Consider the following 56,176-nt stretch of genomic DNA (forward strand, 5'->3'; position numbering starts at 1 on the left):
CTTCTTCAGATCCTGGCCTTCGCGCGAATCCTTGTTCTTTTCAGCCCACTTGTTCAACGCATCCTTGGCCCGATCCTGCAGCGTTTTTCGCAGCACTTTATCGACTTGCAGTTGATAATTCAGCTGTTGCCAAGGCCCGTAAACCCGCAGCGGAATCGGCGTTTTTTGCAGTTGTTCGATCAGCTCGCCGCGCCCTTGCCATCCGCCGGTGACGCGCACGTTAAGCGCCATATCGCACTGCTTGCCCGGCATATCGATGCTGCCGGCGCCGGTCAGCGCCAGCAAAGGAGAATCCGCCGTCAGACCGCTGAGCTTGACCGTGCCTTGATTCAGGCTGGCCTGCGCAGAGACGCTTTTGACCTCGGTATAGCGCTGATAGCTGTCTTGCCCGCGCACGCTGTTATCGTTGCGCGCCACCGCCTGTTGGATCAGTTGCTGAATGTTCAGGCCGTGCAACTGCGCATCCTGCATCGCCAGCTGCGCCGTACCGCGCCAGCGGTGCTCAAATGACTGTGAAGAAAGACGATCGCCGGTCAGATCCCCTTTCATGCTGAATTTGCCGGTCAGCATCTGCGGCATGTCGAAGGCTTTGAGCACCGTGCCGAGTTCAACCTGGTTCAACGTCGGCTGCACGCTGATCACCGGTTTATTACCGCGCGCGTCCAGCGAGCCCGGCAAGGAGAAATCACCGCCGGCCAATTGCCCGACAAGTTTATGCAGCGTCAGTAGGCCGCGTTGATTATCCGCCGCGACGGCTAACTGGGTAACGTTCATACCGCGGTAGGTCAACTGCGCCGCCTGCAGATTCAACTGTGCATTGAAATTGCGCAGCGCTTCCAGGTTCTGCTGCCGATCGTCAACCTGGCTGGCGATCACCGGCGCGGCGGTCACGGCGGGCTGCTCGGCGGTATTAGTGCTGGATTGCCAACCGGAAAGCGCGTCGAGATCGAGATTAGCCGAATTCAGATTCACCACATAGCCAGGCACCGTCCCGAGGCTGGCACTGATATCGCCGGCCAATTGGCTGTTATTGGCACTGACGTTCAGTTGGCTGATGGCAATCTGCGCTGGCGTCTGCTGATAGACCACCTGTGCATTGCCCTCTCCCTGAATACCGCCATTAAGAATATCCGCGCCCACCAGTTGGTAATTGAACTGAGTCACTTTGGCGCCGATCTGGCGTGGGAACTGCTGTAGATCGACATCGGCCGCCATGCTGAAGGTCAGGTCACGCTGATCGCGGTTAACCCGACTGGAAAGTTCCAGCTGCGCCTGCCGTTTCTCCGTTTGTTGCAGAGTGAGATTGATATCCCGGACATTGATTTGCTCGTTGTCGGCGCGCTGCCAAACCAGCAGGCTGTCCACGACCCGTAGGTTGTCGATATCGAACTTCCAGGCCACGTCTGCCGCGTCAGTACCGCTACCGGCGGGTGCGATCGGGGCGTCCACCTGAGAGTGCTCTTCACTGTCGGACGTGAGGCGAATGACGGCATTTTTCAGCATCACCTGTTTAACAAACAGCTGATGCGACAATAGAGGCAATAGTTTGACATCGAGGCGCATGTTTTCCGCGCTCACTACCGGCGCCTTGGCACCCGGCGCGGTCAGCGTCATGCGCCCGGCCAGAATGCTGAGCTGTGGCCAGATATGCCAACGTAGGTCGCCTTCGAGCGTCAGTTGGTAGCCGCTCTTCTGTTCGACCTTTTTGACCATGTAACCGCGAAAATCATTCGGATTGACCAGCAGTACCAGCGCGGACATCCCCGCCACCACGACCACCAATAAAATCGCCAATGTCGTCAGTAATCTTCTCATGCCACCCTCTTGTCAGCGCCACACCGACGGTGCATCCCGCGCCGTTAGTCCTTGTCGATTCGACTGGCTACTGCGCCCTGCTGATCGCGATATTTTGCGTCCTGCCGGCTGTTATAAGGCCGGGCCGCCGGGCCGGACAACGGCTCAAAGCTCAAGGCGCCAATCAGCATCCCCGGCCGCAGCGCCAGCGGCAACTTGCCGGAGTTGTAAAACTCCAGCACGATGCGCCCATGCCAGCCCGGATCGATACGGTGCGCAGTGACGTGTACCATCAGCCCCAGGCGCGCCAGAGAAGAACGGCCGTCGAGCCACCCCACGAGATCGTCCGGCAACGTCACGGATTCGAACGTCACCGCCAGGGCCAGCTCGCCGGGATGAAGGAAGAACGCCTCGCCTTCCGGCAGGACAATCTCGTCGCTCATCACGCGATCCAACGCGGCGCTGACTTCGTCTTTCGGTCCGCTAAGATCGATAAAAGGCGCGGTATGGCCACTGAACACGCGGAACTGATTGCCCAAGCGGACATCTACTGTGGCCCCGTTGATGCGTTCGAGCGGCGGGCGCGGGGAAATCACCAGTTTCTCGCTATCCAGCCAGGCTTCTATATCGCGGTCACACAGTCTCATGTCTCTCTTCTCCATCAAAACGCATAACTAAACAAAAATTGCCACACAACGGGCGAAAGGTCTACGCCGGGGTGCAAATAGTTGGCCGCCGGCCGGAAATGCACATTTCCGGCCATTAAGGGGCATTATTCAAAGAATTGGCTGATTTTGGCTTTCAGAATATCGATCGCGATGCGGTTTTTGCCACCGCGCGGGACGATGATATCGGCGTATTGTTTGGAAGGTTCGATAAATTGCAGGAACATCGGGCGCACGGTCTTCTGGTATTGCGCCATCACCGAATCCATCGAGCGGCCGCGCTCGTTGACGTCGCGCTTCATGCGGCGCATCAGGCAGATATCCAATGGCGTGTCGACAAAGATCGAGAAGTTCATTTCCTGGCGCAGGCGGATATCCGTCAGCAGCAAGATCCCTTCCAGAATAATGACTTTTTTAGGTTCCAGGTGGACAGTTTCTTTCTTGCGCGTGTGTTCGGTGTAGCTGTACAGCGGCAGCTCGATCGCCTTACCGGCCTTCAGCATCTGCAGATGCTGGAACAGCAGGTTGTGATCCATGGCGCTCGGGTGGTCGTAGTTGGTTTTGACCCGTTCTTCCATGGTCAGGTGAGTCTGGTCTTTATAGTAACTGTCTTCTGGAATAACGCCGATGTGCTCATCGCCGACCTGCTCGCGGAGTTCGCGGTACAACGTGCTGGCGATAAGGCTTTTTCCGGAGGCAGATGCGCCAGCTATACCAATAATGACGCACTGATGCGGATTGTCAGTCATAAAATTAAAGACCTGATTTCATAGTGTGAAGGGGGGAACTAAAACGCGACAATTATAGGGAGTCGCCGGGGTTTGCGCCACTGTATATTGCGCAACGGCGGGCGAATTCGGGCTGTCACGCCACGGGCAAGCGGCATTTTAAGAATCTCACGCCTAGGGCAACGCGCCGTAACGGGTTACACTCCACGGCGCTGACTTTTGCTCCCCGTCCCCTTTCATCGGAGATTGATGTGCTGGATTGGTATTTTCTGACTTTTTTCGGCGACAGCATGCTGCTGCTGCCCTGCGCGCTGATTCTGTTTTTGTTGCTGATCGCGTCTCCCGCCACTCGCGCGGCAGGCTGGCAATGGGCGCTGATCTTCGGTTTCACCGGCGGGCTGGTCTGCCTGTCCAAACTGGCCTTTATGGGCTGGGGCATTGGTAGCGCAAGTTATGACTTCACCGGATTCAGCGGCCATTCAGCCCTCGCGGCAAGCATCTGGCCGCCATTGCTTTGGACGTTGACCGGTCGCTTTTCCCACCCCATACGTAGCATCGCTTTACTGACCGGGTGGATATTACCTTTCGCCATTGGCGTTTCGCGGCTGGAAATTCGCGTGCACTCGGTATCTGAGGTGATCAGCGGGCTGATTTTAGGCTACCTGGCCAGCGCACTGTTCCTGTGGTTGCAGCGGAGCAAAACGCGCCCGCATCTCTCTTGGCCGCACTTCGCCATCGCGCTGGCCTTGCCATTGGCGCTGATGGGACAGCGGCAGCCGGCTCCCACCCAGGGATTGCTGGAGCATATCGCCAAAACGCTGGCACAGATCGAACGTCCTTATACCCGGGCAGATTTGCACAACCCAGCCCGCATCCTATAAAAAAACCCGGCGTTTAAGCCGGGTTCTTGCATTGCGATAGGCTGATTACAGCGCGCGGAACGCAATCTCTGTCGGGATCGCCTCGCCCTGCCAATACATCTGCGCAGCCACACGGCCGGCCAATTGACGATACATGTCGGCGAATTCGCTGTCCGGTCGGCTGATCACCGTCGGCGTACCGCGATCCAGATCTTCGCGCAGCGAAATATGCAACGGCATCTGCCCCAGCAGACGACTGTGGTATTTCTGCACCAGCTTCTCGGCGCCACCGGTGCCAAAAATCGGCTCATGGTGACCGCAGTTGCTGCAGATATGCACGCTCATGTTCTCCACGATGCCCAGCACCGGCACATGCACTTTCTCGAACATCACGATGCCCTTGGCGGCATCCAGCAAAGCGATATCCTGCGGGGTGGTAACCACCAGTGCGCCGGTCACCGGAATGTTCTGCGACAGCGTCAGCTGAATGTCGCCGGTACCCGGCGGCATGTCCAGCACCAGATAATCCAGATCCGGCCACAGCGTATCCTGCAACAGCTGCATCAGCGCCTTACTGGCCATCGGTCCGCGCCACACCATAGCATTGTCGTCGGTCACCAGATAGCCAATAGAGTTGGTCGCCAGGCCGTGCGCCATGATTGGTGCCATATGTTGACCGTCCGGCGAAGTCGGCCGCTCGTGTTCGGTGCCCAGCATATTGGGGATCGACGGGCCGTATATGTCGGCGTCCAGAATGCCGACCTTGGCCCCTTCGGCGACCAGCGCCAGCGCCAGGTTGACGGCGGTGGTGGATTTCCCCACCCCGCCTTTACCGGAGCTGACGGCGATGATATTGCGCACGCCTTTGATACCGGCCTGGCCGTTGGCACGCTTCAGCGTCGTGATATCGTGTTTCAGCTTCCAATCGATGGCGCTGGCGCCGGTCACGCGCAGCAGCTCGGGGCCAACGCTTGCCTGCAGCGCTTCAAAGCCGCTCAGCCAGGCAAACGGCATCGTCAGTTCGATATGCAGCACATCGTCCAGCAACGCGCAGTGATGGATAGCCTTCAATGCGGTCAGGTTGTTTTTCAACGTCGGGTGTTCAAAGGCGGCCAGTACACCGGTCACCAGGGCGCGCAGAACTTCGGGGTTGGTCTGCTCAGGGGATTTTGCGTTCATCCCGGCTCCTTGATTTTGAATGGGTAGCTTCCGGCTAAGCATATCAGAACTGCCCGGCGGCTGGCGCGTATAACCTGCAAGAAACCGCCCTAGCAGCGAAGAGCGCGATCGGTTAACATCGAAGGCCCTTTTATTCATTACAGAAAGCAAGTTCTCACTATGGCTCAAGTCGCGAAAAAATTATTGGTGACGTGCGCGCTACCGTACGCAAATGGTTCCATCCATCTCGGCCACATGCTCGAGCACATCCAGGCGGATATCTGGGTGCGTTACCAACGAATGCGCGGCCACGAAGTGCATTTCATTTGCGCGGACGACGCGCACGGCACGCCGATCATGCTGAAAGCGCAGCAGCTGGGCGTAAAACCGGAAGAAATGATCGCGGAGATGAGCCAGGAGCACCAACAGGATTTCGCCGGCTTTGGCATCAGCTATGACAACTATCACTCGACCCATAGCGATGAAAACCGTGAGCTGTCCACCCTGATTTACAGCCGCCTGAAAGAAAACGGTTTTATCAAGAACCGCACCATTTCTCAGCTGTACGATCCGGAGAAAGGTATGTTCCTGCCGGACCGTTTCGTGAAGGGCACCTGCCCGAAATGCAAATCGCCGGACCAATACGGCGACAACTGCGAAGTGTGTGGCGCCACCTACAGCCCGACGGAACTGATCGATCCGAAGTCCGTGGTTTCCGGCGCGACGCCGGTAATGCGCGACTCCGAGCACTTCTTCTTCGATCTGCCGGCCTTCAGCGAAATGCTGCAGGCGTGGACGCGCTCCGGCGCGTTGCAAGAGCAAGTGGCGAACAAGATGCAGGAGTGGTTCGAATCCGGCCTGCAGCAGTGGGACATCTCCCGCGATGCGCCTTACTTCGGCTTCGAAATCCCGGATGCGCCGGGCAAATACTTCTACGTCTGGCTGGACGCACCGATCGGCTACATGGGTTCCTTCAAGAACCTGTGCGACAAACGCGGCGATCTGGACTTCGACGAGTTCTGGCGCAAAGACGCCACCACCGAGCTCTATCACTTCATCGGCAAGGACATCGTCTACTTCCACAGCCTGTTCTGGCCGGCGATGCTGGAAGGCAGCAACTTCCGCAAACCGACCAACCTGTTCGTGCACGGTTACGTGACGGTGAACGGCGCCAAGATGTCCAAGTCGCGCGGCACCTTCATCAAGGCCGGCACCTACCTGCAGCATCTGGATGCCGACTGCCTGCGCTATTACTACGCCGCCAAGCTCTCTTCACGCATTGATGACATCGATCTCAATCTGGAAGACTTCGTGCAGCGCGTGAACGCCGACATTGTCAACAAGGTGGTGAACCTCGCTTCGCGCAACGCCGGCTTTATCAACAAGCGCTTCGGCGGCAAGCTGGCCGACAGCCTCGCCGATCCGGCGCTGTACCAGACCTTCGTCGACGCGGCGCAGAGCATCGCCGAAGCTTACGCCAGCCGCGAGTTCAGCCGCGCGATCCGCGAAATCATGGCGCTGGCCGATCTGGCCAACCGTTACGTGGATGAGCAGGCACCGTGGGTGGTGGCGAAGGAAGAAGGCCGCGATGCCGATCTGCAGGCCATCTGCTCGATGGGCATCAACCTGTTCCGCGTGCTGATGACTTACCTGAAGCCGGTGCTGCCTTCGCTGACCGAACGCGCCGAAGCGTTCCTCAACGCCGAGCTGAGCTGGGACGCAATCCCGCAACCGCTGCTGGGCCACCAGGTGAACGCATTCAAAGCGCTGTTCAACCGTATCGATCTGGATAAGGTCAGCGAGATGGTCAACGCCTCGAAGGAAGACATGGCCGCCGCCAAACCGGTGACCGGTCCATTGGCCGATGATCCTATTCAGGAAACCATCACCTTCGACGACTTTGCCAAGGTAGACATGCGCATCGCTCTGATCAAGAACGCCGACTTTGTCGAAGGCTCCGACAAGCTGCTGAAACTACAGCTGGATCTGGGCGGCGAACTGCGCCAGATCTTCTCCGGCATTCGCTCCGCTTACCCGGATCCGAAAGCGCTGGAAGGCCGTCTGACCATCATGGTCGCCAACCTGGCGCCGCGCAAAATGCGTTTCGGCGTTTCGGAAGGCATGGTGATGGCGGCGGGCCCTGGCGGGAAAGAGATCTTCCTGCTGAGCCCGGACAGCGGCGCGCAGCCTGGTATGCAGGTCAAATAACCGCACCGGTGCGTAACATCGAGGGTCGAGCTTGCTCGGCCCTTTTTTAATGTCTCAAACCCGACGTTATAAGCAGTAAGAAAAAGTCATAACCGCTCTGATTCCCTCGCCTGCCGCATCTCGCTATGATGCTCCGCAACAACAAATAGACGTCCAGACAGAAAGACTGCTATAACAGACCTTCACCGGGATCGTTTCCCTGCTTTTTGGAGCCTATAATAATGAAAAACGTCAAGACTTCGCTGCTCGCCCTCAGCCTGCTGGCTGCCCTGCCGTTGCAGGCAGCGGAAAACGCCGCCGTGCCAGCTGCCATCGCTCAGCATCAGGGGCCGGTGCGCATCGCGGTGATCCGCAACCTCGGTTCCGACGACAACACCACGCAATTTTTGGCGGGTGCCATCCAGGAAGGACGCAAGCTGGGCTTCAAGGTGGACACCTTCCTCAGCAACGGCGACGACGCGCGCTTCCAGGACTTCGTCAACCAGGCTATCAGCCAGAAATATGACGGCATCATTCTCTCACAGGGGCGAGCCCCCTATTCCACCGAGCTGGTCAAACGCATCGCGGCAGCCGGCATCGCCGTCGCGGCGTTCGATACCGACGTCAGTGGCAGCGTTCCCGGCGTCACCGTCTCGCAGCAGGACGACGCTTCGCTGGCCAACGCCTCCTTCGGCCAGTTAGTGAAGGATTTCAACGGCCAGGCCAACATCATCAAACTCTGGGTAGCCGGCTTCCCACCGATGGAACGCCGCCAGGCCGCCTATCAGCAGCTGCTGAAACAGCATCCGGGCATTCACGAGCTGGAATCGATTGGCGCGGTTTCATCCGACGTGCAGGGCGATACCGCCAACAAGGTGGGCGCGGTGCTGGCGAAATACCCGAAAGGCAAGATCGACGCCATCTGGGGCACCTGGGACGCCTTCACTCAGGGCGCTTACAAAGCGTTGAAAGAGAACGGCCGCACCGAGATCAAGCTGTACAGCATCGATATCTCCAACCAGGACTTGCAGCTGATGCGCGAAGCGGGCAGCCCGTGGCAGGTCAGCGTGGCGGTGGATCCGAAGCTTATCGGCGCAGTCAACGTGCGCCTGGTGGCCAACAAGATCGCCGGGGAAAGCACGCCGGACAGCTATCAGTTCAAAGCGACGGTCATTCCGCAGGCGCTGCTGCTGGCGCAGCCGGGGCCGGTCAACGTCGCCGGGCTGGCGAAGATCATCCCCGGCTGGGGCAGCAGCAGCGACTTCGTGCAACCGTGGTTCGCCACGCTGCAGGCCGAACACGGTAAATAATGCTGTTTTTGACGAGGCTGCCGACGCAGCCTCTGTTTTTAAACTAATTTTCGGCTTCCCCCTTCCGTCCTCGCCAAAATACGCTATGTTATCTGCATCGCCCAATAACTGTATGCATAAACAGGCTTCGAATGAAGGGATTCCCCTCGCTGATTAACATGCTGCTGGCCAGTTCGCTGGTGTTGACCATCGGCCGCGGCGTGACGCTGCCGTTCATTACCATCTACCTCACCGAGCATTTCCATCTGCTGCCGAAGAGCGTGGGCGTGATCCTGGGCGTCAGCCTGACCCTCGGCATCCTTGCCAGCCTGTACGGCGGCTATCTGGTTGACAAGTTCAGCAAGAACCGCCTGATCCTGCTGTCGATTGTATTGTTTGCGCTGAGCTTCTTCGCCATTCCCTGGATCCCGCGCCCCGGCGGCGTGATCGTGGTGCTGGCCATCTTGCATACCTGTTATTCGGTGCTGAGCATCACCATTAAGGCCTGCTTCGCCGACGGGTTGCCGGTCGAGCAGCGCATCAAGGCTTTCTCAATCAACTACACGCTGGTCAACGTCGGCTGGGCGATCGGTTCTGCGCTCGGCGTTCTGGTGGCCGGGCTTAGCCCGCTGCTGCCGTTTTACCTGTCGGGCGGGTTGGCGCTGGCGACGGTGGCGGCGCTAAGCCTGCGCTTGCGCGGTCGGCAACAGCGCGCAACGCCAGCCGCCGCACCGGCCGCGCTCCCCAACTTCCGCCAGACGCTGACAATCCTGCGGAGCGATCGGCGGCTTATCTACTTCACCCTCGGCAGCACCCTGGGCGCCGTGGTGTTCGGTCAGTTCACCGGCTATCTGTCGCAGTATCTGATCACCGTCTCCAGCGCCGAGTTCGCCTACAAAATCATCGGGCTGGTGATGATCGTCAACGCCAGCATCGTTATCGCCCTGCAATACCTGCTCAGCCGCGGTATGCGCCAGGAAAACATGCTGCGCTGGCTGGTGCTGGGCACGCTGTTTTTCATCGTCGGGCTGCTCGGTTTCATGGCGGCCGGCCAGGCGGTCTGGCTGTGGCTGGCGGCGATGGCGGTGTTTACCCTCGGCGAAATCATCGTGATCCCGGTGGAATACATGTTCATCGACTTTATCGCGCCCCCGCACCTGAAAGGCAGCTACTATGGAGTACAGAATCTCAGCGCGCTGGGCGGCGCCATCAACCCGGTACTGTGCGGGGTGCTGCTCAGCTATGCCGCGCCGCCGCTGATGTTCGTGATGCTGATCGTCGCCGCGCTGCTCAGCCTGCTGTTTTTCTTCCTCGGCCACCGGCTGGCAGAACACGCGGCGGCAGCGGCCGAAGACACGCGCTGAACCCGCGCGTGGTAGCCATTGCAGGCTGTCAACCCGCCGATCGGGTATGGCACCCATAGCGATAATTCATGGTGCGATCTGTGGCATGGCTCACAGTTTAATTGTATGATGAATGCAGCAATTAAACGGGGAAAGACAATGGCCAACGTGCTCACACTGTGCTGGAAATACCTGAGAGCCCTGCTCCTCATCTACCTGTGTCTGTTCGTCGGCAATGCAGTGGCGGCGCTGCTGCCGTTCGCCATTCCCGGCAGCATTCTCGGCATGCTGTTGCTGTTCGCCCTGCTCTCGACCCAGATTATGCCGGCCAAATGGGTTAAACCCGGCTGCCATTTGCTGATCCGCTATATGGTGCTGCTGTTCGTGCCTATCGGCGTCGGGGTGATGAAATACTATGACCAGATCGTCGCGCATCTGGGCCCGCTGGTCATCTCTTGCCTCATCAGCACGCTGATGGTGCTGGTGGTGGTCGGCTATACCTCACACTATTTTCACCGCGAGCGCCGCATCGCCGGTAAGCCCGACGACACGGAGGGCAACCCATGATCCATGAAATCTGGTGGTCGCTGCCGCTGACGCTGGCGGTCTATTTCGCCGCGCGCTGGCTGGCGCGCAAGCTGAACATGCCGCTGCTCAATCCGCTGCTGGTGTCCATGGCGGTGATCATCCCGCTGCTGCTGCTCACCGGCATCCCCTATGAGCGCTACTTTCAGGGCAGCAAAATCCTCAACGATCTGCTGCAGCCGGCGGTTGTCGCACTGGCCTTCCCGCTGTATGAACAGCTGCACCAGATCCGCGCGCGCTGGAAGTCGATTATCGCGGTGTGCTTCATCGGCAGCCTGACCGCCATGATCAGCGGCGGCGCCATCGCCCTGTGGCTGGGCGCCACGCCGGAAATCGCCGCCTCTATCCTGCCGAAATCGGTCACTACGCCAATCGCCATGGCCGTCGCGGACTCGCTCGGCGGTATTCCGGCGATCAGCGCAGTCTGCGTCATTTTCGTCGGTATCCTCGGCGCCGTGTTCGGCCATACGCTGTTCAACCTGTTGAAAATCACCACCCACTCTGCGCGCGGCCTGGCGATGGGCACCGCATCCCACGCGCTGGGCACCGCACGCTGCGCGGAGATGGACTACCAGGAAGGCGCATTCGGCTCGCTGGCGCTGGTGATCTGCGGCATCATCACCTCACTGCTGGCGCCGTTCCTGTTCCCGGTGCTGCTGCATCTGTTCGGCTGAATACGGCGAAACTTGCGATACATCTCGCATTTATTTATTTCATTGCATTAATTTCACCAATTAAGAGATATTAATCACACTTTAATGTCTCTGGCCTGCCTAGAATGTTACCCCGTTAACTCGTAGAGAGACCTTCTATGCATCCGCGTTTTCACACCGCTTTCAGCGCACTGCCCGCGACACTGCAATCCGCCCTGCGGCCCTATCTGGACGCGCCTGACTTTCCGGCGATGTTCACGGCCGAGCAAGCGGCGGCGATCCGCACAGGTTGCGGGCTGGACGATGATGCGCTGGCATTCGCGCTGCTGCCGCTGGCGGCGGCCTGCTCGTTAACCCCGATATCGCATTTCCACGTCGGCGCCATCGCGCGCGGGCAAAGTGGCAACCTCTATTTCGGCGCCAATATGGAATTCAGCGGCGCACCGCTGCAGCAAACCGTGCATGCAGAACAGTGCGCGGTTACCCATGCCTGGCTGCGCGGTGAATCGGCGCTGGCCTCGGTCACCGTCAATTACACGCCGTGCGGTCATTGCCGCCAGTTTATGAATGAGCTGAACAGCGGCGGCGAACTGCAGATCCGTCTGCCGGGCCGCGCGCCGGCTACGCTGGCGGACTATCTGCCGGACGCCTTCGGCCCGAAAGATCTGGATATCGCTTCGCTGCTGATGGACAAGGTCGATCACGGTCACCAGCTGGCGCTGGACGACGCACTGACACAGGCGGCACTGGCGGCGGCCAATCAGAGTCACGCACCGTACAGCAACGCCCACAGCGGCGTGGCGCTGGAAACGACAGACGGCATTATCTATGCCGGCCGTTATGCGGAAAACGCCGCCTTCAACCCTAGCCTGCCGCCGCTGCAGGCCGCGCTGATCCTGCTGAACCTCTCCGGCGACGATTGCCTGAACATTCGCCGCGCCGTACTGGTCGAGCCGCAGGAGGCGATCCTCAGCCAGTGGGACGCCACCCGCGCCACCCTGGCGGCGCTAGGCTGCCAGAACGTCAGCCGCGCCACTTTCTAAGCGCACCACGGCGGGGCCATCCGGTTCCGCCGTTAACAGCCCCGCCCGCCAAATACAATGCCCCGACGCCGCAAGAAACACTTTCTTTAGTTAAAAAAATCATTTGATTGTCGATAATTACGCCAACCTGGTTCATCATCTGGCAACAAATGCTGTACATCTTCTCTTTATCTCTTAGGATCGTCGGCAATAAAGTTATCTGATACGTGAAGAGTAAAACTGATGGAACTAGAATACGAAAGCAAACGCCCGCTCTATATCCCTTACGCCGGCCCGATTCTGCTGGAATTTCCGCTGCTGAACAAAGGCAGCGCTTTCACCGAGGAAGAACGTAGCCACTTCAACCTGCACGGCCTGCTGCCGGAGGCGGTGGAAACCATCGAAGAACAGGTGGAACGCGCCTACCGTCAGTATCAGGATTTCAAGAACGATAACGACAAGCACATCTACCTGCGCAACATCCAGGACACCAACGAAACCCTGTTCTACCGCCTGCTGGACTCGCACCTGAGCGAGATGATGCCGATCATTTACACCCCGACCGTCGGCGAGGCCTGCGAGCACTTCTCCGATATCTATCGCCGCGCGCGCGGGCTGTTCATCTCCTACCCGAACCGCGATCGCATCGATGACATGCTGCAAAACGCCACCAAGCAGAACGTCAAGGTGATCGTGGTCACCGACGGCGAGCGTATCCTCGGCCTGGGCGACCAGGGCATCGGCGGCATGGGCATTCCCATCGGCAAGCTGTCGCTGTACACCGCCTGCGGCGGCATCAGCCCGGCCTATACCCTGCCGGTGGTGCTGGACGTCGGCACCAACAACCCGCAGCGCCTCAACGATCCGCTGTACATGGGCTGGCGCCATCCGCGCATCTCCGGCGAGGAGTACCACGCCTTCGTCGAAGAGTTTATTCAGGCGGTCAAACGCCGCTGGCCGAACGTGCTGCTGCAGTTCGAAGACTTCGCACAGAACAACGCCACCCCGTTGTTGAACCGCTATCGCGACGAGATCTGCTGCTTCAACGATGACATTCAGGGCACTGCCGCGGTGACCCTCGGCAGCCTGATCGCCGCCAGCCGCGCCGCCGGCAGCCAGCTGCGCGATCAGACCGTCACCTTCCTCGGTGCCGGTTCCGCCGGCTGTGGCATCGCCGAGCAGATCATCGCGCAGATGAAGTCCGAAGGGTTGAGCGAAGACGAAGCGCGCGCCCGCGTATTCATGGTCGACCGCTTCGGCCTGCTGACCGACAAACTGCCGAACCTGCTCGATTTCCAGAGCAAGCTGGTACAGAAGAGCGACAACCTGACCGGTTGGGAAACCGCCAGCGACGCCATCTCGCTGCTGGACGTGGTGCGCAACGCCAAGCCGACCATTCTGATCGGCGTTTCCGGCCAGCCGGGGCTGTTTACCGAAGAGCTGATCCGCGAAATGCACAAGCACTGCGAACGCCCTATCGTGATGCCGCTATCCAACCCGACCTCGCGCGTGGAAGCCCGCCCAGAAGACATCATCAACTGGACCGACGGCGCCGCCCTGGTCGCGACCGGCAGCCCGTTCGCACCGGTGAGCTATAAAGAGCAGCTGTACCCGATCGCCCAGTGCAACAACTCCTACATCTTCCCAGGGATTGGCCTCGGCGTGCTGGCCTCCGGCGCCACCCGCGTCACCGACGCTATGCTGATGGCCGCCAGCCGCGCGCTGGCGGACTGTTCGCCGCTGGCCACCGACGGCCACGGCGCACTGCTGCCGAATATCGACGATATTCAGGGCGTGTCGAAGTGCATCGCCATGGAAGTGGGTAAAGCGGCGCAGCTACAGGGTGTGGCGATCGTCACCTCCGAAGACGCGCTGTCGAAAGCCATCGAGCACAACTTCTGGCGGCCGCAGTACCGCAGCTACAAGCGCACCTCGTTCTGATTGACGCGCTGAAATGACCCAGCCCGGCTCCGCCGGGCTTTTTTGTGCGGCAAAACCGCCTAAAAATGCGGCGTTGCGCGTGCTTCAGGCGGTTCGCGTCTTGCGTCGATCGGTCAGGTAAAGTAGCCTTGATCCATCTTTTTCAGCCCGGCGCGCGTAAGGCAACAACATGTGGAAACGCCTGATCATCAGCCTGTTCATCATCATTGCGGTGTTGATGGGTTCGGCTATTGCGCTCGATCGCTGGATCAGCTGGAAAACCGCGCCTTACGTCTACGACGAACTGCAGGAGCTGCCGCACCGCCAGGTTGGCGTGGTGCTCGGCACGGCCAAGTATTACCGCACCGGGGTGATCAACCAGTACTACCGTTACCGCATTCAAGGGGCGATCAACGCCTATAACAGCGGCAAGGTGAAATACCTGCTGCTGAGCGGCGACAATGCCCAGCAAAGCTACAACGAACCGATGACCATGCGTCGCGATCTGATCGCCGCCGGCGTGGCGCCGAGCGATATCGTGCTGGACTACGCCGGCTTCCGCACTCTAGACTCCATCGTGCGCACCCGCAAAGTGTTCGACACCAACGATTTCATCATCATCACCCAGCGTTTCCACTGCGAGCGCGCGCTGTTCATCGCCTTGCACATGGGCATTCAGGCGCAGTGCTACGCGGTGCCGTCGCCGAAGGACATGATGACGGTGCGCGCCCGCGAGATCTTCGCTCGCCTGGGTGCGCTGACCGATCTGTACATCCTCAAGCGCGAGCCGCGCTTCCTCGGCCCGCTGATCCCGATCTCCGCCATGCACACCGTGCCGGAAGACGCCCAGGGTTATCCCGCCGTGTCACCGGAACAGTTGGTTGAGCTGGAGCACAAGCTGAAAGAAGAGAAACAGAAAGCCAAACAGCCCTGACGCAGAAAACGCCCAAAAAGAAAGGCCGGCAAAATAGGCCGGCCTTGTTGTCTGTGCTGCAGGAAATCTACTTCTTCTTGGCGTATTTCAACGAGTCCAACGCCACGGCGAAGATGATGATGCTGCCCTTGATGATGTACTGCCAGTACGGGTTGATGCCGATATAGGTCAGGCCGTAGTTGATGACGGTAAAGATGATCACCCCGGTCACCACGCCCCACACCGTACCCACCCCGCCGGCAAACGAGACGCCCCCCACCACGCAGGCGGCGATAGCGTCCAGCTCATACATAAAGCCGAGGTTATTGGTGGCGCTGCCGATGCGCCCCGCTTCCAGCAAGCCGCCGAAGGCGTAGAACACGCCGGACAGCGCATAGATCATGATCAGGTTCAACGGCACGTTGACGCCGGACACCTTAGCCGCTTCCGGGTTGCCGCCGATGGCAAAGATGTTCTTGCCGAAGCGGGTCTTGGTCCACAGGATCCAGACGAATATGATGGCGATCAGCGCATAGAAGGTAATGTACGACAGCTTAAAGTCGCCGAAGCGCAAGAAGCCCTGGGCAAAGGTGGAAAACTTCGGATCGAAACCCGCGACCGGCGAAGCGCCGACCGAATCGTAATACAGCGAGTTGATGCCGTAGACGATGATCATGGTGCCCAAAGTGGTGATGAACGGCGTTACGTTGAGATAGGCAATAATCAGGCCGTTAACCAGACCGATCACCGCGCCGACCGCACACACCAGTAAGATGACCAGGGGAATCGACCAGGTTTCCATGTGCGGGAATACCTTGTTGACGTTATCCATCGATTGCAGCAGCGTGGCCGCCACCACTGCCGCCAGCCCCACCTGCCGCCCGGCGGACAGGTCGGTGCCCTGAGTCACGATCAGCCCCGCCACGCCCAGCGCGATGATGATGCGCACCGAAGACTGCGTCAGGATGTTGCTCAAGTTCATCAGGCTGAGGAAGGTAGGATCCTGAATGATGATGATGGCCAACAGCACCAGCAACACCACGTAAATGCCGCCTTCCTTGAAATAGGTAAATAAGGTTTTTTTATTTAGCGCGTTCATAATTCCGATCCTTAAAGGTGCAGGGAGGCGAGACGTAAGATTTCATTTTGCGAGGTCTGTTTGGTATTAACGATGCCCGCAACCTGACCATTGCTCATCACCAAAATACGGTCGGTGATCCCCAAAAGCTCCGGCATTTCGGACGAGACGATAATGATCCCCTTGCCCTTCTTCGCCAGTTCGGTCATCAGCTGATAAATCTCGAACTTGGCGCCCACGTCGATGCCGCGCGTCGGTTCATCCAGCATCAGGATCTCCGGCTGCGTCAACAGCCAACGGCCGATGATCACCTTCTGCTGATTGCCGCCGGACAGCGAGCCGATATGGGTGTGATGCCCCGGCGTTTTCACCCGCATGGCGTCAATCACCCACTGGGTGTCGCTCTTCATCCGCGCGTTATCCAGCAGGCCGAGCTTGTTTTTATAGTTGCGGATATTGGAGATCAGCGAGTTGAAGCCCACGTCGAGGTAAGCATAAATCCCGGTGGATCGGCGCTCTTCGGTCACCAACGCAAAACCGTGGTTGATTGCTTCGTTGGCGCTGTGGTTATCGATCGCTTTACCGTGCAGCTTGATAGTACCCGCCACCTTTTCGCGAATGCCGAACAGCGTCTCGACGATATCGGTGCGTTTGGCGCCCACCAGCCCGGCGATGCCGAGGATCTCGCCCTGATGCAGATCGAAGGACACATCGCGGATCGAGGGCTGGCGCAGCGACGTCAGGTTCTTCACCTCAAGGATCACTTCGCCCGGCGTGTTTTGCCTGTCGGGGAAACGCTGGCTCAGCGAGCGGCCGACCATCATGGCGATGATCTTGTCCATATCCAGCCCTTCCAGCGGCTGGGTGGCGATCCACTGACCATCGCGCAGCACCGTTATCTCGTCGCACAGCTGGAAGATCTCTTCCATCTTGTGCGAGATATAGACGATGCCGCAGCCGCGTTCTTTCAGCTTGCGGATGATGGTGAACAGATGATTGACCTCTTTCTCCGTCAGCGAAGAGGTCGGTTCATCCATGATGACGATCTTGGCGTCGTAGGAAAACGCCTTGGCGATCTCGATCATCTGCATCTGCGACACCGACAGGTTGCCCACCTTTTCGCGCGGGTTGATGTCGATATCCAGCTCGTCAAAGATCGCCTGGGTGTCTTTGAACATCTTGTCCTGATCGACGAACAGGCCTTTGGTCGGATAGCGCCCCAGCCACATGTTGTCCATCACGGTGCGTTGCAGCACCAGGTTCAGCTCCTGATGTACCATCGAAACGCCGTGTTCCAACGCTTCCTTCGAGCTCTTGAAATCGATTTCCCTGCCCTGAAACACAATGCTACCGCTGTCTTTTTTATAAATGCCGAACAGGCATTTCAGCAACGTCGATTTCCCCGCCCCGTTCTCCCCCATCAGGGCGTGAATCGAGTGCGGACGGACGCGTAAATTGACATTGTCCAAAGCTTTGACGCCGGGAAATGACTTACAGATATCCGTCATTTCCAGCAAAAATTCGCGTGAGCTATCGGCCATAAATACACCTGGCTTAACGATCTTGCAGTCGTAAACATCCCCGCCGGCGGTATCCCTGGTGTTGGCGCCGCAGGCGGGGTCTTAGCGGGATCTCAATTCTTATTTAACGAACTGAGACAGGTTGTCTTTATCTACACCGACGTAAGGGATACGCACGACTTTATTTTCGACTTTATATTGGGTGCCTTCGGTGGCCGGTTTGCCTGCCGCCAGGTTTTTCGCCAGCTCGAAGGTGGCTTTCGCCTGGTTGTCGGCGTCGTTCAGCACCGTGCCCGCCATCGCGCCGGATTTCACCAGCGCCAGCGCTTCAGGCAGCGCATCGACGCCGAACACCGGGATACTGGTCTTGTTGTGCGCTTTCAGCGCTTCCACCGCGCCCATCGCCATGGCGTCGTTGTTGGCGATCACCACTTCAATCTTGTTGGCATTCGGGCCGGAGAGCCAGGCGTCCATCTTGTCTTTCGCCTGCGCGGTATCCCACATCGCGGTATCCATCTGCAGCTGCTGGGTCTTGATGCCTTTTTCGTTCAGCGTCTTCACCACGTAGGTAGTGCGCGCTTCGGCATCCGGGTGGCCCGGTTCGCCCTTCAGCAGCACGAACTGGATCTGGCCGTCTTTGTTCAGATCCCAGGCCGGGTTGGCTTGCCAGTGTTTGGCGATCAGCTCGCCCTGGATCACGCCGGACTCTTTGGAGTCGGTGCCGACGTAATATGCCTTGTCATAGCTGTCCAACGCCTTGCGGGAAGGTTCTTTGTTGTAGAACACCACCGGGATATCGTTTGCGCGCGCCTTATCGATAACCACCGGTGCCGCGGCCGGGTCGACCAGGTTGATCGCCAGCGCTTTCACGCCCTTGGCCAGCAGCACGTCGATCTGATCGTTCTGTTTGGACTGGTCGTTCTGCGAGTCATTCATCAGCAGAGTGACGTCCGGCGAAGCCTTGGCATCTTTCTCGATCGCCTTGCGCACCACCGACATGAAGTTGTCGTCGTATTTGTAAATCGTGACGCCAATACGGGTATCAGCATGGGCTGCGGCGCCAAACATCATGGCTGCGGCCATGGCGGCCAGGGTGAAAACCTTCTTATTCATTGTCAGTCTCCGGTTCTGTGTAGGGTATTACTCGTCTTTGAGCCAATGGTCACCGGCAGTGCGCACACCCCAGGCCAGGCGATTTCCACTCAACACCTGTCGTCCGTGGATCTTATTATTTCCGAGAAATGCTGTGTCAGCGCGAGATAAAGGTTGCAGCGGCAAGGGCCTTTGCGCCGGAAAACGCCTAGAGCATAGACGGCGTGATGTTAATATTCTGTGAATTTTCTCACAGATTGAAAACGGTTACACAGGATTAAATCGTCAGAGAGTGACCGTCGCCTCACTTTGCCAGGGGGCGACAGAATGGCGCCGCACCAGCGTCGGCATGAACAGATGAGCGGCCTGCGGCTCCGCCAGGCCTGCTGCGCCCTGCAATGCTAGCTCGGTGGCCAGCGTGGCCATCGAAACGATCGGGTAACGCACCGTGGTGAGTTTGGGGCTGGTGTAACGCGCGATGGGAATGTCGTCGAAGCCGATCAGCGAGAAATGCTGCGGTACCGTGATACCGTTTTCTTTCAGCACCGCCATGGCGCCGGCGGCCATGGCGTCGTTGTAAGCGAACACCGCGCTCAGCTGTAGATTACGCCCCAGCAGTTCCACCATCGCCGCCTCGCCGCCCTGCAGATCCGGCGAACCGTAGGCGCGCCAGTTGTCCGGCGTGGCCAGCCCGGCGGCGGCCATCGCCTGCGCATAGCCCCGCTGGCGTAGCGACCCGTCTTCGATCGGGTGATTGGAGCCCAGGTAGCCGATGCGCCGATGGCCCTGCGACAGCAAAAGACGCATTGCCATTTCCGCGCCGCAGACGTTATCCAGCCCGACGCAGCGTGGCTCATAGCCGGGGATAATCCGATTGATCAGCACCATGCCCGGCACCTGCTCCAGAAAGCCGATCAGCTCGGCGTCGCTCAGGGCTTTGGCGTGAACAATCAGGGCATTACAGCGCTGACGGATCAGCACTTCGATCGCATGGCGCTCTTTGTCCGCCTGATGATAGCTGTTGCCGATCAGCAGGTATTTGTGGTGTTTCTGCGCCACCGTGTCAACCGCTTTCACCAGCGCGCCGAAGAACGGATCGGAGACGTCCATCACCACCACGCCCAGGGTATCGCTGCTTTGGGTCGCCAGCGCCTGCGCGTTGGCGTTGGGGCGATAGCCCAGATCCGCCACCGCCTGCAGCACCTGCTCGCGCGTCTCCTTGCTGGTCAGCGCGCTGTGGTTCAACACGCGGGAGACGGTCGCCACGGAGACCCCGGCGCGTTTCGCCACGTCGCGAATGGTGATCGGATGAACTGGAGGCATGCGGGATCCTGAAATCGGGGTAGTGGCCGGTGGCGCTATCCTACCCCGATTGGCCCGCTGCTCGCGTGAATTACGTCACAGGAAAGAAAACGTTTACATACATTTTTTTAACCTGCCGATGGGCACTCATTTCAGCGTTTTGGGCTCCGCTTCGCCGGCGGCCAGCTGCGTCAGCTTGCGCCACAGCCACTCCATCGGCCCCTGAGCGAAATAACGCAGCCACAGTACGGAAAACGCCAGGTTGGCCAGCCAGACCAGCGGCACGAACGCCAACAGCTGCAGCCGGTCGAACTGCTCATAGAGACCGAAGCGATAAAACAACGTGGTGCAGATCAGCGTTTGCAGCAGGTAGTTGCTCAGCGCCATGCGCCCCACCTGGCTCAGCCAGTGGGCGATGCGCAGGCGCGACAGTGCGGGCCAGAAACCGTAACACAGCGCCAGATAGCCCATCGCCTGCAGCGGGGCGCCCAGCTCACGCGGCACCTGCAGCAGGAAACCGCTCCAGCGATAGTCCCACTGCACCTGCCATTGCAGCGCCACCGCCGGCAGCTGGATCAGCACCGAAAGCGGCAGCAGCCACGCCGCCTGCCTCAGGTAATAGCCGGATGAGTAGCTGCCGCGCAGCCAGCCGCTGCGCATCAGCCCGGCGCCGAACAGCATCAGCCCCGCCAGCTCCCAGCCATACTGCGCGCCGATGGCCAGCAGGCTGGACGAGAGCAGATCGGCGCGGCTGCGCCAGGCTTCGAAACCGCCCTGCAGCTTCCAGAACTTCTCGTACTGCAACTCCGCCACGCCCGGCTGCCAGAAGCTGCCCGGTTCACCGTGCGAGATAAAACCGAGCAGCAGCAGCACCGCCACGCCGATCAGGTAGAGCACCACGCCGGTTTTCAGCAGTTGGAAAGTTTCTTTGGCCTCACGGATCATGCGCCAGCACACCAGGCCGATCAGCCCGTAGGCCAGCAGAATATCGCCGTCCCACAGGAAGATGGCGTGCGCGAGGCCGAACAGCACCAACCACGACAGCCGCGCGCGGATCCAGCTTTTGCCGCGCCGCAGCAGCATGTGCAACCCAGCGCCGAACAACAGCGCGAACATCGCCAGGAACTTGGCCTGGGCGAAGAGATCCAGCAGCGCCCAGGTCCAGGCATCGCGCGACGACGGCATCCCCAAATAGGCCGGGTTGAGATAGGCGGCCTTCGGCAAGCCGAAGGCGCTGATGTTCAGCAATAAGATGCCGAGGATGGCGATGCCGCGCACGCAGTCCAGCGTAGCGATGCGCGGCAGAGGATGACTGTTCATTTTTTATCGCTGTCTTCCGCTCATGAAAAAGGCGCCCGCAGGCGCCTGTTATGCTATTGCGAGTCGCCCCGCAACGCCATCACCCCTGGTGATGACGCACCGCGCGCAGGAACTCCTGGCGGGTATTCTGGCTGGACTTGAACAGCCCCCCCAACGAGGTGGTGGTGGTGGCGCTGGTCGCGTCGCGAATGCCGCGCGCCTTGACACAATAATGGACCGCGTCGATCGATACCGCCACGTTATTGGTACCGAGCAGGGTCTGCAGCGCGACCAGGATCTGCTGGGTCAGGCGCTCTTGCACCTGCGGACGCTGGGAGAAGAACTGCACGATGCGGTTGATCTTCGACAGACCGATCACCGAGTCTTTCGGGATATAGGCCACGGTAGCCTTGCCGTCGATGGTGACGAAGTGGTGCTCGCAGGTGCTGGTCAGCGTGATATCGCGCACCGTCACCATCTCATCCACTTTCATCTTGTTCTCGATGACGGTGATTTTCGGGAAGTTGGCGTAGTCCAGCCCGGAGAAGATCTCGTCGACATACATTTTGGCGATGCGATGCGGCGTTTCCGCCAGGCTGTCGTCAGACAGATCGAGATTCAGCAGCTGCATGATTTCAGTCATGTGCTCTTTGATACGACGCTTGCGCGTTTCGCGATCCAGCACTTCCCCGCGCAGCGGTGTCTCCAGACCACGCTCTTCCAGTGCCGCATGCACCAGCGCGGCTTCTTTACTTAATGATGTCATGTATTTGTTCTCCTGCGGACGGAACCCGCCGGCGGCCTGATAGGGCGTGCGGCCGGCGAATTGCTTGCTCTCGTGACGGCAGAGTTTTCGTGATGGATAACGTGAACCCGGTCAAGATTTTGCCCCCACTGTAGATGAGAGCGCGGCGATTATCCAGTGATTGTGCTTCATCCGCAGGTGAAATATTCGCATTTAGCACAATCAGGCCGGCTGCGGGATTCCACGCTTTTTGTATGGATTTTAATCAGCGCATCGCCGTTTTTGCGCCAACCGCCGCGCCGGGGTATTCATCACCAACGCACCGGCCACCAACAGCGCCGCCACCGCCACGTACAGCGCCGGCTCCAGCCGATGGGTCATGGCGGTCGACAGCGCCGACAGCATCGGCCCGACCAGTTGGCCGATCGCATAACCGGTGGTCAGCAATCCGGCCATGTAGCGCGCATGGCGCGGCGCCAGTTCACGGCCGTGCTGAAGGGCGAGCTGCACCACGCAGAGGAAACCGCCGCCGGTCAGCACCGCCCCGAGCGCCAGGCCGGTCACACCCGGCACCACTTCGGCGCTCAGCACGCCCAGCGCCTGTATCCACAGCGTGATCGCCAGCCGGGTCTGGGTGGTCAGCCGATGACGGGTCAAAATGCCGATCACAATCCCCAGCACCGCCGCGCCGCCGAACACCGGCCAGACGAACTGCGCGAACAGGCTACCGGGAAAGCGCGCGGCCGCCATCTGCGACAAGAACGTCGCCGGCAGGATGTAGCCAAAGCCGGCCAGGCTGTAGCTCCACACCAGGCGTTTGAGCGCCGGCGTCAGCAGCAGCGGCTCCGGGGCCACATCCGGGCGATGCAGCTCGCCGCTGCGCGGCAGAAAGGCGCTAATCCCCCCGACCAACACCAGCGCCAGCCCGCCATACACCAGCCAGGCCTGCGCCGCCGTCAGCCCCAGCGTGTTGATGCCCACCGCCAGCATGCCGCTGAGGAAGATACCGGCACCCGGCCCGGCGAACACCGCCGCGCTCAGCGCCGGCCGGCCGTAGTGCGCCAACCGCTCGTTGGTCCAGGCCGCCACCAGCACCATCGCCCAGCCGCTGGCCCAGCCGATGACGAAGCGCAGCGCACCGTGCGTCCATTCATCCTGCGCCAGCGCCGACAGCAGCGTCAGCGCCATCGCGCCCCATACGCCCAGCCACAGGCGCCGCTCGACGTGGCGCGTGGCGCGCATCGCGTCGTAGGCGCCGCACAGGTAGCCCAAATAGTTGATCGCCGCCACCAGCCCGGCGCCGGTGAGGCTGAACTGATGTTCCGCGATCATCAGCGGCACCTGCGGGGTGAAAGCGAAGCGGCCAATGCCCATCGCGACGATCAGCGCGGCAAACCCGCTCAAGGCAATACGTAAAGCCATATCGGCATCCAAAAGGTTAAAAGAAAGTTGCCAGTATCATGCCGCAGTATTAAACTCACAAAAACTGAATAATACTAATCAAGTTCATCACGAAACGAGAATATTATGGATCTGACCCAGCTTCGCATGTTCTGCTGCGTAGCGGAAACCGGCTCGGTCGCCCGCGCCGCCGAGCAGCTGCACCGCGTGCCGTCGAACCTGACCACCCGGCTGCGCCAGCTTGAGCAGGAGCTGGGCGCCGATCTGTTTATCCGCGAAAAACAGCGCCTGCGCCTGTCGCCGATGGGCCATAACTTTCTGTGCTACGCCAACCGCATCCTGGCGCTGAGCGACGAGGCGATGAGCATCACCCACGCCGGTGAACCGGCGGGCAACTTCGCCCTCGGCTCGATGGAAAGCACCGCCGCCACCCGCCTGCCCTCGCTGCTGGCGGCTTACCACCAGCGTTTCTCGCAGGTTTCGCTGTCGCTGACCACCGGCACCTCCGGCGAAATCGCCGATCGGGTGCGCGCCGGCACGCTGGCGGCGGCGCTGGTCGACGGCCCGGTGCCCTATGACGAGCTGAACGGCTGCATCGCCTATCCTGAACATATGGTAGTGATCTCCTGTCTCGATCACGCGCCGATCCACAGCGCCAAAGACGCCAATGGCGAAACGCTGTTCGCCTTTCGCGCCAGCTGCTCCTACCGCCTGCGGCTGGAGGCCTGGTTCAAGCGCGAAGGCGCGCGGCCAGGGCAAATTATGGAGATCCAGTCCTATCACGCCATGCTGGCCTGCGTCGCCAGCGGCGCCGGGCTGGCGATGATCCCGCATTCGGTGCTCAGCCTGCTGCCGGGCCATGAGCGGGTTCGAGTTCACACCCTGCCGCCGGACGTGGCCGACACCGCCACCTGGCTGCTGTGGCGCCGCGACGCGTTCGGGCCGAACGTGCGCGCGCTGAAAGAGTTGATTATTGAACAGACGGAAACCGCCGCTGTTGATGAAAGCACCCCCAACGATTTATCAGACGTTTTCGATATCGCCTGATTTAAAAAGAAAACCACTGAGGAGACTATGATGGAGATGATCAAAACCCGCGCCGCCGTTGCCTGGGGCCCGAACCAGCCGCTGAAGATCGAAGAAGTCGAGCTGATGCCACCGCAAAAAGGCGAAGTACTGGTGCGGATCGTCGCCACCGGCGTTTGTCACACCGACGCCTACACCCTGTCCGGCAAAGATCCGGAAGGCGTGTTCCCGGCGATCCTCGGCCACGAGGGCGGCGGCGTGGTGGAAGCGGTCGGTGAAGGCGTCACCAGCGTGGCGGTCGGCGATCACGTGATCCCGCTCTACACCCCGGAGTGCGGCGAGTGCAAATTCTGTAAATCCGGCAAGACCAACCTGTGCCAGGCGATCCGCGCCACCCAGGGTAAAGGCCTGATGCCGGACGGCACCACCCGCTTCTTCAAGGACGGCAAGCCGATCTTCCACTACATGGGCACTTCCACCTTCTCCGAATACACCGTGGTGCCGGAGATTTCACTGGCGAAAATCAACAAGGAAGCGCCGCTGGAAGAAGTGTGCCTGCTGGGCTGTGGCGTCACCACCGGCATGGGCGCGGTGATGAACACCGCCAAAGTGCAGCCGGGCGACACCGTGGCGATCTTCGGCCTGGGCGGCATCGGCCTGTCGGCGATCATCGGCGCGCAGATGGCCGGCGCGGGCCGCATCATCGGCATCGACATCAACACCAGCAAGTTCGATCTGGCGCGCAAGCTGGGCGCTACCGATCTGATCAACCCGAAAGACTATGACAAACCGATTCAGGAGGTGATCGTCGAGCTGACCGACGGCGGCGTCGACTTCTCCTTCGAGTGCATCGGCAACGTCAACGTGATGCGTTCCGCGTTGGAGTGCTGCCACAAGGGCTGGGGGGAATCGGTGATCATCGGCGTCGCGGGCGCCGGCGAAGAGATCTCGACCCGGCCGTTCCAGCTGGTCACCGGCCGCGTCTGGCGCGGCTCGGCATTCGGCGGCGTCAAGGGCCGTTCGCAGCTGCCGGGCATCGTCGAGCGCTATCTGGACGGCGAATTCGCGCTGAACGACTTTATCACCCACACCATGGGGCTGGAGCAGATCAACGAAGCGTTCGATTTGATGCACGAAGGCAAATCGATCCGTTCCGTCATCCACTTCGACAAATAAGCCAGGAGGCAGAGATGACGCTGTCATTGGAACTTCTCGAAGAGCACCGCATGTTCGGCGGCTGGCAACAGCGTTATCGCCACGCGGCGCAGAGCCTGAATTGCAACATGACATTCAGCATCTACCTGCCGCCGCCGCGCGATGACAACCCGCCGCCGGTGCTGTACTGGCTGTCGGGGCTGACCTGCAACGACGAGAACTTCACGTTGAAAGCCGGCGCGCAGCGCATCGCCGCCGAGCTGGGCCTGGTGCTGGTGATGCCGGACACCAGCCCGCGCGGTGACGAGGTGCCGAACGACGAAGGTTACGATCTGGGCCAGGGCGCCGGGTTCTACCTGAACGCCACCCAGGCGCCGTGGGATCGCCACTTCCGCATGTACGACTACATCAGCGCCGAACTGCCGGCGCTGATCGAACAGCACTTCAGCGTCAGCGATCGTCAGTCGATCTTCGGCCACTCGATGGGCGGCCACGGCGCGCTGATGATGGCGTTTCGCAATCCGCAGCGCTTCCGCTCGGTATCGGCGTTCGCGCCGATCGTCAACCCGTGCCAGGTGCCGTGGGGCCGCAAGGCGTTCACCGCCTATCTGGGCAGCGACGAGAGCCAGTGGCTGCAGTACGACAGCTGCCATCTGCTGGCCAGCGGCGCGGAAAAAATGCCGGTCCTTATCGATCAGGGCGATGACGACCAGTTCCTGGCCGATCAGCTGCAGCCGGCGCGGCTGGCCGAACTGGCGCGCCAGCGCGACTGGCCGCTGACGCTGCGCATTCAGCCGGGGTACGATCACAGCTACTTCACCATCGCCACCTTCGTGGAAGATCACCTGCGCTTCCACGCCGAGCACCTGTTCCGCTGATAAAAATCCGGGCGGTTTAACCGCCCGGATTTATTCAAAAGCCATCAATCAGAAAATCGATAGCGGCTTTAATTTGATTCCTGTGCTCATTGACATTACCAACGGCCTTCCCAATCTGCGAAATACGTACGGCAGCCATCTCATGCGTCATAACAAGAAACTTTTCGCCGTTGACCTCAATCTCCGGGCATAAACGTGCAGAAATTTTAACCCTGACGTTATCCAAAGCATAAAGGGGGATCATTAACCGGGTCGAGAGGACATCAATAAGATCGCTTTGAACGTCCAGTAAGTAGGGATAGGCTGATGCCGGATACGTATTGTCATATACGGTAAATTGCATATTTAAAATGTCCGATATTCATCAGACAACAAACCATTTTCTTCAGTGATACGATTAAGTTCTTCTAAGGCCGCGCGATTTTGCTCGCGCCACTGTTGAATCTCAATATCCCTGACGCGGACGCTCAATGCGTCCGTCAATACGGATGACACATTGACGCCCAGGGATTTTGCGCGCTGGAAAAGATCGCGATCGATGGTTACGTTGACTGTCTTTTTCGTCACATTGCTATTTGCCATATCCATACCTCATCCCTGTAATATACACGGGTCAAATTTTCATCAATTATACTCGTAAAACAGGGGTATGCCAATTCAGCGATGCCCTCACCCCTTCAATTTCGGATCGAGCGCGTCGCGCAATCCGTCACCCAACAGGTTGAACGCCAGCACGGTGATGAATATCGCCAGGCTGGGGAAGATCGCCACGTGCGGCGCGATCACCATATCGGCGCGCGCTTCGTTGAGCATCGCCCCCCACTCCGGCGTCGGCGGTTGGGCGCCCAGGCCCAAAAACGACAGGCTGGCGGCGGTGATGATCGAGGTGCCGATGCGCAGGGTGAAATAGACCACGATCGAAGACAGGGTGCCTGGCAGGATGTGCCGCAGGATGATGGTCCAGTCCGAGGCGCCGATGCTGCGCGCCGACTCGATATAGGTCAGGTGCTTCAGCACCAGCGTATTGCCGCGCACCAGGCGGGCGAAGGCCGGAATGCTAAAGATCGCCACCGCGACGATCACGTTGGCCATGCCGCTGCCCATGATCGCCACCACGCCGATCGCCAGCAAAATGCCGGGAAACGCGAACAGCACGTCGCAGACGCGCATGGTGAGGCGATCCCACCAGCCTTCATAGTAACCGGCCAGCAGCCCCAGCAGGGTGCCGATCGCCCCGCCCGCCAGCACCGAGAACACCCCGGCCGCCAGCGAAATGCGCGCGCCCATCAGGATGCGGCTGAAAATATCGCGTCCGAGGGAATCCACCCCCAACCAGTGCATCAGCGAAGGCCCTTCGTTCAGCCGGTCGTAATCGAAATAGTTTTCCGCATCGAACGGCGCCAGATAAGGCGCCAGCAGCGCCGCCGCAATCAGCAGCAGCACCAACAGGCCGGCGACCAGCGCCGCCCGCTGGCGGCGAAAACGCCGCCAAAACTCGCCCCACGGCGTGCGTACCGCGTTGGGGTCGATAAGCGGCATCGCCTTCAGTGCGGCGTTGCGCCGCCAATGCTTAATCATGCCGCCTCCTCATTGGTAACGAATCGCCGGGTTGATCGCCGCGTACAACATATCCACCAGCAGGTTGATCAGGATGAACTCCAGCGAGAACAGCAGCACCTCGGCCTGGATCACCGGGTAATCGCGCATCTCCACCGAGTCCACCAGCAAGCGCCCCAGCCCCGGCCAGTTGAACACCTTCTCCACCACGATCGAACCGCCGAGCAGGAAGCCGAACTGCAGCCCCATCATGGTCACTACCGGGATCATCGCGTTGCGCAGGCCGTGCTTCATCACCACCACGCTTTCCCGAACGCCCTTGGCGCGCGCGGTGCGCATGTAGTCCTCCTGCAACACCTCGACGAACGAAGCGCGGGTAAAACGCGCCATCACCGCCGCCACCGCCGCCCCCAAGGTGATAGAAGGCAGAATGTAGTGCCGCCAGCTGTCGGCGCCCACCGTCGGCAGCCACCCCAGCTCGACCGAGAACACCTGCATCAGCAGCATGCCGAGCGCAAAGGCCGGGAACGAGATCCCCGATACCGCCAGCGTCATGCCGAGACGATCCGGCCAACGGTTACGCCACACCGCCGACACCACGCCGATCGCCAGGCCGAACGCTACCGCCCACAGCATGCTGGCGACGGTCAGCCAGAAGGTCGGCATAAAGCGCGAGGCGATCTCTTCGCTCACCGGGCGCTTGGACACCATCGAGATGCCGAAGTCGCCCCGCAGCGCGTTGACGAAAAAGTGCGCGAACTGCTGCGGCAGCGGCTTATCCAACCCCAGATCCTTGCGCACCAGCTGCACCACCGCCTCGTCGGCCTCCGGCCCCGCCGCCAGCCGCGCCGGATCGCCCGGCAGCAGGTGGACGAACAGGAACACCAGCACCGCCACGATCAGCAGCGTCGGGATCAGGCCCAGCAGTCGTTTCAGAAAATAATTGAGCATCTCATTCCTTCCCCCACCTGCCGCCGTCTGGCCGCAGGCGGGGATGGGCGCCTTATTTCAGATCGGCGTTATCAAAGTTGAACGAGGTATCCGGCATCACGTAGAAGCCGCTCAGCTGTTTGCTGTTGGCCGACAACAGACGTTCGGTCGCCAGGAAGATCCAGGGCGCGTCGGCCCAGATGCGATCCTGTGCATCCTGATACAGTTTCTGCTTCTCGGCGCGATCGGTGGTCGCCAGCGCGTCGGTCAGATCCTTGTCCACCTGCGGGTTGCTGTAGAACGCGGTGTTGAACTGCTTCGGCGGCGCCGCCTGGGTGGAGAACAGCGGCGACAGCGCCCAGTCCGCTTCCCCGGTCGAGGCCGACCAGCCGGTGTAGAACAGCCGCACGCCGGTGTCTTTCACCCCGACGCTCTCCACCTGCGCCGCGCGCTGCCCGACATCCATCGCCGTCACCGTCACTTTCACCCCCACCTGCGCCAGCTGCTGTTGGGTGAACTGCAGCACTTTCTGCGCGGTGCTGTGGTTGTGGGACGACCACAGCGTGGTGGTGAAGCCGTTCGGGTAGCCGGCCTCTTTCAACAGCTCGCGCGCCTTGGCCGGATCGTACGGCCACGGCTTATAGCGGGCGGCGAAATCGATGGCCGGGGGCACCGGCCCTTCCGCCGGCACCGCATAACCGGCGAACGCCACCTTGATCAGCGCGTCCTTGTTAATCGCGTAGTTGAGCGCCTGGCGCACCTTCGGGTTGTCGAACGGCTTTTGAGTGACGTTCATGCTGATGTAACGCTGCAGGATCGACGGCGCAGCCACCACGTCCAGCTTGGCGTTGCCCTCCAGCACCTTGGCCTGCTCGTAAGGGATCGGGAAGGCGAAGGTCGCCTCGCCGGTCTGCAGCATCGCCGCGCGGGTGTTGTTATCCACCACCGGGCGCCAGGTGATGCTGTCGAGCTTCGGCAGCCCCGGCTGCCAGTAGCCGTCGAACTTCTTCACCTTGACGAAATCGGTCTGGTTCCAGGTCACGAACTGATACGGCCCGGTGCCGACCGGGTGGAAACCGATCTCTTTGCCGTATTGCTTCAGCGCCGCCGGGGAGATGATCGCCGCCGCCGGGTGCGCCAGATTGTTGACGAACGCCGAGAACGGCGCCTTCAGCACGATCTTCACCGTATTGGCGTCCACCGCCTCGGTTTTGTCGATCATCTTGAACAGGTTGTAGCGCTTGAGGTGGCTGTCCGGGTTACTGGCGCGATCGAGGTTGGCCTTCACCGCCTCGGCGTTGAACGCGGTGCCGTCGTGGAATTTAATGCCCTGACGCAGTTTGACGGTATAGGTCAAGCCGTCTTTGCTGACCTCATAGCTGTCCGCCAGCACGTTCACCAGCTTCATGTCCTTGTCGAAGCCGAACAACCCCTGATAGAAAGACTTGGCCACCGCCTGCGACAGCGTGTCGTTGGCGTCGTAAGGATCAAGAGTGGTGAAATTGGACGCCACGGCAATCACCGCGTCCTTCGCCGCCCAAACCGGGCCGGTTCCCGCCGCCAGCAGTATGGCGGCCAACAGCGCATTGCGTTTGAATGTGTGCTTCATGTCGCTTGTCTCTCCTGAGGTCTTTAAAAAGCACCGGCGATCGGGTGGCGGGCGACAAAGTGCCCGGCGCCAACCTGCACCAGCGGTGCGGTAACGGGTTCATCGCCCAGTGCGCGCACTGGGCTCGGGATCTCATCGGCCGGCAGCGGCTGCCGTTTGTGGGCATGAGCGGGATCGGCTACCGGCACCGCCGCCATCAACTTGCGGGTATAGGGGTGCTGCGGATTGTCGAATACCGCCTGCCGCGGGCCGATCTCGACAATTTGCCCGAGGTACATCACCGCCACCCGGTGGCTGATACGCTCCACCACCGCCATGTCGTGTGAAATGAACAGAAAAGCGATGCCGAACTCACGCTGCAGATCGAGCAGCAGATTGACGATCTGCGCCTGAATCGACACGTCCAGCGCCGAGACCGCTTCATCGGCGATCACCACTTTCGGGTTCAGCGCCAGCGCGCGCGCGATGCAGATGCGTTGGCGCTGGCCGCCGGAAAATTCGTGCGGATAGCGGCGCGCATGCTCCGGCTGCAGACCGACGCGTTCCAGCAGCCAGGCCACCCGCCGTTCCGCCTCACGGCCGCGCATCACGTTGTGCACCAACAGCGGCTCCATGATGGAGAAACCGACCGTCAGGCGCGGATCGAGCGAGGCGTAAGGATCTTGAAAGATGAACTGAATATCGCGCCGCAGATGCTGCAGCGCCGACCCCTTCAATTGGTCTATCCGCCGCCCGGCGAAGTTGATGGTGCCGCTCTGGCTGTCCACCAGCTTCAGCAAAGCGCGCCCGGTGGTGGACTTACCGCAGCCGGACTCGCCCACCAGCCCCAGCGTCTCGCCAGGGTAAAGATCGAAACTGACGTTTTCTACCGCGTGCACCCGGCGAGTGACCCGATTGAACAACCCGCCGCGCAGATCAAAACGCGTGACCAGATGCTCCACCCGCAGGATCGGCGCAGCGTCTGGCGGCACGGTATCCTGCGGCGCCGTATCCCCCTCGCCATCCGCCAGCGGAAACTTCGCCGGCAGCGGCCGATCGGCCATCTCCCCCAGCTTCGGCACCGCCGCCAGCAGCGCCCGGGTATAGGCCTGTTGCGGCGCGGCGAATAATTCACGCACTCGATTCTGTTCCACCTGCTCGCCGCGGCGCATCACCAGCACCCGGTCGGCTATCTCTGCCACCACGCCCATGTCGTGAGTGATGAAGATCACCCCCATCTGCATCTCCTGTTGCAGCACGCGGATCAGCTGCAGGATCTGCGCCTGAATGGTGACGTCGAGGGCGGTAGTGGGTTCATCGGCAATCAGCAACGCCGGCTTGCAAGAGAGCGCCATAGCGATCATCACCCGCTGGCGCATGCCGCCGGAAAGCTGATGCGGGTAACGCCCCAGCACCTCTTTGGCCTCCGGAATGCGCACCAGATCGAGCATGCGCAGCGCCTCCTGACGCGCGCTGCGGTGGTCCATGCCCTGATGCAGGCGCAGCGATTCGGCGATCTGCTCGCCGACCGGAAATACCGGGTTGAGCGAGGTCATCGGCTCCTGGAAGATCATCGCCATGTCGGCGCCGCGCACCGTGCGCAGCGTGCTCTGCGAGGCATGCGCCAGCTCGAGCAACGCGCCGTCGCGCCGGCGCAGCGTCATGGCGCCGCTGACGATGCGCCCACCGCCCTGCTCCACCAGCCGCATCAGTCCCAGTGAAGTCACCGATTTGCCAGAGCCGGACTCACCGACGATCGCCAGCGTCTCGCCGCGATCGAGATCGAACGACAGGTTGCGCACCGCTTCCACGGCGCCGTCCGCTTGAGGAAAACGGATGCTCAGATCGCGCACCGTCAGCACCCGCTGCGGCGGCAATGACAACCCGTCGCCGGCGGGCCGGAATGAAACGTCGGTCATACACCCTCCCGGTGAACGCTTAGCGATAAATCCCGACGGACGGCGCATCGCCGACATAACCAAAACCGCGATACATCCCCTCGCAGTTAAACGGCAGCGCGATATTGCCGTGGCGATCGACGGCGATCATGCCGCCGCTGCCACCCAGTGCAGGCAGCTTCTCCATCACCACCCGATCGCTGGCCGCCTGCAGGCTGAGGCCGCCGTATTCGATCAGGGCGGAGACGTCATAGGCCGCCACGCCGCGCATGAAGATCTCGCCGGTGCCGGTGCTGGAGACCGCCACAGTGGCGTTGTTGGCATAGCAACCGGCGCCGATAATCGGCGTGTCGCCCACTCGCCCTGCCTGCTTGTTGGTCATGCCGCCGGTGGAGGTGGCGGCGGCAAGGTTGCCCAGCGCATCCAGCGCCACCGCGCCGACGGTGCCGAATTTGCGATCGGGATCGAGCGGATCGCCGGCCTGTGCCGCGCCGTCGTGATCGAGCAATACCCGGCCCTGCTCCGCCTGGGCGCGGTGCAGCTGATCAAAGCGTTCTTGGGTAAAGAAGAAGTCGGGAGTAACCATTTCCAGTCCGTGGGCGGCGGCAAACTTCTCGGCGCCTTCGGCGGCAAACAGCACGTGTTCGCTGTTTTCCAGCACCGCGCGCGCCGCCAGCACCGGGTTGCGGATATGGCTGACGCCGGCGACAGCGCCGGCGTCGCAGGTGCGGCCGTCCATCACGCAGGCATCCAGTTCGTGGGTGCCCTGATGGGTAAACACCGAGCCTTTGCCGGCGTTGAACAGCGGGCACTCTTCGAGCAGCCGCACCGCTTCGGTCACCGCATCCAGCGCGCTACCGCCCTGTGCCAATACCGCCTGCCCGGCGGCCACGATCTCGGACAGCGCCTGGATATACTGCCGTTCTTTTTCCGCACTCAGCGCCGCCCGGGTAATTGCGCCCGCGCCGCCATGAATGGCAATCACTGGTTTGCTCATTTGCCTGACACCCTGTGTTAATCCCGCCGTTGCGCAGCGAATAAGCTGAGCGCGGTATCATTATTATTCAGTCTTTTCGACTCTATTTAGTCCTACAGTGGAAGTACAGCATAACGTCCACGTCCCGCTTTTAGCGTAGCGCGCTTAGACCATTTCGCACCTTGAAATAGCTTATTGGAATAAAAACAGCAGGTTATAAAAAGCAGTAAACCGCTGGTAGTGCGGCTGGGATTATTGGTAATTTCGCGAGAGGAAATAGCGGTAGAGCGTAATGAAATAAACGTTCGCGCTGAGTAACGCTTATTGCGGCGCCCGGCCTGCTGTTTTTTACCCGGCCGGGCGCAGATAATCCAACGATTAAAAACCCGAGCCGGGCTGCCGTAAAAAGGCCTCTTCTTCCGGCGTGCTGGTGCGCCCCAATATCGCATTGCGATGCGGGTAGCGGCCGAAACGATCGATGATCGCCTTATGCCGCAGCTCGAACTCCAACTGGTCACCGTTATTGAGCTCGGTATACAGCACCAGCGCCTGCTGGTGGATCAGCGGCGATTCCGAATGCATGAACGGTAGATAGAGAAAACCTCGCTGCTCGCGGCTCAGCCGTTCGCACTCGCCGCTGCGGATCGCCTCCTGCGCCAGGACCAGCGCCATGCCGTCGCAGGCAAACGACTGCGGCGTGCCGCGGAACAGGTTGCGGCTGAACTGATCGAGCACGATCACCTCCGCCAGGCGTCCTTCGATGGTGTCGCGCCAGTGCGCCAGCTCCCCCGCCGCCGCCGCCCGCCAGATTTCGCCGAAACGGCTGTGCAGCAGACGATCGAAATCGTCGTCCTTTTTGAACCACATCACCGGTTCGATCTCGTCGAACCAGAACTCGATAACCTGTTTATGCATCATGATCCTCCTCTGTTTTACCCAGTTTATACCCGTTCGCGCTTCCGGCGCAGTGCGAAAGATGGCGGGCATAACCCGTTCTCCCCCCCGGCGTTCTCTGCCATAATACCCGCACTTTGTCGCTATCAATGCGCACCCTGATTACGGAGTTCCCCTTATGGATCATTGCCATACTTCCGATCTCATCTCCCTGGAGCAAGCGCTGGAAAAAATGCTCGGGCAGATCGCCCCGCTGCAGCAGACCGAATCCGTCGCCCTGACCGCCGCCGCCGGCCGCATCACCGCCGCGCCGGCGGTCTCGCCGCTCGACGTGCCGCCGTTCGCCAACTCGGCGATGGACGGCTATGCGGTGCGCCTCGCCGATCTGGCGGCCAATGCGCCGCTGCCGGTCGCCGGGAAAGCCTTCGCCGGCGCGCCGTTCGACGGCCAATGGCCGGCCAACAGCTGCGTGCGCATCATGACCGGCGCGCCGATCCCGGCCGGGGCGGACGCGGTGATCATGCAGGAGCAGGCCGAAGTGAGCGACCAGGGCGTGCGTTTTACCGCACCGGTTGAAGCCGGCCAGAATATCCGTTTGGCGGGTGAAGACATTCGCCAAGGCGCGAGCGTGTTGCCAGCCGGCGTGAAGCTAGGCGCCGCGCAGCTGCCGCTGCTGGCTTCGCTCGGCGTCGCCGAAGTGCAGGTAATGCGTAAGCTGAAGGTCGCGGTGTTCTCCACCGGCGACGAACTGCTGCCGGTCGGCCAGCCGCTGCAGGCGGGCCAAATCTATGATACCAACCGCTTCGCGGTGCGCCTGATGCTGGAACAGCTGGGCTGCGAGGTGCTCGATCTCGGCATTATCCGCGACGATCGCGATGCGCTGCGCGACGCCTTCACACAGGCGGACAGCCAGGCCGACGTAGTGATCAGCAGCGGCGGCGTCTCGGTCGGCGAGGCCGACTACACCAAACAGATGCTGGACGAGCTGGGCCAGGTCAGCTTCTGGAAGCTGGCGATCAAACCCGGCAAACCGTTCGCCTTTGGCAAACTGGGCCACGCCTGGTTCTGCGGCCTGCCGGGCAACCCGGTTTCCGCCGCCCTGACCTTCTACCAACTGGTGCAACCGCTGCTGGCGAAGCTGGCCGGTCACAGTGACTGGCGCCTGCCGCCGCGCCTGCGCGCACGGGCGCTAACCCCGCTGAAGAAATCGCCGGGCCGCCTCGATTTTCAGCGCGGGGTGTTCAGCAGCAACGCCGCGGGTGAACTGGAGGTCAGCACTACCGGCCACCAGGGCTCGCACGTCTTCAGCTCCTACAGCCAGGGCAACTGTTTCATCGTGCTGGAGCGCGAACGCGGTTCGGTGGCGGTAGGCGAAACGGTGGAGATCGAGCCGTTCAACGCCCTGCTGAGGAGCTGAACATGCTGCCGGAATTGACCGACGCCGAAGCGCTGCGCTACAACCGCCAGATCGTGCTGCGCGGCTTTGACTTCGACGGCCAGGAGAAGCTGAAGGCCGCCCGCGTGCTGATCGCCGGGCTGGGCGGGCTGGGCTGCGCCGCCGCGCCATATCTGGCGGCGGCCGGCGTCGGCCATCTGGTGCTGGTGGATTTCGACACCGTCTCGCTCTCCAACCTGCAGCGCCAGATCCTGCACCGCGACGATCGCATCGGCCAGAGCAAAGTCGCCTCTGCCAGGCGGGAACTGAGCGCCATCAATCCGCATATCCGCATCGATGCCATCGACGGCCGTCTGGAAGATGACGCGGTTGCGGCAGAGATCGCCGCCTGCGATCTGGCGCTGGACTGCACCGACAACGTGGCGGCGCGCGATGCCCTGAACCGCCTGTGCCACGCGCAGCGCAAGCCGCTGGTTTCCGGTGCGGCGATCCGCATGGAAGGCCAGCTCAGCGTGTTCACCTATCAGCCGGGCGAACCCTGCTACCGCTGCCTGAGCCGGCTGTTCGGCGACAGCGCCCTCACCTGCGTGGAAGCGGGCGTGATGGCGCCGCTGGTCGGCACCATCGGCACTCTGCAGGCGATGGAAGCCATCAAGCTGCTGGCCGACTATGGTCAGCCGCTGCGCGGCAAGCTGTTGATGTTCGATGCGATGAGCATGCAGTTCCGCGAGATGAAGCTGCCGAAGGATCCGCACTGCGAAGTGTGCGGCGGGGAATGACGGATAAAAAAAGGGCGGGATAATTCCCGCCCTGATGCGTTACCGCGAGGGTTACACGATGCCCTGGCTGCGCAGATAGTCTTCGTAGTTGCCGGTAAAGTCGATCACCTTGTTCGGGGTGATTTCCAGAATCCGGGTCGCCAGCGAGCTGACGAACTCACGGTCGTGGGAGACGAAGATCAGCGTGCCTTCGTACATCTCCAGCGCCATGTTCAGCGATTCGATGGATTCCATATCCAAGTGGTTGGTCGGTTCGTCCATCACCAGAATATTCGGGCGCTGCATCATCAGCTTGCCGAACAGCATGCGGCCCTTCTCACCACCGGATAGCACCTTCACGCGCTTCTTGATGTCGTCCTGGCTGAACAGCAAACGGCCCAGCACACTGCGCACCGCCTGCTCGTCGTCTTTTTCCTGCTTCCACTGGCTCATCCAGTCGAACACGGTCAGGGTGTCGTCGAACTCGTATTCGTGATCCTGCGCGTAATAACCGATACGGGCATTTTCCGACCACTTCACGGTGCCGCTGTCCGGCTGCGCGTCGCCCACCAGCGTTTTCAGCAGGGTGGTTTTACCGATGCCGTTGGCACCCAGCACCGCGACCTTCTCGCCCACTTCCACCATCAGGTTCAGCTTGTTGAACAGCGGGCCTTCGTCGAAGCCCTTGGTGAGCGCTTCCACTTCCAATGCGTTACGGAACAGCTTTTTGTCCTGCTCGAAACGGATGAACGGGTTCTGGCGGCTGGAGGCTTTCACCTCTTCCAGCTGGATCTTGTCGATCTGGCGGGCGCGCGACGTGGCCTGCTTGGATTTGGAGGCGTTGGCGCTAAAGCGGCTGACGAACGATTGCAGCTCGCTGATCTGCGCTTTCTTCTTAGCGTTGTCCGCCATCAAACGCTCACGCGCCTGGGTGGCGGCGGTCATGTATTCGTCGTAGTTGCCCGGGTAGACGCGCAGCTCGCCGTAGTCCAGATCCGCCATGTGGGTGCAGACCATGTTCAGGAAGTGACGGTCGTGCGAGATGATGATCATGGTGCTGTTGCGTTCGTTCAGCACCTGCTCCAGCCAACGAATGGTGTCGATGTCCAGGTTGTTGGTTGGTTCGTCGAGCAACAGGATTTCCGGATCGGAGAACAGCGCCTGCGCCAGCAACACGCGCAGCTTGAAGCCCGGTGCGATTTCGCTCATCGGGCCATAGTGCTGTTCCACCGGAATGCCCACGCCAAGCAGCAGTTCGCCGGCACGCGCTTCGGCGGTATAACCGTCCATTTCGCCGTAGGCCACTTCCAGGTCGGCTACTTTATAGCCGTCTTCTTCGCTCATCTCCGCCAATGCGTAGATGCGGTCGCGCTCTTCCTTCACCGCCCACAGTTCGGTGTGACCCATGATCACGGTGTCCAGCACGCTGTACTGCTCGAAGGCGAACTGATCCTGACGCAGTTTACCCAGGCGCTCGTTCGGATCGAGGAACACGTTGCCGCCGCTCGGCACCAGATCGCCGCCGAGGATTTTCATAAAGGTGGACTTGCCGCAGCCGTTGGCGCCGATCAGGCCGTAACGGTTGCCGCCGCCGAATTTAACAGAGATGTTTTCAAACAACGGCTTACTGCCGAACTGCATGGTGATGTTGTTAGTGCTTAACACAGCGCTCGCTCTTTATACATAGGGAATGTGATTTGGCGCGCATTATGCCACAACGGGGTGCAGAGATCGCGGGAAGTTTCGGTGACATTTTGAGCGTCAGGCTGGTGCCGTTTGCCGGTGGGCATTGGCTTGCGTACAAAAAGTCTGCTAGATTCGGCGGTTCATATTGAAAAGGATTTCTATGAAAAGCGCAAAGCAGATAGCCAACGACATGGCGGATGCCGTAAACATTGACAGCAATTTAGTGCGCGGGTTTGCACAAGGTTTTATCAGCGTACCGGTCGATTTCTACTACCTGGGCTACGACTATATTGATACTGAAAACAGATGGTTAAACTCGCAAGATAAAGAGCGATTTATCAGACTCATCAAGTCAGGCCTGGCCAATAAAGCAAGCATCGAGAAAGTGGCTCATATCTTCATCGAAAACTTCGCCAGTAAGGTCAAGTTTGAAGATGTTAAGGACATGACCATAAGAACATCAGGCAAACTCATCGGCAAATTCGCCTTTAATCAGTTAGCCACCGCAAACATGGGATATATATTCTCTAAACAAATCATCCCACGGTTTGTCTCCGGTGTTGCCGTTGGCTCAATTCTCACCGCTGGGGCAAGCATATCGCGCTCTGTCTATACATCACGCGACTTGAGGGCAAGAAACTCACGGATGTATGATCAACTCAGACGCCTGGGAAACCTCGATCTGCTGTACTTTCTGTTAGAAAACAAAGTCCGACCATTCGAGGATGCCGTCTCGGTTTGGGAAAGAGATCGAAAGAAATTCAACCAAATTTGTCAGTACTTTTTTGCAAAGGTTAACGTATGAAGAACTTTATGCTGGCGGCTTTATCCAGAATTATTCAGGGCATTGGGTGCGGCGTTGTGGCCCTCTCGCTGTTAGCCATTGTCTGGTTCATGTTTTATTCCGACGATAGTTTTAAGTATCTGTGGGTTGCGACCTCCATAGCTGGAATTTTCTTAGGGTATTTCATTTTCAGGTTTGCGGTTAAAAAAATACACGACGGAAGCCCTGATTAAATAACATTGTGTTCAATTGAGCAGCAGATCACTCAGTCCAAAGAAACTCGCGTCAATTATTACATAGTTTGTCCTAATACCGACGCTCAGCGCAGCTGCTTCTCCAGCCACGCGCGCATATCCGCCACCACCCGCGTCATTTCACTCTCGCCATTTTCGCGCCGCATCACATGGTCTAAAGCCGGATAATTCAGGTAAGTGATATTCGTTTTGCCGTCGGCCCGCAGCTCGGCGATCATTTTCCCTACCGCCCCCGGCGAAACGGCGCGATCCTGGTCACCCTGCACGATCAGCACCGGCGTCTTGATGCTGCGCAGGGTGGCAAGCTGATCGATGTTCAGCATGCCATGCCACCAGGCATAGCCATGATCGCTGGCGTTCAGGGGGAACGGCGGCGCCGTCAGCACCTGCTGTAAAAATGCGTTCAGCCCGGCTTTCTCTTCTTTTGGCGCGTCGGCCACGCTGTGGCGCACATCGTCAATAAACCAGCGTCCGCCGCCGCTGAACGCCAGGGTGGCGTCAACCAGGCCCGAGGAGGCCGTCACCAGATTGGCGATCACCGCCCCTTCGCTGCCCCCCAGCACCGCGACCTTTTGATAGCCGTTGCGCGCACTCACCGCCTGCAGTACCTGGGTGACATCGCTCACCCGCCGCTGCGGCGTATCATGCTGCACGAAAGCGTCCGGGCAATCCTGCCGCGGCACCTCTTCGCGGTACGGCAAGGTGTCGTCGATGCCGTATTTCTCCACCGTCAGCAGATCTGCGGCGGGTAACACCTGCCGCATCGGCGTGACCAGGCGGATATGCCGCACGCTGTTGCAATCCGAACCTTGCAGGATCACCAACAGCGCCGCCGACGATTGCCCGGGCACCGCAGCGTCCAGATAGTAATGAATACTCGAACCATCCTCCCGCGGCAGCGTCAGCGCTGCAGATTGCGCCATCGCCAGCCCGCTCCACAGCGCCAATACGCTCAGCATGCCTGTCGCCACTCTCATCACTTGCTCCTCTTCCCTGTTGCGTTCGGTTAATTCGTCTTTTCTGGTCTACGCTTCATGCCAATCACGTTTCTGACAGGGAAGCCTTACCATGCCACACCTCTATAACACCGCACTGCTGATCGGCGCCGCGCTGAGCACCATCGCCGCCCTGCTGCATATTTGGGTGATCGCCGCCGGGCCGCGCGGCTATCGGCTGTGCGGCGCCGGCGATCGCTTCATTAAGGCGGCGGAAGCGGGTAAAAAGTTCCCGGCCGTCGTCACCGCCGGTATCGCGCTGGTTCTGTTTATTTGGGCGCTGTACGCGCTGTCCGGCGCGGGCCTGATCGTGCCGCTGCCGCTGCTGCGGCCCGCGCTGTTTATCATCACCTTTATCTACCTGCTGCGCGGCGTCGCCGGCCCTTTCGCCCTGCGTGATACTGGCCGCAGCCAACGCTTCATCGTCGTCAGCTCGCTGATTTGCCTCGGCTTCGGGCTGGTGCATCTGCTGGGGATGACGCAGCGCTGGAGTGCGTTGGCGTAACGCCCTGTTGCTGCAAAACGGCGATAAACGCCTGCGCGGCGGCGCTGCGGTAAGCGCCTTTGCGCTGCAGCCATACCGCCTGTCGCACCGGCATGGCGTTGGCCAACGCCACTTTTTTCAACTGCCGGTTCTCGCGCGCAATGGCGGCTGGCAGCAGCGTGGCAAGCTGCCCGCGCCGCACGATCTCGACGATGGCGCCCAGCGCATTGGCCTCCACCGCCACCTGCGGCCGAAATCCCAACTGTGTGCAGTAGCGATCGATAAACTGCCGCGTGGCGAAGTCGCCACTCAGCAAAGCCAGCGGCAGATGTTGCCACTCCGCCAGCCTCAGCGGACGGCGATGCGCCGCCAGGGGATGATCGGCGCCGACCATCAGCTCCAGCGTCTCGCTGAACAACGGCGTGGCTTCTACCTCCGCCGACTGCGCCATCTCGAAGGCGATCCCCAGGTCCAGCCGATCCTGCGCCAGCAGCGCCTCGATCCGCTCTTGCGCCATCTCCTCAATGCTCAGGGTAATCCCCGGGTAGCGGCGGTAGAACGCATCGATCGTCGGCCCCACCAGATAGGCGGTGAAGGTTGGCGTCATCGCCAGCCGCAAATGGCCGCGCGCCAGCGTCGCCACGTCATGGATCGCCCGCGCGCCGGCGCCCAAATCCTGCAGCGCCAGCCGCGCATAGCGCATCCACGCCTCACCGGCGTCGGTCAGGCGCACGGCTCTGCCACTGCGATCGAACAACGGCGCTCCCAGTGCGTCTTCCAACTGCTTGATCTGCTGGGACAACGTCGGTTGCGAGACGTGCAACGCTTCGGCGGCGCGGGTGAAGTTGCCCTGTTCGGCAACGGCCAGAAAATAACGGATGTGTCGCAGCAGCATAGCGCCCCAGCTATTAGTAAAACCTATAGCCAGCATTATAAATGGGTCTTAGACCCTATAGCCAGAAGCGTTCATCATGCCGCCATCGCATAACGACACCCAATGGAGAAACGGATGAAAGAGGTGATTGAAGGCTTCCTGAAGTTCCAGCGCGAAGCCTTTGTTGAACGCACGGCGCTGTTTCAGCAGTTGGCGACCCGCCAAAACCCGCGCACCCTGTTTATCTCATGTTCCGACAGCCGCCTGGTGCCGGAGCTGGTCACCCAGCGCGAGCCGGGCGATCTGTTCGTGATCCGCAACGCCGGTAACATCGTGCCTTCTTTTGGCCCCGAACCCGGCGGGGTGACCGCCTCGGTCGAGTACGCCGTCGCTGCGCTGGGCGTAGAAGACATCGTGATCTGCGGCCATTCCGACTGCGGCGCGATGACCGCCATCGCCACCTGCCAGTGTCTGGATCACCTGCCGACGGTCGCCGGCTGGCTGCGTTACGCCGATTCCGCCAAGGCGGTCAACCAGGCTTATCCGCACACCTCCGACGCAGCCCGGGTCGCATCGATGGTGCGCGAAAACGTCATCGCCCAGCTCAACAACATCAAAACGCACCCTTCCGTCGCCCTGGCGCTGGATCAGGGCCGCCTGGCGCTGCACGGCTGGGTCTATGACATCGCCAGCGGCGCTATCGAGGCGCTGGACGGCGAAACCCGCCGCTTCGTGCCGCTCGCCACCCATCCCGAGGTGACCGCCACCCCGGCGATCGCCCGTTTTTAAGCCCACAAAAGGAGTCAACATGACACACTCTCTGCACAACACCGCCCCGCGCGAAGCGCTCACCGACACCATCATGGCCGCCAAGATCCGCCATAATCTGACGTTCGAAGCGCTGGCCGAGGGCACCGGTCTCAGCCTGGCGTTTGTCACCGCCGCCCTGCTGGGGCAGCATGCGCTGCCGGAACCGGCGGCGCGCACGGTAGCGGCCAAGCTGGGGCTGGACGAAGAAGCGGTGCTGCTGCTGCAAACCATCCCGCTGCGCGGCAGCATTCCCGGCGGCGTGCCAACCGATCCGACCATTTATCGCTTCTATGAAATGCTGCAGGTTTACGGTTCCACGCTGAAAGCGCTGGTGCACGAGCAGTTTGGCGACGGCATCATCAGCGCCATCAACTTCAAGCTGGATATCAAGAAGGTCGCCGATCCCGAAGGTGGTGAACGCGCGGTGATCACCCTGGACGGCAAATACCTGCCAACCAAGCCTTTCTAATTGGCCTTTCGCCGGCGGCCCGCGCTGCCGGCAAATTGACAGCCAACCTGCCATTGGCTACATTAACTGCGCTTAAACGCCGCCCTGGCGTTTTTCACTGCCCGAGGCCTGTATGTTGGAGATTGTAACCACCCGATAGTCGCTTCCTTGCCGTATGGCGAGGGACTCTGACGTATCCGACGCGCGTTTGCGCGGGGATGCGCGTATCTGGGGTTATTACAGGATCTCCCAACATGAACATTTCCAAAGCGGAACAACGCGTGCTGCACGTGTTGGCCAAAGGCGGCTATATCGCCTTCACCCGCAACGACGCCGGTCGCGTCACCCACGTCGAATGCTACACCCGCGAAGGGCTCGGCCTGGCCGACTGCTCGCTGGCCGTCTTCACCAAGCTCAAAACCAAACGCCTGATCCTCTCTCGCCAGGGGCGCCCTTATCGCGTCACCTTCGCCGGGCTCAAGGCCGTGCGGGCGCAGCTGGATAACCGTTAATCATCGATACCGGCCGGGCAGGCAGCCCGGTCGGCACAGCCTTATTTAATCAGGATACAACCATGAACATCACGTTACGCCACGAAACGCCGGCCGACGTCGGCGCCATCGCCACCCTGACCGCCGCCGCGTTCCTGCATGCCGAGCACAGCAGCCACACCGAGCAGTTTATCGTCAGCGCGCTGCGCGCGGCAGGCGCTCTCACCCTGTCGCTGGTCGCCGAGCACAATGGCACACCGATCGGGCACGCGTCCGTCTCGCCGATCGTGCTCAGCAACGGCGCCGCCGGGTGGTACGGGCTGGCGCCGGTGTCGGTGCTGCCGGCCTATCAGAGCCAGGGGATCGGTAGCCGGCTGATCCGCCGGCTGCTGGCCGAGCTGCAGGAACGCGGCGCCGCAGGCTGCGTAGTGCTGGGCGATCCGAACTATTACGGCCGTTTCGGCTTCCAGGCGCAGTGCGCGCTGGCCCTGCCGGGCGTGCCGCAAGACTACTTCCGCGCCATCGCCTTCCAGGGCGCGCTGCCGTGCGCGGAGGTCACCTTCCACAACGCGTTTAACGCCGAAGCCTAACCCTGTTGCCGGCGCCGTCATGGCGCCGGTTTTCAGTCCTGTTCGCCATAACGCAAGATAGTCATCCCTTCCTCTTCCGCCGGGGGAACAAAGTACTGCGCCAGGCGCTCAAACTCCGCTTCGCTCAGTGTAAACGGGTGCTCGCCGCGCGCATTTCTCAGCGTTATCCTGCTCAGGCACTGCGCATGGCTGACATCGAGAAAGTGCAGGCAGTGTGCGACGCCGGCCTCCTCCGCCAACGCTTTGGCCCAGCGCCGCCTGTCCGGCGTATTCATCGGAAAATCGAGCGCCACGGACCAACCGCCGCGCAGCAGCTGAAAAAGGTGCCCGCCCAGCGCCCGCCGTAACCGTTCGGAACAGCGCGCATAGTCTTGCAGGCTGGCCATTTCCTGTTCATACAGCGTCGCCAGCCATGCATCTTCGACCAGCAACAGCGTTTGCGGCCGCTGCGCCAAACGCTGCGCCAGCGTCGATTTGCCTGCGCCGGCCTTGCCGCACATCAGGTGTAAAACTGCAGGGTAGGTTTGCATGACGTTCTCCGGTCGTTGCCGGAAGGGGATAATAAAAACCCGCCTGCCGGCGGGTTTTTATTGGCGACACACGCGCTATCCCACCCTTTGGAGACGGGTGATAATAATTAGCGCGAATGAGCGGTAGGATTTTTTCATAGCTAATGAATATGACAACCGTGCGCCGTTGTCAATTCGCCGTCATCAATCCCTGTTCTCGCACAAACTCGGTGAATAAACTCACTTTCTGCTGCAGATGCCGGCGCGTCGGGTAAACCGCGAAAATCTGATGCACGTCGGCAATCTGTTCAGGGAACAGCCGCACCAGCCTGCCGGCGGCGATCTCGGGATCCGCCACGAACGACGGCAGCGAACCGATACCCAGTCCCGCCACCAGCATATCCCGCAGCATCAGGCTGTTGTTGGCGATCAGCCGGGGAGTGAACGCCACGCTCAGGCTCTCCTCGCCGGCGGTGAACTGCCACTGCCCCGGCCTTTCCGCCAGGGAATAGGCCAGACAGCTGTGCCGCTGCAATTCATTGGGCGTTTGCGGCACGCCGTGCTGCGCCAAATAGCCGGGCGCGGCGCAAATTCGCTGGTGCACGTCACCCAGCGCCCGGGCGCTGAGGGAAGAATCCGGCAGCCGTCGGCGAATGCGCAAGGAAATATCGAAACCGGCCGCCACTACGTCCAATACCCTGTCGTCCAGCGTCAGTTCCACCTGCAGCTGCGGGTAGCGTTGCATAAACGGCGGCAGCAGCGGCGACAGCACCGTCAGGCCGAACGAGAGCGGCGCATTGACCCGCAGCGTGCCGGAGACCTGCTGCGCGCTGGCGGCAACCGTTTGCTCCAAGGCGTCGAACTCGCCGAGCAGCCGACAGGCTTCCTGGTAATAGAGCTGCCCGGCTTCGGTCAGGCTCATGCTGCGGGTGGTGCGCACCAGCAACAACGTACCCAATCGGCTCTCCAACTGCTTAATCTGCTTGCTCAACGCCGCCGGCGTGATCGCCAGATCCTCCGCCGCCTTATAGAAACTGTTGCGCTCAACCACGCGGCGAAAGGCGCGCATCGTCAGTAGCACGTCCATATTATGTCCTATTGGTTAATTATAAATTCAATAAAACACAGATTATTAACCTCAACAACCTCAGTAGACTTCATTCAACCGCTTCCCTGAGTGGGAAGTGAATTTAATCTACTGATAATCATGGAGTTAATAATGAAAAAGACCCTAATCGCCCTGATGCTCGGCCTGAGCGCCGCCGCCGCCCCCGTCGCCGCGCTGGCGCAATCCCCCGCCGCCGATAGCCGCCAGGCGGGTTATGTGCAACCGCTGACCGCCGACAACAGCCTGTTGCTGCTGGTCGATCTGCAGGACATGTTCGGCATGACCATTTCCTCTATCGATCAAACCAATCTGGTGAATAACGCCGCCGGCATCGCCAAGGCCGCCAAGGTGTTCAACGTGCCGACCATTCTGGCCTCGGCCAACGCCAAAAGCTTCGCCGGGCCGGTATTCCAGCAAGTGACGCAGGCACGCCCGGACCTGCAGGTGTACGATCGCACCGCCATCAACGTCTGGCAGGATCGGCGCGTGGTGGATCTGATTAAACAATCCGGCCGCAAGAAAATCATCATCGGCGGGCTGTGGACCGCCAGCTGCGTGATGCTGCCGGCGCTGTCAGCCCTGGGCGAGGGGTATGAGGTTTATATTCTGTCGGACGTCACCGGCGACATTACGCCAGATAGCCAAAACAACGCCATGCAGCGCCTGATACAGGCGGGCGCCACCCCTATCAACTGGGTGGCGTTGATGCTGGAATGGCAGCAGGACTGGAGCCGCAAGGCCACGGCGGGGGGCGTATTGCAGATCGCCCGCGACCACGGCGCCGCCTGGGGAATGGGCGCCAGCTACGCCGGAGCGATGAAGGTGGGCAGCGAAGCGAAATAGCGGACGAAAGCCCGCCGCCGGCGGGCTTTTTTCAGGTGCGATGATAGCAACGGCTATCCTGCGGCGCCTGGTCGCGTCTCTCCAGCCCGTAGTCCCGCACCACCTCCGCCACCCGCAGCCGGTACTGCGCCAGCACCTCGCCACGGCCGCGCGCCTGTGCCGCGCGATGCTGCTCGAGATTGCGCCACTGCTGCACCGCCGCCTCGTCACGCCAGAAAGAGAGCGACAGCAGGCGCGCAGGATCGGCCAGGCTTTGAAAGCGCTCGATGGAAATGAATCCGTCGATCTGCGCCAGCAGCGGCTTCAGCTCCGCCGCCAGCGTCAGATAGGTATCGCGCCGCCCATCGGCGGCCTGCAGTTCAAAAATCACGGCGATCATTATCGTCTCCTCTCACGGTAAAATTCCGGTACGCACGCATGGTAAGAATGGCGCCACCGCACCGATTCCAACGCCCGCTCATCAATATCAAGCGAACGCAGACGCACAGCACCAGAGTGCGATAACCACAGACTAACGATGGACGCGCAGCCATACTTCGTCTAACCTCGAAGTATGCATAACATCGACATTGAAGATCGTTTAGCGGCGCTGAGCGCCGCCATCGCCGACCGCACCCGGGCGCGCATGCTGTGCCTGTTGATGGACGGGCGCGCCTACACCGCCACCGAGCTCAGCGCGGCGGTCGAGGTTGCCCCGTCCACCGCCAGCGCGCATCTGGCGAAACTGCTGGAGCAGCGGCTGATCGCCTGCGTCAAACAGGGGCGCTATCGCTATTTCCGGCTGGCCGGTCAGCCGGTGGCCGACGCACTGGAAGGCCTGATGGCGCTGGCGGGCGTACCGCGCCCGTCGGTGAAAAGCAGCACGCCCACCACGCTGCAATATGCTCGCACCTGCTACGACCATATGGCGGGCGAGGTAGCGGTGAAGCTGCACGATCGGCTGCATGCGCTGAACTGGCTGGCCGGTGAAGAAGACTACCGATTAAGCGACGCCGGTCAGGCCGCGCTGACGCGGCTGGGCGTCGATTGCTCCCCCGCGCCCACTCGCCGCCGCTTCGCCTGCGGCTGTCTGGACTGGAGCGAGCGCCGATCTCACCTCGGCGGCGCGCTGGGCGCCGCGCTGTTGGCCGCCTTTATCCAACGCGGCTGGATCCTTCGCCGGCTCGACAGCCGCGAGCTGCAGCTGACCCCCGCCGGTAAAAAAGCGCTGGCCGCACATTTTGACCTCACGGTGTAACCCGGCGACAGGGTAGTTTTACTGCAATACTCTAGGGGTACGCTTAAGCGACCCCGCCAACCCGAGGAGTTTCCATGCTCGATTCCACCCAATTCCCAATCGTCAAACGCTGGCCGGCTCAGCATCCGGAATGGCTGCAGCTCTACTCTCTGCCGACGCCGAACGGCGTCAAAGTCTCCATCATCCTGGAAGAGATCGGCCTGCCTTATGAAGCGCACCTAATCGACATCGGCAACAACGAAACCTGGACGCCGGAATTCCTGGCGCTGAATCCGAACGGCAAGATCCCGGCGATCATCGATCCCGACGGCCCCGGCGGCCGGCCGCTGCCGCTGTTCGAATCCGGCGCCATTCTGCTCTACCTGGCGGAAAAGAGCGGCCGCTTCCTGCCGCAGGATCCAGCCCAGCGTTATGAAACCATTCAGTGGGTGTTCTTCCAGATGGCCGCCGTCGGCCCGATGTTCGGCCAGCTCGGTTTCTTCCATAAATTCGCCGGGCGCGAATATGAAGACAAGCGGCCGCTGGAGCGTTACAAAAACGAATCGAAACGCCTGCTTGGTGTGTTGGAAACGCGCCTGGAGGGCCGTGACTGGATCATGGGCGCAGACTACACCATCGCCGATATCTCGCTGCTGGGCTGGGTGCGTAACCTGATCGGCTTCTATGAGGCCCGCGATCTGGTGGAGTTCGACAGTTTCCCGCGCGTCGCGCAGTGGCTGGAGCGCGGTTTAGCGCGGCCGGCGGTGCAGCGTGGGCTCGCTATCCCGGCGCGCGCGGCCTGATCGTCACACGGGATGGCCGTCGGACCGTCCCGTCTTTCATTGTCATAAAATTGTCATCCCCCTGCTCTACTCTCCTTTCGTAACAATTTGATGTTATTTACATTGTTGTATTACGACAAGGAGCTTACCCATGCAACCTGCTGTATCCCTGATCGCCGGCGCCGTGCTGTCCGCCCTGCTCTGTTCCTCCGCCATCGCGGCGGAAACCTCGGCCAATGCCGATGGCCTGACCGAGCGCGCCGCGCGCGGCCCCCTCACCGAGCCGGGCGGCGCCCGTCGCCTGGCCGGCGATCAGACCGCCGCGCTGAAGGCGTCGCTGTCGGACAAAACGGTGAAAAACGTGATCCTGCTGATCGGCGACGGCATGGGGGATTCCGAGATCACCGCCGCGCGCAACTACGCTGAAGGCGCAGGCGGTTACTTCAAGGGCATCGACGCCCTGCCGCTGACCGGGCAATACACCCACTACTCGCTGGACAAGAAAACCCACAAGCCGGATTACGTGACCGACTCCGCCGCCTCGGCCACCGCCTGGGCCACCGGGGTGAAAACCTATAACGGTGCGCTCGGCGTGGACGTGAACGGCAAAGACCAGCCAACGCTGCTGGAGATCGCCAAGGCGGCCGGCAAGGCCACCGGCAACGTCTCCACCGCCGAGTTGCAAGACGCCACGCCGGCGGCGCTGGTGTCGCACGTCACCTCGCGCAAATGCTACGGCCCGGAAGAAACCAGCGAGAAATGTGCCGCTAACGCGCTGGAAAACGGCGGCCGCGGCTCGATCACCGAGCAACTGCTGAAAACCCGTGCCGACGTCACGCTGGGAGGCGGTGCGAAGTCCTTCAACCAGCTGGCGAAAAGCGGCGAATGGCAAGGAAAATCGCTAAAGGACCAGGCGGCGGCACAGGGTTATCAGTGGGTGAGCAACGCAGATGAACTGCAGGCCGTTACCCTGGCCAATCAGCAAAAACCGCTGCTGGGCCTGTTCGCCGACGGCAACATGCCGGTGCGCTGGCTGGGGCCGAAAGCCAGCTATCACGGCAACCTCGACAAGCCGGCGGTAACCTGTGAAAACAACCCGGCGCGCACCGCGGCCACGCCAACGCTGGCGGCGATGACCGACAAAGCGATCGCGCTGCTGAAAGACAACCCGAACGGCTTCTTCCTGCAGGTCGAGGGGGCGTCGATCGATAAGCAGGATCACGCCGCCAACCCGTGTGGGCAGATTGGCGAAACCGTCGATCTGGACGAAGCGGTGCAAAAAGCGCTGGCCTTCGCTCGCGCCGACGGCAACACGCTGCTGATCGTCACCGCCGACCACGCGCACTCCAGCCAGATCGTCGCCGCCAACGCCAAAGCGCCGGGCCTGACCCAGATGCTGATCACCAAAGACGGCGCACCGATGACCCTCAGCTACGGCAACTCGGAAGAAGAGTCGCAGGGGCATACCGGCACTCAGTTGCGCGTCGCGGCCTACGGCCCGCACGCCGCCAACGTGGTGGGATTGACCGATCAGACCGATCTGTTCTTCACCATGCGCGATGCGATGGGCATCAAGTAACCGCCTGCTGAACGATGGCCGCTCGCAACGGCGGCCATTTATTATTGGTTACCGATAGGTATTTGCAATTTAACCGCAATTATTGTGTGATAATGAAATAACGTTTAATTGCGCGACAATTAACCCCTGAAAATAACGCGGTTATACGGCCTTTCTCCCCTCTCTGTTTATTCCTGCGACAGCAACCGCCCTATTTTTGCTTATATTCATTTTTTTTAGTTACAAAAGTAGTTTTTAACATTCTCGCAAACAATAATACCCCGCCAGTAACGTGAACCGATCAATTTGCATCCGGACGGCCTGCAATAGTTCACTTTTCGTTAAATACCCTATTAACAAAAAGGCATTATCGCTGCCTATCGGCTCACGCCGGGCGGTCGGCTTCATTATTTTCCAGGGTAACTCCCGCTAAATTCTTTCACCTGCAATGAGTAGAATTTACACACAAGAGATTTAATTCAATGAGAAAATTACTCGTCCTGATTTTCAGTCTCAGCCTGTTTAGCGTTACGCAGCAGGCGGCAGCTGAAGAGAAGAATAAAACCGTCGACGTGGTGTTGATCGGCGGCGGCATCATGAGCGCCACTTTGGGTACCTATCTGCATGAGCTGGAGCCGACCTGGACCATCGACATGTACGAGCGCATGAACGGCGTGGCGGAAGAGAGCTCCAACGGCTGGAACAACGCCGGTACCGGCCACTCCGCCTTTAGCGAAATGAACTACACGCCGGAAAAAGCCGATGGCACCATCGACATCAGCAAGGCGGTGAAGGTCAACGAGTCTTTCGAAATCTCTCGCCAATTCTGGTCTTATCAGGTGAAAAACGCTGTCCTGAAAGATCCGAAATCCTTCATTAACAGCGTGCCGCACATGAGCTTCGTGTGGGGTGACGACAACGTCAACTTCCTGCGTAAACGCTACGCGGCGCTGCAGCACAGTACCCTGTTCCGCGGCATGGAATATTCCGAAGACCCTGCGCAAATCAAGCAGTGGGCGCCGCTGGTGATGAACGGCCGCGATCCGGCGCAGAAAATCGCCGCGACCCGCATGCCGCTGGGTACCGACGTCAACTTCGGCGTGATCACCCACCAGTTGGTTGACGCGCTGAGCGCCAGCGACAAGTTTAAGCTGAACCTGAGCCACGAAGTGCGCGACATTAAGCGCAACGCCGACCAAACCTGGAGCGTGACCGTTGCCGCTCTGAACCGCGACGGTAAAGAAACCACCGTTAACGCCAAGTTCGTGTTCATCGGCGCAGGCGGCGCGTCCCTGACCCTGCTGCAGAAATCCGGCATCCCAGAAGCCGACGGCTACGGCGGCTTCCCGGTCGGCGGCCAGTTCCTGGTCACTACCAACCCGGCGATCGCCAACCAGCACCTGGCCAAAGTGTATGGCCTGGCCAGCGTAGGTTCGCCGCCGATGTCCGTGCCGCACCTGGATACCCGCATGCTGGACGGCAAGCGCGTGCTGCTGTTCGGGCCGTTCGCCACCTTCTCCAGCAAGTTCCTGAAGAACGGTTCGCTGTTCGATCTGATGCACTCGCTGAGCACCTCGAACCTGATGCCGATGACCCACGTCGGTCTGGATAACTTCGATCTGGTGAAATACCTGGTCGGCCAGCTGATGATGAACGACGACGATCGCTTCGCCGCGTTGAAAGAGTACTTCCCGGACGCCAAGCAGGCAGACTGGAAGCTGTGGACCGCAGGCCAGCGCGTACAGATCATCAAGAAAGACGCGGATAAAGGCGGCGTGCTGCAGTTCGGCACCGAAGTCGTCAGCTCTGAAGACGGCAGCATCGCCGCTCTGCTGGGTGCTTCGCCGGGCGCTTCTACCGCTGCGCCGATCATGCTGCATCTGATGGAAACCGTGTTCAAAGACAAAGTGGCGACGCCGGAATGGCAGAGCAAGCTGAAAGAGATCATCCCGTCTTACGGCCACAAGCTGAACGGCGATATCGAGATGACCAACAAGATCCGCGGTTACACCAGCAGCGTGCTGGGTCTGAACTACATTGAAGTGAAACCGGAAACTAACTGATTTTCCATCGCTTCCTACTGATAAGGCCGCTTTATGCGGCCTTTCTTTTATCCCCCTGCCGTTCAAAGAGCATTTTTGGCCACCTTTTTACCCCCGGTTTACCCTTGCGTAACGGCGCACTCACGCCTATTATCAAAGTATATTCTTGGATAATTAAGCTAAGTCACTGTGACCTGAATGTCGTTTTTGCGGGAGAACTAAAACCATGGATCGCGTCAATATCATTCACGATTTACTAGACTGGATTGAAACTCATCTGGACCAACCGCTGCTGCTGGATAACGTCGCCGCCAAGTCGGGCTACTCCAAATGGCACCTGCAGCGCATGTTCCGCAGCACCACCGGCCACGCGCTCGGCAGCTATATCCGCGAGCGGCGCCTGTCGCAGGCGGCGCAGGCGCTGCGCTCCACCCCGCGTCCGATCCTGGATATCGCCCTGCAATACCATTTCGATTCTCAGCCTTCGTTCTCACGCGCCTTCAAGAAACAGTTCGGTAAAACCCCGGCGGTATATCGCCGTACCACCCGCTGGGATGTTGCGGAGTGGCCGGCACAGCCGATAGAGGCGCAGGCTGAATCGCACCATGATGCCCCCACGCTGCCACGCTGGTACGCCGGCAAACCGCCGGAAGGCGTTTGCACCAGTTGGATGGGGCTGCGTTAACCAGCGCGGTATAAGGCACAAAAAAGGGTTCAGTTTGCGAGAACTGAACCCTTTCTTTATTGACCAGGCACCGAATTATTTGAAGGTGACGTCAATATTCGCCGATGCGCTGAACGGCCCCACTTTCGGGTTGGTGCTCAACCATTTCAGGCTGGCCATAAAGTTCTTTTCAACGATGGTGCCGTTAACCAGACCCAGATCGACCGGGCTGTTCATCATGATCGGCGTATTCGGTGTCGCCGCCTGCGAGATCAAAATACCGAAGCCGCTGTCGCTGGTCGGCAGGATCACGCTGTTATCCTGCAGCGGATAAGTGCTGCTGAAGCTGGCCTGCAACGTCTCCCCCTGGCAGTCCTGTCCAGTCGTCGGATCGGACATATTGGCGGCAACCGAGAACGGCACCTGTTTCTCGATTTTACCCACCACCGCATTCTGACGCGGGATAGTGCCGAAATTCACCGTCGAACCGTTGTTGGCCACCACGGTAATTTTTGGGTTGCAGGAAATAAACTGAATGTTGCCCAGCCCGGAAATGTAGGCGTTAAAGTTGCTGTTCGGCGTGCCGTTCAAGCCGCCGACGCCATCAACCTGAAATACCGAGTACGAGTTGTTGTCGTTGATCTTGCCACCGGCCGGCGGCGCCTTGCCGGTTGCTTTAATATAGATGGCGTAAGACACGGTTACCGTCAGCGATCTGGCCGGAGACAAACAACGGCTGCCCGAACGGCGGCATTCCGTGCCGGGACCGACGTCCTGACGCGCACCTTTTGTTGGTTTGACATCGATCCCCTGATAAGTGACACCCACTTCGATCGAATTATGGATCTGACTCATCCGGGACTGCGGATCCCAGTACAGGTAGGCATTTTCCCCTTTAGGGTTGTTCCAGTCATCGGTACATTGGAAGGTCGAGGTAAAGGTCTGCGAACGCCACAGCAACGCGCCCGGCGCGGTATTAGCGGTCGACACCTTGATGGCTTTATCCAGCACGATATCCTGGCGAATGCTGCCGTTCTGCTTACATGACAGCGCATAGCTGCTCTGCGAAAACGCGCCCAGCGTGACCAGCAGCCCAGCCGCCAACCCGAGATTCTTATGCTTTAACAAAGAAGACATATCCTTTCCTTTTACGGTTTTCCGCAGGTCAGCGAAAGTTCCTGATAACCCATCAGCTGTTCGGTCGCCGCTTTCAATTCCGGCACTACCAGTGAGCAGCTTTCGCCCGCGTCGTTGCCCCATTTCACCAGCAGGCGATCCCCTGCAGAAGCCCCTGAAATATAAATATCGCCGTTGGTACCGACAGTACCGTTATTCTTGCCGTCCGCACTGAAGACGTTGGCGCCAATCGGCGGTACGCTGCCGTCGGCCATCTTGCTGTGTACCAACAGACTTTGGCCCGTGTGCGTTTCAAACTTCACGCGGGTGATTGCACCGTAAGTCGGCACCACGTCTCTCGCCGCCATAGGAATATCCAGGCCGTTGCCGATATCTTCGGTGCGCAGCGCCACACGGTTATGGCGGTATGGCGACGCAGAGGTCATCACCGCGTAACCGAAGCGGTCGATGGCGACACCCGGTTGGTTTTCGATACGAACGCCCTTGGCGTCTTTCGCTTCCACCAGCACAAACGTATTCTGCAGCGGCTGGGTCAGTGTCACGCCGCCGGAATGTGCGACGATGCCGCCCGCCACGCCCAACGAAGACTGCTGATAATCTTTGCTGTAGCTATAACCAGCATTGATGGTCCCCATGCTGCCCTGATAACCGACGTTGGCCGAGCTGGTTTGGCCCGAATAACGATCATGACCGCTTTGTACCGCGTAGTTCAAGCGGTTGTCATCCAGTGCAGTGCCGCTCAGGCCGGCGCTGTAGGTATTGCCGCTCTGCTTGCTGTGGCCGGCGTTGAAGCTGGCAGTCATGTCCGACGAATCCTTGCTGAAGAAGCTGAAAGGAATCGATACGGTCAGGTTGACGCTGCGGTCTTTATAACCGTAGTTGCTGCGGCTGTCCTGATAGAAGACGCCATAGCTGATATTTTTATAGCTGCTGTTGAAACCGGTTTGTACGGTACGGTCTTCGCCGGATCCGCCCCAGTAAGACTGGTTGCTGAGGTTGGCGTACAACGTCGAGCTACCGGCGATGCGCTGGTTGACAGACAGCTCAACGCGCTGGCGTTTGTTGTTGAAACGGCTGGTGTAATAGCTGCGACGGCGAGATTCCGCCCAGTCCGGCACGCCCAGGTTGCGATCGTTTTGATCGTAGTAATCGTTACGGTAATAACCGTTCTCATAGCGTTCGCGCTCGGCCACCGCATCGGAGAAATCATAATAGCCGGAGGTCGAGTAACGGTAACCGGCAATGCGGAATTCCGTCCCCCAATCGTTGAGTGACTTGGAATACAGGAAACGGAAACTCTCCCCTTGTTTGTCATCGCCGTTCACCAGATTGGTGTCGGAATAGGACATATCAAAGGAGACAGCCCCCCAGTTCCCCAGGTTTTTACCGAGGCCCACGACCGCTGAACGGTAGTTTTCCGCCACCAGCACGCCGCCGTATGGCGTGATGTCATACGCCATGCCGTGCGACAAGGTGCCTTGGACAAACTTGGGCTGATAGCGGCTGGTGCCGTCGTGGTATTTACCAGCGGTCAGCTGATAGTTCCAAATCCCTTCGCGCAGCATGTTCGGCACCGAGGAGAATGGCACGACGAAAGAGGTTCTCGAACCGTTGGCTTCGATGACCGTCACATCCAGGTTACCGCTCAAGGTGCTTGGGAAAATGTCCGTCAGCGCAAACGGCCCTGGCGGCACGTTAGTGCTGTAAATGGTATAGCCGTTCTGACGCACTTCAACGCGCGCGTTGGTCGTCGCCACACCGCGCACCACCGGCGCATAGCCGCGCTGGCTTTCCGGCAGCATGTCGTCGGCGCTGGACATCTGCACACCGCGGAACTGAATGCTGTCGAAAACGTTGTTATTGGTGTTGGTCTGGCCGATCACCAGACGGCTGCGCAGAGAAACGATGTCCGTTTCCGCCCAGCTGGAAATGTTCTTCCAATGCGTACCGGCGCCCGACTGTTGGTTCAACGTCGAGTTGTTGCGCAGGCGCCAATCGCCAATATTGAGGCCGTTGTTAAGGCTCAGGAAGTAATAGTCGGAAGTCTTGTCGTTCTGGTTGTTGCCGTAGCGGTTATGAGTGCCGCTAAAGTTATAGTTAACAAAGCCGGCGTTGATGCCGCGATCGTAAACTTTCGGTGAAATGGCGCCTTGCGGACGCGGGATCAAAAACACCTGCGGCACTTCCAGATCCATACGCTGTACGGCGGCGTCATAGTTCAGCTTGGCGCCAGAGATCTGCTGCGGCAATGCGTAGCATTGCTCGGCACCTGCGGTGGTCAGATCGCCAGG

General features: G+C 60.2%; 54 protein-coding genes (1 of these 54 cut by a window edge). 27 read left to right on the forward strand and 27 right to left on the reverse strand.

Going from position 1 to position 56,176, the window contains the following annotated elements; translation table 11 throughout:
- The 3 genes from asmA to udk all read right to left on the reverse strand — a co-directional run.
- On the reverse strand, positions 1-1,815 hold a 1,815-nt coding region (asmA, locus tag QMZ29_RS13415; protein ID WP_283225781.1), incomplete at its 3' end, for an outer membrane assembly protein AsmA.
- Between the two features lie 44 nt (positions 1,816-1,859).
- Complete coding sequence (dcd, locus tag QMZ29_RS13420; protein WP_019454407.1) at positions 1,860-2,441, reverse strand: dCTP deaminase; 582 nt, start codon at positions 2,439-2,441, stop codon at positions 1,860-1,862.
- A 125-nt stretch (positions 2,442-2,566) separates the two neighbouring features.
- The gene (gene udk, locus QMZ29_RS13425) at positions 2,567-3,208 is read right to left on the reverse strand and encodes a uridine kinase (protein ID WP_004938922.1); all 642 of its coding nucleotides are present in this window, start codon (positions 3,206-3,208) and stop codon (positions 2,567-2,569) included.
- A 230-nt stretch (positions 3,209-3,438) separates the two neighbouring features.
- On the opposite strand from udk, the gene QMZ29_RS13430 reads away from it, so the two are divergent.
- On the forward strand, positions 3,439-4,068 hold the full coding sequence (locus QMZ29_RS13430; RefSeq protein ID WP_025302159.1) for a phosphatase PAP2 family protein: 630 nt from the start codon (positions 3,439-3,441) through the stop codon (positions 4,066-4,068).
- A 45-nt stretch (positions 4,069-4,113) separates the two neighbouring features.
- On the opposite strand, the gene apbC is transcribed toward QMZ29_RS13430, so the two are convergent.
- A complete protein-coding gene (apbC, locus tag QMZ29_RS13435; protein WP_261423851.1) occupies positions 4,114-5,226 on the reverse strand; it encodes an iron-sulfur cluster carrier protein ApbC in 1,113 nt (370 codons plus the stop codon).
- 159 nt (positions 5,227-5,385) lie between these two features.
- On the opposite strand from apbC, the gene metG reads away from it, so the two are divergent.
- The 8 genes from metG (at position 5,386) to sanA (ending at position 15,138) form a co-directional block, all read left to right on the forward strand.
- Positions 5,386-7,413, forward strand: a complete 2,028-nt coding sequence (gene metG / locus QMZ29_RS13440; RefSeq protein WP_261423853.1) for a methionine--tRNA ligase — start codon at positions 5,386-5,388, stop codon at positions 7,411-7,413.
- Between the two features lie 221 nt (positions 7,414-7,634).
- The gene (locus QMZ29_RS13445; protein ID WP_049205821.1) at positions 7,635-8,702 is read left to right on the forward strand and encodes a sugar ABC transporter substrate-binding protein; all 1,068 of its coding nucleotides are present in this window, start codon (positions 7,635-7,637) and stop codon (positions 8,700-8,702) included.
- A 131-nt stretch (positions 8,703-8,833) separates the two neighbouring features.
- Positions 8,834-10,045 (forward strand): MFS transporter, encoded by a 1,212-nt coding sequence (locus QMZ29_RS13450; protein ID WP_049205818.1) that lies wholly within the window; start codon positions 8,834-8,836, stop codon positions 10,043-10,045.
- A gap of 138 nt (positions 10,046-10,183) precedes the next feature.
- On the forward strand, positions 10,184-10,591 hold the full coding sequence (locus QMZ29_RS13455) for a CidA/LrgA family protein (protein WP_025302154.1): 408 nt from the start codon (positions 10,184-10,186) through the stop codon (positions 10,589-10,591).
- Entirely contained in the window at positions 10,588-11,283 is a 696-nt protein-coding gene (locus QMZ29_RS13460; protein WP_019454415.1) for a CidB/LrgB family autolysis modulator, read from the forward strand. The genes QMZ29_RS13455 and QMZ29_RS13460 overlap by 4 nt, the downstream gene beginning before the upstream one ends.
- 137 nt (positions 11,284-11,420) lie before the next feature.
- Positions 11,421-12,305, forward strand: a complete 885-nt coding sequence (gene cdd, locus QMZ29_RS13465; protein ID WP_089195688.1) for a cytidine deaminase — start codon at positions 11,421-11,423, stop codon at positions 12,303-12,305.
- Between the two features lie 222 nt (positions 12,306-12,527).
- Positions 12,528-14,225: an NAD-dependent malic enzyme gene (locus QMZ29_RS13470; RefSeq protein ID WP_025302151.1), complete on the forward strand. Its 1,698-nt coding sequence runs from the start codon at positions 12,528-12,530 to the stop codon at positions 14,223-14,225.
- 169 nt (positions 14,226-14,394) lie between these two features.
- Positions 14,395-15,138 (forward strand): outer membrane permeability protein SanA, encoded by a 744-nt coding sequence (gene sanA, locus QMZ29_RS13475; RefSeq protein WP_004938948.1) that lies wholly within the window; start codon positions 14,395-14,397, stop codon positions 15,136-15,138.
- A gap of 67 nt (positions 15,139-15,205) precedes the next feature.
- Here sanA and mglC read toward each other — a convergent pair whose 3' ends face one another.
- The 7 genes from mglC to QMZ29_RS13510 form a co-directional block, all read right to left on the reverse strand.
- Positions 15,206-16,216, reverse strand: a complete 1,011-nt coding sequence (gene mglC, locus QMZ29_RS13480; protein WP_004938953.1) for a galactose/methyl galactoside ABC transporter permease MglC — start codon at positions 16,214-16,216, stop codon at positions 15,206-15,208.
- Between the two features lie 11 nt (positions 16,217-16,227).
- A complete protein-coding gene (gene mglA, locus QMZ29_RS13485; protein ID WP_004938959.1) occupies positions 16,228-17,736 on the reverse strand; it encodes a galactose/methyl galactoside ABC transporter ATP-binding protein MglA in 1,509 nt (502 codons plus the stop codon).
- Between the two features lie 99 nt (positions 17,737-17,835).
- A complete protein-coding gene (gene mglB / locus QMZ29_RS13490; RefSeq protein WP_025302149.1) occupies positions 17,836-18,828 on the reverse strand; it encodes a galactose/glucose ABC transporter substrate-binding protein MglB in 993 nt (330 codons plus the stop codon).
- Between the two features lie 264 nt (positions 18,829-19,092).
- Positions 19,093-20,130: an HTH-type transcriptional regulator GalS gene (gene galS, locus QMZ29_RS13495; RefSeq protein ID WP_282980768.1), complete on the reverse strand. Its 1,038-nt coding sequence runs from the start codon at positions 20,128-20,130 to the stop codon at positions 19,093-19,095.
- A gap of 126 nt (positions 20,131-20,256) precedes the next feature.
- On the reverse strand, positions 20,257-21,429 hold the full coding sequence (gene yeiB, locus QMZ29_RS13500; RefSeq protein ID WP_060432735.1) for a DUF418 domain-containing protein YeiB: 1,173 nt from the start codon (positions 21,427-21,429) through the stop codon (positions 20,257-20,259).
- Between the two features lie 79 nt (positions 21,430-21,508).
- Positions 21,509-22,174: a GTP cyclohydrolase I FolE gene (folE, locus tag QMZ29_RS13505; RefSeq protein ID WP_004938969.1), complete on the reverse strand. Its 666-nt coding sequence runs from the start codon at positions 22,172-22,174 to the stop codon at positions 21,509-21,511.
- Positions 22,175-22,414: 240 nt separating this feature from the next.
- A complete protein-coding gene (locus QMZ29_RS13510; RefSeq protein WP_261423880.1) occupies positions 22,415-23,575 on the reverse strand; it encodes a YbfB/YjiJ family MFS transporter in 1,161 nt (386 codons plus the stop codon).
- Between the two features lie 105 nt (positions 23,576-23,680).
- Here QMZ29_RS13510 and ptrR point away from each other — a divergent pair, with 105 nt between their 5' ends.
- The 3 genes from ptrR to fghA are packed head-to-tail and all read left to right on the forward strand — an operon-like array spanning position 23,681 to position 26,613.
- The gene (gene ptrR, locus QMZ29_RS13515) at positions 23,681-24,601 is read left to right on the forward strand and encodes a putrescine utilization regulator PtrR (RefSeq protein ID WP_060432733.1); all 921 of its coding nucleotides are present in this window, start codon (positions 23,681-23,683) and stop codon (positions 24,599-24,601) included.
- A gap of 30 nt (positions 24,602-24,631) precedes the next feature.
- Positions 24,632-25,756, forward strand: a complete 1,125-nt coding sequence (locus QMZ29_RS13520) for an S-(hydroxymethyl)glutathione dehydrogenase/class III alcohol dehydrogenase (RefSeq protein WP_016928454.1) — start codon at positions 24,632-24,634, stop codon at positions 25,754-25,756.
- 14 nt (positions 25,757-25,770) lie between these two features.
- Positions 25,771-26,613, forward strand: coding sequence for an S-formylglutathione hydrolase (gene fghA, locus QMZ29_RS13525; RefSeq protein WP_015377214.1), 843 nt, complete (start codon positions 25,771-25,773; stop codon positions 26,611-26,613).
- Between the two features lie 34 nt (positions 26,614-26,647).
- On the opposite strand, the gene QMZ29_RS13530 is transcribed toward fghA, so the two are convergent.
- The 8 genes from QMZ29_RS13530 to QMZ29_RS13565 all read right to left on the reverse strand — a co-directional run bounded on the left by QMZ29_RS13530 (position 26,648) and on the right by QMZ29_RS13565 (position 34,477).
- The gene (locus tag QMZ29_RS13530; RefSeq protein WP_025302144.1) at positions 26,648-26,956 is read right to left on the reverse strand and encodes a CcdB family protein; all 309 of its coding nucleotides are present in this window, start codon (positions 26,954-26,956) and stop codon (positions 26,648-26,650) included.
- Between the two features lie 2 nt (positions 26,957-26,958).
- Positions 26,959-27,201, reverse strand: coding sequence for a type II toxin-antitoxin system CcdA family antitoxin (locus QMZ29_RS13535; protein WP_079449478.1), 243 nt, complete (start codon positions 27,199-27,201; stop codon positions 26,959-26,961).
- A gap of 81 nt (positions 27,202-27,282) precedes the next feature.
- Positions 27,283-28,191: a glutathione ABC transporter permease GsiD gene (gene gsiD, locus QMZ29_RS13540; RefSeq protein ID WP_169540348.1), complete on the reverse strand. Its 909-nt coding sequence runs from the start codon at positions 28,189-28,191 to the stop codon at positions 27,283-27,285.
- A gap of 9 nt (positions 28,192-28,200) precedes the next feature.
- A complete protein-coding gene (gene gsiC, locus QMZ29_RS13545) occupies positions 28,201-29,121 on the reverse strand; it encodes a glutathione ABC transporter permease GsiC (RefSeq protein WP_025302141.1) in 921 nt (306 codons plus the stop codon).
- 52 nt (positions 29,122-29,173) lie between these two features.
- The gene (gsiB, locus tag QMZ29_RS13550; protein WP_261423894.1) at positions 29,174-30,709 is read right to left on the reverse strand and encodes a glutathione ABC transporter substrate-binding protein GsiB; all 1,536 of its coding nucleotides are present in this window, start codon (positions 30,707-30,709) and stop codon (positions 29,174-29,176) included.
- 23 nt (positions 30,710-30,732) lie between these two features.
- Complete coding sequence (locus QMZ29_RS13555) at positions 30,733-32,607, reverse strand: dipeptide ABC transporter ATP-binding protein (RefSeq protein ID WP_049208873.1); 1,875 nt, start codon at positions 32,605-32,607, stop codon at positions 30,733-30,735.
- 19 nt (positions 32,608-32,626) lie between these two features.
- The gene (locus QMZ29_RS13560) at positions 32,627-33,583 is read right to left on the reverse strand and encodes an isoaspartyl peptidase/L-asparaginase family protein (protein WP_025302138.1); all 957 of its coding nucleotides are present in this window, start codon (positions 33,581-33,583) and stop codon (positions 32,627-32,629) included.
- A 357-nt stretch (positions 33,584-33,940) separates the two neighbouring features.
- Positions 33,941-34,477 (reverse strand): DUF924 family protein, encoded by a 537-nt coding sequence (locus QMZ29_RS13565; RefSeq protein WP_049295271.1) that lies wholly within the window; start codon positions 34,475-34,477, stop codon positions 33,941-33,943.
- A 157-nt stretch (positions 34,478-34,634) separates the two neighbouring features.
- Between QMZ29_RS13565 and moeA the strand changes: the two genes are divergently transcribed.
- Together moeA and moeB are read left to right on the forward strand one after the other, a co-directional pair.
- Positions 34,635-35,873, forward strand: a complete 1,239-nt coding sequence (moeA, locus tag QMZ29_RS13570; RefSeq protein WP_197769714.1) for a molybdopterin molybdotransferase MoeA — start codon at positions 34,635-34,637, stop codon at positions 35,871-35,873.
- A 2-nt stretch (positions 35,874-35,875) separates the two neighbouring features.
- Positions 35,876-36,631, forward strand: a complete 756-nt coding sequence (gene moeB, locus QMZ29_RS13575) for a molybdopterin-synthase adenylyltransferase MoeB (protein WP_197769715.1) — start codon at positions 35,876-35,878, stop codon at positions 36,629-36,631.
- A gap of 51 nt (positions 36,632-36,682) precedes the next feature.
- Here moeB and QMZ29_RS13580 read toward each other — a convergent pair whose 3' ends face one another.
- The gene (locus QMZ29_RS13580; RefSeq protein WP_025302134.1) at positions 36,683-38,275 is read right to left on the reverse strand and encodes an ABC-F family ATPase; all 1,593 of its coding nucleotides are present in this window, start codon (positions 38,273-38,275) and stop codon (positions 36,683-36,685) included.
- Positions 38,276-38,456: 181 nt separating this feature from the next.
- Here QMZ29_RS13580 and QMZ29_RS13585 point away from each other — a divergent pair, with 181 nt between their 5' ends.
- Positions 38,457-39,101, forward strand: a complete 645-nt coding sequence (locus QMZ29_RS13585; RefSeq protein ID WP_197769716.1) for an Ssp6 family T6SS pore-forming effector — start codon at positions 38,457-38,459, stop codon at positions 39,099-39,101.
- Entirely contained in the window at positions 39,098-39,313 is a 216-nt protein-coding gene (locus tag QMZ29_RS13590; protein WP_025302132.1) for a hypothetical protein, read from the forward strand. Before QMZ29_RS13585 ends, QMZ29_RS13590 begins: the two co-directional genes overlap by 4 nt.
- A gap of 86 nt (positions 39,314-39,399) precedes the next feature.
- On the opposite strand, the gene QMZ29_RS13595 is transcribed toward QMZ29_RS13590, so the two are convergent.
- Positions 39,400-40,311: an alpha/beta hydrolase family protein gene (locus tag QMZ29_RS13595; protein WP_072269809.1), complete on the reverse strand. Its 912-nt coding sequence runs from the start codon at positions 40,309-40,311 to the stop codon at positions 39,400-39,402.
- Between the two features lie 91 nt (positions 40,312-40,402).
- Between QMZ29_RS13595 and QMZ29_RS13600 the strand changes: the two genes are divergently transcribed.
- Positions 40,403-40,834 (forward strand): hypothetical protein, encoded by a 432-nt coding sequence (locus QMZ29_RS13600; RefSeq protein ID WP_147822982.1) that lies wholly within the window; start codon positions 40,403-40,405, stop codon positions 40,832-40,834.
- Here the strand turns inward: QMZ29_RS13600 and cynR are convergent.
- Positions 40,758-41,708, reverse strand: a complete 951-nt coding sequence (gene cynR, locus QMZ29_RS13605) for a transcriptional regulator CynR (protein WP_197769717.1) — start codon at positions 41,706-41,708, stop codon at positions 40,758-40,760. The two genes, QMZ29_RS13600 and cynR, sit on opposite strands and share 77 nt — an antisense overlap.
- Before the next feature lie 114 nt (positions 41,709-41,822).
- Between cynR and QMZ29_RS13610 the strand changes: the two genes are divergently transcribed.
- The 4 genes from QMZ29_RS13610 to QMZ29_RS13625 all read left to right on the forward strand — a co-directional run bounded on the left by QMZ29_RS13610 (position 41,823) and on the right by QMZ29_RS13625 (position 44,026).
- Positions 41,823-42,476: a carbonic anhydrase gene (locus tag QMZ29_RS13610; protein ID WP_147822981.1), complete on the forward strand. Its 654-nt coding sequence runs from the start codon at positions 41,823-41,825 to the stop codon at positions 42,474-42,476.
- 19 nt (positions 42,477-42,495) lie between these two features.
- On the forward strand, positions 42,496-42,966 hold the full coding sequence (gene cynS / locus QMZ29_RS13615; RefSeq protein ID WP_049203430.1) for a cyanase: 471 nt from the start codon (positions 42,496-42,498) through the stop codon (positions 42,964-42,966).
- A 233-nt stretch (positions 42,967-43,199) separates the two neighbouring features.
- The gene (locus QMZ29_RS13620) at positions 43,200-43,457 is read left to right on the forward strand and encodes a YjhX family toxin (RefSeq protein ID WP_004939031.1); all 258 of its coding nucleotides are present in this window, start codon (positions 43,200-43,202) and stop codon (positions 43,455-43,457) included.
- Between the two features lie 62 nt (positions 43,458-43,519).
- Complete coding sequence (locus QMZ29_RS13625; RefSeq protein WP_049203428.1) at positions 43,520-44,026, forward strand: GNAT family N-acetyltransferase; 507 nt, start codon at positions 43,520-43,522, stop codon at positions 44,024-44,026.
- 32 nt (positions 44,027-44,058) lie between these two features.
- Here QMZ29_RS13625 and QMZ29_RS13630 read toward each other — a convergent pair whose 3' ends face one another.
- Both QMZ29_RS13630 and QMZ29_RS13635 read right to left on the reverse strand, forming a co-directional pair.
- Positions 44,059-44,556, reverse strand: a complete 498-nt coding sequence (locus QMZ29_RS13630) for a P-loop nucleotide/nucleoside kinase family protein (protein WP_147822980.1) — start codon at positions 44,554-44,556, stop codon at positions 44,059-44,061.
- 169 nt (positions 44,557-44,725) lie between these two features.
- On the reverse strand, positions 44,726-45,622 hold the full coding sequence (locus QMZ29_RS13635) for a LysR family transcriptional regulator (RefSeq protein WP_197832881.1): 897 nt from the start codon (positions 45,620-45,622) through the stop codon (positions 44,726-44,728).
- Between the two features lie 132 nt (positions 45,623-45,754).
- Here QMZ29_RS13635 and QMZ29_RS13640 point away from each other — a divergent pair, with 132 nt between their 5' ends.
- Positions 45,755-46,486 carry an isochorismatase family protein gene (locus tag QMZ29_RS13640; RefSeq protein ID WP_089195680.1) on the forward strand — a complete coding sequence of 244 codons (732 nt, stop codon included), beginning with the start codon at positions 45,755-45,757 and terminating at the stop codon, positions 46,484-46,486.
- 31 nt (positions 46,487-46,517) lie between these two features.
- Here QMZ29_RS13640 and QMZ29_RS13645 read toward each other — a convergent pair whose 3' ends face one another.
- The gene (locus QMZ29_RS13645; RefSeq protein WP_197764722.1) at positions 46,518-46,865 is read right to left on the reverse strand and encodes an antibiotic biosynthesis monooxygenase family protein; all 348 of its coding nucleotides are present in this window, start codon (positions 46,863-46,865) and stop codon (positions 46,518-46,520) included.
- Between the two features lie 174 nt (positions 46,866-47,039).
- On the opposite strand from QMZ29_RS13645, the gene QMZ29_RS13650 reads away from it, so the two are divergent.
- The 5 genes from QMZ29_RS13650 to QMZ29_RS13670 all read left to right on the forward strand — a co-directional run bounded on the left by QMZ29_RS13650 (position 47,040) and on the right by QMZ29_RS13670 (position 52,769).
- Positions 47,040-47,723 carry an ArsR/SmtB family transcription factor gene (locus QMZ29_RS13650; protein ID WP_049208883.1) on the forward strand — a complete coding sequence of 228 codons (684 nt, stop codon included), beginning with the start codon at positions 47,040-47,042 and terminating at the stop codon, positions 47,721-47,723.
- Between the two features lie 74 nt (positions 47,724-47,797).
- Positions 47,798-48,505 (forward strand): glutathione S-transferase N-terminal domain-containing protein, encoded by a 708-nt coding sequence (locus QMZ29_RS13655; RefSeq protein ID WP_060447550.1) that lies wholly within the window; start codon positions 47,798-47,800, stop codon positions 48,503-48,505.
- A 130-nt stretch (positions 48,506-48,635) separates the two neighbouring features.
- Entirely contained in the window at positions 48,636-50,063 is a 1,428-nt protein-coding gene (phoA, locus tag QMZ29_RS13660) for an alkaline phosphatase (RefSeq protein ID WP_282981059.1), read from the forward strand.
- 461 nt (positions 50,064-50,524) lie between these two features.
- Positions 50,525-52,105 carry a malate dehydrogenase (quinone) gene (gene mqo / locus QMZ29_RS13665; protein WP_261423918.1) on the forward strand — a complete coding sequence of 527 codons (1,581 nt, stop codon included), beginning with the start codon at positions 50,525-50,527 and terminating at the stop codon, positions 52,103-52,105.
- A gap of 205 nt (positions 52,106-52,310) precedes the next feature.
- The gene (locus tag QMZ29_RS13670) at positions 52,311-52,769 is read left to right on the forward strand and encodes a helix-turn-helix domain-containing protein (protein WP_025302117.1); all 459 of its coding nucleotides are present in this window, start codon (positions 52,311-52,313) and stop codon (positions 52,767-52,769) included.
- A gap of 75 nt (positions 52,770-52,844) precedes the next feature.
- On the opposite strand, the gene QMZ29_RS13675 is transcribed toward QMZ29_RS13670, so the two are convergent.
- Positions 52,845-53,885, reverse strand: coding sequence for a fimbrial protein (locus tag QMZ29_RS13675; RefSeq protein ID WP_016928480.1), 1,041 nt, complete (start codon positions 53,883-53,885; stop codon positions 52,845-52,847).
- 11 nt (positions 53,886-53,896) lie between these two features.
- A protein-coding gene (locus QMZ29_RS13680; protein ID WP_049295263.1) for a fimbria/pilus outer membrane usher protein crosses the window boundary here: on the reverse strand, positions 53,897-56,176 show its 3' portion. The gene runs 336 nt beyond the window's last position; only the last 2,280 of its 2,616 coding nucleotides appear in the window; its start codon lies off the right edge, out of view — the gene reads right to left on this strand; its stop codon occupies positions 53,897-53,899.

Origin of the sequence: Serratia sp. PF-27, from assembly GCF_030053255.1 — a bacterium.
GTDB lineage: Bacteria > Pseudomonadota > Gammaproteobacteria > Enterobacterales > Enterobacteriaceae > Serratia > Serratia bockelmannii.

Bases quoted from the DNA above. Each gene is read 5' to 3' on its own strand.
- dcd (WP_019454407.1), bottom strand. From the start codon at position 2,441: ATGAGACTGTGTGACCGCGATATAGAAGCCTGGCTGGATAGCGAGAAA.
- udk (WP_004938922.1), bottom strand. From the start codon at position 3,208: ATGACTGACAATCCGCATCAGTGCGTCATTATTGGTATAGCTGGCGCA.
- apbC (WP_261423851.1), bottom strand. From the start codon at position 5,226: ATGAACGCAAAATCCCCTGAGCAGACCAACCCCGAAGTTCTGCGCGCC.
- metG (WP_261423853.1), top strand. From the start codon at position 5,386: ATGGCTCAAGTCGCGAAAAAATTATTGGTGACGTGCGCGCTACCGTAC.
- QMZ29_RS13445 (WP_049205821.1), top strand. From the start codon at position 7,635: ATGAAAAACGTCAAGACTTCGCTGCTCGCCCTCAGCCTGCTGGCTGCC.
- QMZ29_RS13450 (WP_049205818.1), top strand. From the start codon at position 8,834: ATGAAGGGATTCCCCTCGCTGATTAACATGCTGCTGGCCAGTTCGCTG.
- QMZ29_RS13455 (WP_025302154.1), top strand. From the start codon at position 10,184: ATGGCCAACGTGCTCACACTGTGCTGGAAATACCTGAGAGCCCTGCTC.
- QMZ29_RS13460 (WP_019454415.1), top strand. From the start codon at position 10,588: ATGATCCATGAAATCTGGTGGTCGCTGCCGCTGACGCTGGCGGTCTAT.
- cdd (WP_089195688.1), top strand. From the start codon at position 11,421: ATGCATCCGCGTTTTCACACCGCTTTCAGCGCACTGCCCGCGACACTG.
- QMZ29_RS13470 (WP_025302151.1), top strand. From the start codon at position 12,528: ATGGAACTAGAATACGAAAGCAAACGCCCGCTCTATATCCCTTACGCC.
- sanA (WP_004938948.1), top strand. From the start codon at position 14,395: ATGTGGAAACGCCTGATCATCAGCCTGTTCATCATCATTGCGGTGTTG.
- mglC (WP_004938953.1), bottom strand. From the start codon at position 16,216: ATGAACGCGCTAAATAAAAAAACCTTATTTACCTATTTCAAGGAAGGC.
- mglA (WP_004938959.1), bottom strand. From the start codon at position 17,736: ATGGCCGATAGCTCACGCGAATTTTTGCTGGAAATGACGGATATCTGT.
- mglB (WP_025302149.1), bottom strand. From the start codon at position 18,828: ATGAATAAGAAGGTTTTCACCCTGGCCGCCATGGCCGCAGCCATGATG.
- galS (WP_282980768.1), bottom strand. From the start codon at position 20,130: ATGCCTCCAGTTCATCCGATCACCATTCGCGACGTGGCGAAACGCGCC.
- yeiB (WP_060432735.1), bottom strand. From the start codon at position 21,429: ATGAACAGTCATCCTCTGCCGCGCATCGCTACGCTGGACTGCGTGCGC.
- folE (WP_004938969.1), bottom strand. From the start codon at position 22,174: ATGACATCATTAAGTAAAGAAGCCGCGCTGGTGCATGCGGCACTGGAA.
- QMZ29_RS13510 (WP_261423880.1), bottom strand. From the start codon at position 23,575: ATGGCTTTACGTATTGCCTTGAGCGGGTTTGCCGCGCTGATCGTCGCG.
- ptrR (WP_060432733.1), top strand. From the start codon at position 23,681: ATGGATCTGACCCAGCTTCGCATGTTCTGCTGCGTAGCGGAAACCGGC.
- QMZ29_RS13520 (WP_016928454.1), top strand. From the start codon at position 24,632: ATGGAGATGATCAAAACCCGCGCCGCCGTTGCCTGGGGCCCGAACCAG.
- fghA (WP_015377214.1), top strand. From the start codon at position 25,771: ATGACGCTGTCATTGGAACTTCTCGAAGAGCACCGCATGTTCGGCGGC.
- QMZ29_RS13530 (WP_025302144.1), bottom strand. From the start codon at position 26,956: ATGCAATTTACCGTATATGACAATACGTATCCGGCATCAGCCTATCCC.
- QMZ29_RS13535 (WP_079449478.1), bottom strand. From the start codon at position 27,201: ATGGATATGGCAAATAGCAATGTGACGAAAAAGACAGTCAACGTAACC.
- gsiD (WP_169540348.1), bottom strand. From the start codon at position 28,191: ATGATTAAGCATTGGCGGCGCAACGCCGCACTGAAGGCGATGCCGCTT.
- gsiC (WP_025302141.1), bottom strand. From the start codon at position 29,121: ATGCTCAATTATTTTCTGAAACGACTGCTGGGCCTGATCCCGACGCTG.
- gsiB (WP_261423894.1), bottom strand. From the start codon at position 30,709: ATGAAGCACACATTCAAACGCAATGCGCTGTTGGCCGCCATACTGCTG.
- QMZ29_RS13555 (WP_049208873.1), bottom strand. From the start codon at position 32,607: ATGACCGACGTTTCATTCCGGCCCGCCGGCGACGGGTTGTCATTGCCG.
- QMZ29_RS13560 (WP_025302138.1), bottom strand. From the start codon at position 33,583: ATGAGCAAACCAGTGATTGCCATTCATGGCGGCGCGGGCGCAATTACC.
- QMZ29_RS13565 (WP_049295271.1), bottom strand. From the start codon at position 34,477: ATGCATAAACAGGTTATCGAGTTCTGGTTCGACGAGATCGAACCGGTG.
- moeA (WP_197769714.1), top strand. From the start codon at position 34,635: ATGGATCATTGCCATACTTCCGATCTCATCTCCCTGGAGCAAGCGCTG.
- moeB (WP_197769715.1), top strand. From the start codon at position 35,876: ATGCTGCCGGAATTGACCGACGCCGAAGCGCTGCGCTACAACCGCCAG.
- QMZ29_RS13585 (WP_197769716.1), top strand. From the start codon at position 38,457: ATGAAAAGCGCAAAGCAGATAGCCAACGACATGGCGGATGCCGTAAAC.
- QMZ29_RS13590 (WP_025302132.1), top strand. From the start codon at position 39,098: ATGAAGAACTTTATGCTGGCGGCTTTATCCAGAATTATTCAGGGCATT.
- QMZ29_RS13595 (WP_072269809.1), bottom strand. From the start codon at position 40,311: ATGAGAGTGGCGACAGGCATGCTGAGCGTATTGGCGCTGTGGAGCGGG.
- QMZ29_RS13600 (WP_147822982.1), top strand. From the start codon at position 40,403: ATGCCACACCTCTATAACACCGCACTGCTGATCGGCGCCGCGCTGAGC.
- cynR (WP_197769717.1), bottom strand. From the start codon at position 41,708: ATGCTGCTGCGACACATCCGTTATTTTCTGGCCGTTGCCGAACAGGGC.
- QMZ29_RS13610 (WP_147822981.1), top strand. From the start codon at position 41,823: ATGAAAGAGGTGATTGAAGGCTTCCTGAAGTTCCAGCGCGAAGCCTTT.
- cynS (WP_049203430.1), top strand. From the start codon at position 42,496: ATGACACACTCTCTGCACAACACCGCCCCGCGCGAAGCGCTCACCGAC.
- QMZ29_RS13620 (WP_004939031.1), top strand. From the start codon at position 43,200: ATGAACATTTCCAAAGCGGAACAACGCGTGCTGCACGTGTTGGCCAAA.
- QMZ29_RS13625 (WP_049203428.1), top strand. From the start codon at position 43,520: ATGAACATCACGTTACGCCACGAAACGCCGGCCGACGTCGGCGCCATC.
- QMZ29_RS13630 (WP_147822980.1), bottom strand. From the start codon at position 44,556: ATGCAAACCTACCCTGCAGTTTTACACCTGATGTGCGGCAAGGCCGGC.
- QMZ29_RS13635 (WP_197832881.1), bottom strand. From the start codon at position 45,622: ATGGACGTGCTACTGACGATGCGCGCCTTTCGCCGCGTGGTTGAGCGC.
- QMZ29_RS13640 (WP_089195680.1), top strand. From the start codon at position 45,755: ATGAAAAAGACCCTAATCGCCCTGATGCTCGGCCTGAGCGCCGCCGCC.
- QMZ29_RS13645 (WP_197764722.1), bottom strand. From the start codon at position 46,865: ATGATCGCCGTGATTTTTGAACTGCAGGCCGCCGATGGGCGGCGCGAT.
- QMZ29_RS13650 (WP_049208883.1), top strand. From the start codon at position 47,040: ATGCATAACATCGACATTGAAGATCGTTTAGCGGCGCTGAGCGCCGCC.
- QMZ29_RS13655 (WP_060447550.1), top strand. From the start codon at position 47,798: ATGCTCGATTCCACCCAATTCCCAATCGTCAAACGCTGGCCGGCTCAG.
- phoA (WP_282981059.1), top strand. From the start codon at position 48,636: ATGCAACCTGCTGTATCCCTGATCGCCGGCGCCGTGCTGTCCGCCCTG.
- mqo (WP_261423918.1), top strand. From the start codon at position 50,525: ATGAGAAAATTACTCGTCCTGATTTTCAGTCTCAGCCTGTTTAGCGTT.
- QMZ29_RS13670 (WP_025302117.1), top strand. From the start codon at position 52,311: ATGGATCGCGTCAATATCATTCACGATTTACTAGACTGGATTGAAACT.
- QMZ29_RS13675 (WP_016928480.1), bottom strand. From the start codon at position 53,885: ATGTCTTCTTTGTTAAAGCATAAGAATCTCGGGTTGGCGGCTGGGCTG.